The sequence below is a fragment of the Candidatus Arthromitus sp. SFB-turkey genome (assembly GCF_001655775.1).
Lineage (GTDB): Bacteria > Bacillota > Clostridia > Clostridiales > Clostridiaceae > Dwaynesavagella > Dwaynesavagella gallinarum.
In genome coordinates, this window is record NZ_LXFF01000039.1 from 1 (window position 1) to 49,347 (window position 49,347).

Annotated in this window: 39 protein-coding genes and 2 pseudogenes; 32 read left to right on the forward strand and 9 right to left on the reverse strand. The window is 25.9% G+C overall.

Features of this window, described 5'->3' with window-relative positions; all coding sequences use genetic code 11:
• The 4 genes and pseudogenes from A6P36_RS07490 to A6P36_RS07505 form a co-directional block, all read left to right on the forward strand.
• A pseudogene (locus A6P36_RS07490) lies at positions 1–191 on the forward strand (hypothetical protein); the annotation flags it as partial.
• Between the two features lie 76 nt (positions 192–267).
• On the forward strand, positions 268–954 hold the full coding sequence (locus A6P36_RS07495) for a response regulator transcription factor (RefSeq protein WP_066762811.1): 687 nt from the start codon (positions 268–270) through the stop codon (positions 952–954).
• Positions 932–2,464, forward strand: a complete 1,533-nt coding sequence (locus A6P36_RS07500; RefSeq protein WP_082917665.1) for a sensor histidine kinase — start codon at positions 932–934, stop codon at positions 2,462–2,464. Before A6P36_RS07495 ends, A6P36_RS07500 begins: the two co-directional genes overlap by 23 nt.
• A gap of 175 nt (positions 2,465–2,639) precedes the next feature.
• A complete protein-coding gene (locus tag A6P36_RS07505; protein WP_066762813.1) occupies positions 2,640–3,290 on the forward strand; it encodes a hypothetical protein in 651 nt (216 codons plus the stop codon).
• A 53-nt stretch (positions 3,291–3,343) separates the two neighbouring features.
• Here the strand turns inward: A6P36_RS07505 and A6P36_RS07995 are convergent, their stop codons facing one another.
• On the reverse strand, positions 3,344–3,574 hold the full coding sequence (locus tag A6P36_RS07995) for a hypothetical protein (RefSeq protein ID WP_082917666.1): 231 nt from the start codon (positions 3,572–3,574) through the stop codon (positions 3,344–3,346).
• A 131-nt stretch (positions 3,575–3,705) separates the two neighbouring features.
• Here A6P36_RS07995 and recJ point away from each other — a divergent pair, with 131 nt between their 5' ends.
• The 3 genes from recJ to A6P36_RS07520 are packed head-to-tail and all read left to right on the forward strand — an operon-like array spanning position 3,706 to position 8,267.
• A complete protein-coding gene (gene recJ / locus A6P36_RS07510; RefSeq protein ID WP_066762814.1) occupies positions 3,706–5,475 on the forward strand; it encodes a single-stranded-DNA-specific exonuclease RecJ in 1,770 nt (589 codons plus the stop codon).
• A gap of 15 nt (positions 5,476–5,490) precedes the next feature.
• Positions 5,491–7,158, forward strand: a complete 1,668-nt coding sequence (locus tag A6P36_RS07515; protein WP_066762817.1) for a sensor histidine kinase — start codon at positions 5,491–5,493, stop codon at positions 7,156–7,158.
• A 41-nt stretch (positions 7,159–7,199) separates the two neighbouring features.
• Positions 7,200–8,267: an undecaprenyldiphospho-muramoylpentapeptide beta-N-acetylglucosaminyltransferase gene (locus tag A6P36_RS07520; RefSeq protein WP_066762819.1), complete on the forward strand. Its 1,068-nt coding sequence runs from the start codon at positions 7,200–7,202 to the stop codon at positions 8,265–8,267.
• A 36-nt stretch (positions 8,268–8,303) separates the two neighbouring features.
• Here the strand turns inward: A6P36_RS07520 and A6P36_RS07525 are convergent, their stop codons facing one another.
• Complete coding sequence (locus A6P36_RS07525) at positions 8,304–8,882, reverse strand: hypothetical protein (protein WP_082917667.1); 579 nt, start codon at positions 8,880–8,882, stop codon at positions 8,304–8,306.
• A gap of 83 nt (positions 8,883–8,965) precedes the next feature.
• Here A6P36_RS07525 and A6P36_RS07530 point away from each other — a divergent pair, with 83 nt between their 5' ends.
• Both A6P36_RS07530 and A6P36_RS07535 read left to right on the forward strand, forming a co-directional pair.
• Positions 8,966–10,075 carry a tetratricopeptide repeat protein gene (locus A6P36_RS07530; protein ID WP_066762824.1) on the forward strand — a complete coding sequence of 370 codons (1,110 nt, stop codon included), beginning with the start codon at positions 8,966–8,968 and terminating at the stop codon, positions 10,073–10,075.
• Positions 10,076–10,108: 33 nt separating this feature from the next.
• On the forward strand, positions 10,109–10,606 hold the full coding sequence (locus tag A6P36_RS07535) for a hypothetical protein (protein ID WP_066762827.1): 498 nt from the start codon (positions 10,109–10,111) through the stop codon (positions 10,604–10,606).
• Between the two features lie 108 nt (positions 10,607–10,714).
• Here the strand turns inward: A6P36_RS07535 and A6P36_RS07540 are convergent, their stop codons facing one another.
• Positions 10,715–11,101, reverse strand: coding sequence for a hypothetical protein (locus A6P36_RS07540; RefSeq protein WP_066762830.1), 387 nt, complete (start codon positions 11,099–11,101; stop codon positions 10,715–10,717).
• Positions 11,102–11,219: 118 nt separating this feature from the next.
• Here A6P36_RS07540 and A6P36_RS07545 point away from each other — a divergent pair, with 118 nt between their 5' ends.
• The 3 genes from A6P36_RS07545 to zapA all read left to right on the forward strand — a co-directional run bounded on the left by A6P36_RS07545 (position 11,220) and on the right by zapA (position 22,467).
• Complete coding sequence (locus A6P36_RS07545; RefSeq protein ID WP_082917668.1) at positions 11,220–15,671, forward strand: DUF4214 domain-containing protein; 4,452 nt, start codon at positions 11,220–11,222, stop codon at positions 15,669–15,671.
• Positions 15,672–15,696: 25 nt separating this feature from the next.
• On the forward strand, positions 15,697–21,786 hold the full coding sequence (locus A6P36_RS07550) for a DUF4214 domain-containing protein (RefSeq protein WP_066762849.1): 6,090 nt from the start codon (positions 15,697–15,699) through the stop codon (positions 21,784–21,786).
• Positions 21,787–21,936: 150 nt separating this feature from the next.
• Positions 21,937–22,467, forward strand: a complete 531-nt coding sequence (gene zapA, locus A6P36_RS07555) for a cell division protein ZapA (RefSeq protein WP_066762851.1) — start codon at positions 21,937–21,939, stop codon at positions 22,465–22,467.
• 185 nt (positions 22,468–22,652) lie between these two features.
• Here zapA and A6P36_RS07560 read toward each other — a convergent pair whose 3' ends face one another.
• Positions 22,653–23,984, reverse strand: coding sequence for an MATE family efflux transporter (locus A6P36_RS07560; protein WP_082917670.1), 1,332 nt, complete (start codon positions 23,982–23,984; stop codon positions 22,653–22,655).
• Between the two features lie 316 nt (positions 23,985–24,300).
• Between A6P36_RS07560 and rbr the strand changes: the two genes are divergently transcribed.
• The gene (rbr, locus tag A6P36_RS07565) at positions 24,301–24,891 is read left to right on the forward strand and encodes a rubrerythrin (protein ID WP_066762854.1); all 591 of its coding nucleotides are present in this window, start codon (positions 24,301–24,303) and stop codon (positions 24,889–24,891) included.
• Positions 24,892–24,929: 38 nt separating this feature from the next.
• Here the strand turns inward: rbr and A6P36_RS07570 are convergent, their stop codons facing one another.
• Positions 24,930–25,829: a cation transporter gene (locus A6P36_RS07570; protein WP_066762857.1), complete on the reverse strand. Its 900-nt coding sequence runs from the start codon at positions 25,827–25,829 to the stop codon at positions 24,930–24,932.
• Between the two features lie 162 nt (positions 25,830–25,991).
• Between A6P36_RS07570 and A6P36_RS07575 the strand changes: the two genes are divergently transcribed.
• The 5 genes and pseudogenes from A6P36_RS07575 to A6P36_RS08430 all read left to right on the forward strand — a co-directional run.
• Entirely contained in the window at positions 25,992–27,341 is a 1,350-nt protein-coding gene (locus tag A6P36_RS07575; protein ID WP_066762860.1) for an MATE family efflux transporter, read from the forward strand.
• Positions 27,342–27,368: 27 nt separating this feature from the next.
• Complete coding sequence (locus A6P36_RS07580) at positions 27,369–28,076, forward strand: transglycosylase domain-containing protein (RefSeq protein ID WP_066762864.1); 708 nt, start codon at positions 27,369–27,371, stop codon at positions 28,074–28,076.
• A 72-nt stretch (positions 28,077–28,148) separates the two neighbouring features.
• Positions 28,149–29,243, forward strand: coding sequence for an ABC transporter substrate-binding protein (locus A6P36_RS07585; protein WP_066762867.1), 1,095 nt, complete (start codon positions 28,149–28,151; stop codon positions 29,241–29,243).
• Positions 29,240–29,419: a hypothetical protein gene (locus A6P36_RS07590; RefSeq protein ID WP_066762870.1), complete on the forward strand. Its 180-nt coding sequence runs from the start codon at positions 29,240–29,242 to the stop codon at positions 29,417–29,419. The genes A6P36_RS07585 and A6P36_RS07590 overlap by 4 nt, the downstream gene beginning before the upstream one ends.
• A 13-nt stretch (positions 29,420–29,432) precedes the next feature.
• Positions 29,433–29,659 (forward strand): annotated as a pseudogene (locus tag A6P36_RS08430) (N-acetylmannosamine-6-phosphate 2-epimerase); the annotation flags it as partial.
• A gap of 490 nt (positions 29,660–30,149) precedes the next feature.
• Here the strand turns inward: A6P36_RS08430 and A6P36_RS07600 are convergent.
• Positions 30,150–30,662 (reverse strand): hypothetical protein, encoded by a 513-nt coding sequence (locus A6P36_RS07600; protein ID WP_066762879.1) that lies wholly within the window; start codon positions 30,660–30,662, stop codon positions 30,150–30,152.
• A gap of 77 nt (positions 30,663–30,739) precedes the next feature.
• Positions 30,740–31,471, reverse strand: a complete 732-nt coding sequence (locus A6P36_RS07605) for a MurR/RpiR family transcriptional regulator (protein ID WP_066762883.1) — start codon at positions 31,469–31,471, stop codon at positions 30,740–30,742.
• Between the two features lie 151 nt (positions 31,472–31,622).
• On the opposite strand from A6P36_RS07605, the gene A6P36_RS07610 reads away from it, so the two are divergent.
• The 14 genes from A6P36_RS07610 (at position 31,623) to ppdK (ending at position 48,271) form a co-directional block, all read left to right on the forward strand.
• The gene (locus A6P36_RS07610; RefSeq protein WP_066762887.1) at positions 31,623–32,180 is read left to right on the forward strand and encodes a hypothetical protein; all 558 of its coding nucleotides are present in this window, start codon (positions 31,623–31,625) and stop codon (positions 32,178–32,180) included.
• A gap of 109 nt (positions 32,181–32,289) precedes the next feature.
• The gene (locus A6P36_RS07615) at positions 32,290–34,644 is read left to right on the forward strand and encodes a U32 family peptidase (protein WP_066762889.1); all 2,355 of its coding nucleotides are present in this window, start codon (positions 32,290–32,292) and stop codon (positions 34,642–34,644) included.
• 15 nt (positions 34,645–34,659) lie between these two features.
• Positions 34,660–37,011: an endonuclease MutS2 gene (locus A6P36_RS07620; protein WP_066762892.1), complete on the forward strand. Its 2,352-nt coding sequence runs from the start codon at positions 34,660–34,662 to the stop codon at positions 37,009–37,011.
• A gap of 89 nt (positions 37,012–37,100) precedes the next feature.
• Positions 37,101–37,382 (forward strand): sporulation protein YqfC, encoded by a 282-nt coding sequence (gene yqfC / locus A6P36_RS07625; protein WP_066762894.1) that lies wholly within the window; start codon positions 37,101–37,103, stop codon positions 37,380–37,382.
• The gene (gene yqfD, locus A6P36_RS07630; protein WP_066762896.1) at positions 37,369–38,547 is read left to right on the forward strand and encodes a sporulation protein YqfD; all 1,179 of its coding nucleotides are present in this window, start codon (positions 37,369–37,371) and stop codon (positions 38,545–38,547) included. The genes yqfC and yqfD overlap by 14 nt, the downstream gene beginning before the upstream one ends.
• Before the next feature lie 80 nt (positions 38,548–38,627).
• Complete coding sequence (locus A6P36_RS07635) at positions 38,628–40,640, forward strand: HD family phosphohydrolase (protein WP_441004739.1); 2,013 nt, start codon at positions 38,628–38,630, stop codon at positions 40,638–40,640.
• Positions 40,641–40,651: 11 nt separating this feature from the next.
• Complete coding sequence (ybeY, locus tag A6P36_RS07640; RefSeq protein WP_066762902.1) at positions 40,652–41,155, forward strand: rRNA maturation RNase YbeY; 504 nt, start codon at positions 40,652–40,654, stop codon at positions 41,153–41,155.
• A gap of 17 nt (positions 41,156–41,172) precedes the next feature.
• The gene (locus A6P36_RS07645) at positions 41,173–41,871 is read left to right on the forward strand and encodes a diacylglycerol kinase (RefSeq protein ID WP_066762904.1); all 699 of its coding nucleotides are present in this window, start codon (positions 41,173–41,175) and stop codon (positions 41,869–41,871) included.
• 21 nt (positions 41,872–41,892) lie between these two features.
• Complete coding sequence (locus tag A6P36_RS07650; RefSeq protein ID WP_066762907.1) at positions 41,893–42,303, forward strand: cytidine deaminase; 411 nt, start codon at positions 41,893–41,895, stop codon at positions 42,301–42,303.
• A gap of 19 nt (positions 42,304–42,322) precedes the next feature.
• Complete coding sequence (gene era, locus A6P36_RS07655) at positions 42,323–43,207, forward strand: GTPase Era (protein WP_066762909.1); 885 nt, start codon at positions 42,323–42,325, stop codon at positions 43,205–43,207.
• Positions 43,208–43,265: 58 nt separating this feature from the next.
• Positions 43,266–43,931, forward strand: coding sequence for a DNA alkylation repair protein (locus tag A6P36_RS07660; protein WP_066762911.1), 666 nt, complete (start codon positions 43,266–43,268; stop codon positions 43,929–43,931).
• Between the two features lie 21 nt (positions 43,932–43,952).
• Positions 43,953–44,690 (forward strand): DNA repair protein RecO, encoded by a 738-nt coding sequence (recO, locus tag A6P36_RS07665; RefSeq protein ID WP_066762914.1) that lies wholly within the window; start codon positions 43,953–43,955, stop codon positions 44,688–44,690.
• Positions 44,691–44,694: 4 nt separating this feature from the next.
• Positions 44,695–45,474 (forward strand): DUF4342 domain-containing protein, encoded by a 780-nt coding sequence (locus tag A6P36_RS07670; RefSeq protein ID WP_066762919.1) that lies wholly within the window; start codon positions 44,695–44,697, stop codon positions 45,472–45,474.
• A gap of 169 nt (positions 45,475–45,643) precedes the next feature.
• Positions 45,644–48,271 carry a pyruvate, phosphate dikinase gene (gene ppdK / locus A6P36_RS07675; protein ID WP_066762922.1) on the forward strand — a complete coding sequence of 876 codons (2,628 nt, stop codon included), beginning with the start codon at positions 45,644–45,646 and terminating at the stop codon, positions 48,269–48,271.
• Between the two features lie 40 nt (positions 48,272–48,311).
• Here the strand turns inward: ppdK and A6P36_RS08510 are convergent, their stop codons facing one another.
• Together A6P36_RS08510 and A6P36_RS08260 are read right to left on the reverse strand one after the other, a co-directional pair.
• Positions 48,312–48,959, reverse strand: a complete 648-nt coding sequence (locus tag A6P36_RS08510; protein ID WP_066762924.1) for a phosphotransferase — start codon at positions 48,957–48,959, stop codon at positions 48,312–48,314.
• Between the two features lie 192 nt (positions 48,960–49,151).
• A partial coding sequence (locus tag A6P36_RS08260) for a hypothetical protein (protein ID WP_207644325.1) occupies positions 49,152–49,347 on the reverse strand: 196 nt, incomplete at its 5' end.

Here is a 49,347-nt window from a genome sequence, read left to right on the forward strand (position 1 = left end):
ATGAAAATAATATTATTTGTTTCATGGAAGAAAATGTTTTTAAACAAGGATTATTTTTCATGGGAAAAATGATTTATACGATTAAGGGTGTAAAGAAAATAAAAGATGATTTTGTTATTATAATTGCAAGTGTTTTTTACAGAGAAATAAAACGAAAATTAGAGGCAGCACATTTATATAATTTTATATAAATTTCTTTGAGAGAATAAACCCTTTTATTCTCTCTTTTTTGTATATTAACATTTTTTAGAATTTTGGGGGAACTTTATGAAAATATTAATTGTTGATGACAACAAACAAATAACTTCAATTTTGAAAGAGTATTCAATTAAAGAAGGTTTTGAACCTGTTATAGCTTTTGATGGAGATGATGCTATAAACAAATTTAATTTGGAGAATCCAGATATTTTGCTTCTTGATGTTATGATGCCAAATAAAGATGGATTTCAAGTCTGTAGAGAAATAAGAAAAGAATCTAATGTTCCTATCATTATGATAACAGCGAGAGGAGAAGATTTTGAAAAAATAATGGGGCTTGAAATAGGTGCTGATGATTATATAGTAAAACCATTTTCAGCTGGAGAAGTTATGGCTAGAGTTAAAGCTGTTCTTAGAAGAATTAATACGGATGACCATAAAAAAGAAATTTTTGAATTTGATAATTTGAGAATAAATTTAGAAGATTATACAGTGTATATAGATAATAAATTGGTTAGTTTGACTAAAAAAGAATTTGAAATATTTTGGACATTAGCTAATAATAAAAATAAAGTTTTTTCAAGGGACAATCTTTTGAATTTATTGTGGGGATATGATTACATTGGAGATAATAGGACTGTTGATAATCACATTAAAAGATTAAGAGCTAAAATTGATGAGTTTGAACATAATTCTTGGTTGATTTCTACCATTTGGGGAGTTGGTTATAAGTTTGAAATTAAAACAAATATTTAAAGAGAAGGTAACAAGAAAACTTGCAATTTACAGTTTATCTATTTTAGTGGTTTTTTCAATAATAGTAGTTGGTATTTTTGCTGGATTTTTTAAAAGGTATATTGTTAATAATGAATACATCATAAACAATCAAAAGGATTTTGTTATTAAAAATGCTAGGAATATTTCAAAAAGTATTTATATTGATGAGTATAATAGAGTTTATATTAATCAACGTGAACTTGAAAGCAATGAAGATTTTAGAAAGATTTATGCTTCTGGTGGTTATAATTATTTTGGATTTGGGCAAATGTACACGTGGATTATAGGAAAAAATAAAAAAATTTTAATTACAGATACAACTTATGAATTATTGGAAGATTTTAGTTATCAAGATTTAACTGAATATGAAAAAAGTGTGGTAAATTCTGCTTTAGAAGGAGAAGAAATAATATTAAATAGTTTTTCATATTTTACAGATGAAATATTAATTACCGCAGGAGTTCCTATACGTAATATTAACGTAAATGCCATTGGATATGGAAATTATAAAATGGATAAATACCCAATTGTTGGAGTATTATTAGTGCAATCTGTGGTGAAATCCAGTCAAAAGGTTTTAGTAAATGGACTTGTATTGATGTTTTGGAGCTTGTTAATAGCATTTGTTTTTTCATATATTTTGTTTATTGTGTTTTCACATAAATTTACAAAACCTCTCTATAAAATGAGAGATAATGCTTTTGAATTATCAAAAGGGAATTATGATGTTAAGAACAATATTTTTCAAGATGATGAAATTGGTTATCTTGCCAATACTTTAGATTTTTTATCTTTAAAATTAAAGGAAGCAGATGAACAAACTAAAAATCTTGAAAAAATGAGGAGTGATTTCATATCAAATATATCTCATGAGCTTAGAACTCCAGCTACTGTTATGGTTGGATCTCTTGAAGCTTTGGTTGATGGAGTTGTGACCAATGAAGAAGATATAAAAGAGTATCATGTTAATATGTTAAATGAAGCAAAGTTTTTGAGTAGATTAATAGGAGATCTTTTGGATATAAGTCGTCTTCAAAATTTAGATTTTGTTATAGAAAAATCTCAATTATGTATTTTGGATGTTGTAAATGATGTTGTTAGAAGTTTAACACAACTTGCATCTAAGAAAAATATTTCAATTGATTTATACAAACATGAATTTAAAAATGAGATTTATGGTGATTATGGAAGATTGAAGCAAATGTTTAGCATCATATTGGACAATGCAATTAAATTTTCAGATGAAAATTCTAAAATTGAAATAACTTTGCAGGATAATAAAATAAAAATTAAAGATTATGGAGCAGGGATTAAGAAAGAGGATTTACCATACATATTTGATAGATTTTATAAAGAGCGTTCGGAAAAAAATAAAGTTGGCACTGGTTTAGGATTATCTATAGCAAAAAGTATAGCAATTAGACATGATATAAATTTAAGTGTTGAAAGTGTTTTGGGTAAATATACAGAGTTTATATTTGAATATTAATTTTGGGAGTTATCAAATTGTTTTGATAACTCTTTTTAATTTAACTTAAAAATAGTATATAAAAGACACAGTTTCGTTATAAATTCTCATTATAATTTGAGTATAAATTAAATATAGAACAAAACAAACACGATAAATAAAAAATTAAGTTTATATATGTGAGGAGAGTTTTATAATGGGAAATAAAATTAAAAAATTAGTTGCTATTGTTACTTTAGGTCTTATGGTTGGTGTAGGAGTTGGTATTACTGGACAAGCTACTAAAGCTATAGATAGTAGTGGTGTCGTTGAGGTTGGAGAAGGACAAGTTACAGATGATGTTCCATATGATTATGAAGGAACGCGTATAGATGATGATATTTTATATTATTATTATGGAGATGATGTAACCTATGAACAAAATACTAGAGAATTGATAGAAGCATTAGTTGAAAGTGGACATTTGACTAGAGAGGAAGCAGATTTTGAAATAGCATTTTATAGTGCAACAACAGATGAAGAAAAGCAAAAAGCTTATGAAGATATAATTGATTATCAAGTTAGAATTGGAACTTATTCAGAAGAAGATGGAAAGAAATTAAAAGAAGCAGGATATGATGGAGCTTATGATGTTGAAGTGGAATTATATTTAGAATCTTTAGATGAAATGGTTAAAGAAGGATTTATTTCAAAAGAGCAAGCAGATCTTGAAAAAGCATATTTAACAGCTACAACAGATGAAGATAAAAAGAAAGCTTATTACGCTTTAGTTGATTATGCTGTATCACAAGGAGAAATAACAGAGCAAGAGGCTAAAGAAATTAAAGAATTGGGATATGCATTTTAATTAAGTTTTAATTAATAAAAAGGCTTTAATTTTATAATTAAAGCCTTTTTATTTTATGAAAATGAATTGCCTAAATAGTTTACATTGCAATTTAAATTTTGAAATAATGGTTCTATTGTGCTTTTAAATTCTCCAACTTGATAATTTAAACATTGATTAAATAATATTTGTTCAGTCTTGTTATTGAATACTAATAAGTTTGTTGATGATGTATCGTAATTTATTGATATATCACTGTTGTTATGTTTTATATAGTTAAGCAATTCGTCGAATGATTCGAACATATTTAATCCTCCGTAATAATTATTTTTTAAAGTTATTTCAGTTAATTATAAATTTATTCAATATATTTTTTAAAAATAAAATTTATGTGATAGAATTATTTTTAAGATAAACATATTGGAGAAAAATTTTTATGGAAAAATGGATTTTAAGAAATAGAAATACATTAATTGAGAATTTAGAATTTTTAAATATTTCACCTAATGTTTTAAAAATTCTTATAAATAGAGGTTTTAAAAATTTTGATGAAATTAATAATTACATAAATCCAGACAAAAATATTTTAAAGGATGCTTCATGTTTGAAAGATTTTTCAAAAGCTATAAATATTTTGAAAGATTTAAAAGATAGTCAAGATAAAATTCGAATTGTTGGGGATTATGATGTTGATGGTGTAATTAGTGTTTATTTACTATATAGAACTTTTAGAGATATTGGACTTAATGTGGATTTTGTTATACCAGATAGAGTTAAAGATGGTTATGGAATTAATTATAAAATTGTTGAAGAAGCACATGAAGATGGAGTAAAAGTTATAATTACGTGTGATAATGGTATAGCAGCAATTGATGTTGTAAAATTTGCAAAAGAGATTGGTATGACTGTTATTGTAACTGACCATCATGACATTCAAATGAAAATGATTGATGAAAAAACTTTTGTAACTGTATTGCCAAATGCTGATGCGATTTTGAATCCTAAACAAGAGGATTGTACATATGAGTTTAAAAAATTATGTGGTGCGGGTGTATGTTTTAAACTTTGTTCGGAATTATATAGAATTTTTGATATGGAAAATAAAATTGAAGATTTATTAGAATTTGTTGCAATTGCAACTATTTGTGACGTTGTAGATTTAGAAGACGAAAATCGATTTATAGTAAAACGTGGAATTGAATTAATTAATAATACGAAAAATATTGGACTTAATGCTATAATTGAAGCTAATTCATTAGTAAAAGGAAATATTTCTTCATATGAAATTGGATTTATAATCGGTCCCTGTTTAAATGCTTTAGGTAGACTTGAAAGTGCTCAAAAAGGTATTGAACTTCTTTTAAGTGATGATAATGAAAAAGCTTATGAACTTGCATTGGAAATAAAGAAATTGAATGATACAAGAAAAGTTATGACAGTTAATGGAGTTAGTGAGTGTATAAATATAATTCAAAAAAATTCTTATGAAAAATCTAAGATTATTGTTATTTATAATGAAAATATTCATGAAAGTATAGCTGGAATAATTGCAGGACGTATTAAAGAAAAATATTATAAACCTACAATTGTTATAACTAAAGGTGAAGAATTTTGTAAAGGTTCAGCTCGTTCTATAGAAAATATAAATATTTTTGAATTATTATCTGATAATAAAAATTTGTTAAAAGCGTTTGGTGGTCATCCAATGGCTGCAGGACTTTCACTTGATGAAGAAAATATAGATTTGTTACGAGAAAATTTGAACAAATCTATTAAAATTAATGAAGATGATTTTGTAAATGTTATATATGTTGATATGTTTTGTCCAATTCAAAATATAGACTATAAATTTGTTAAAGAATTATCTCTTTTAGAGCCTTTTGGAAAATCAAATTCTAAACCTATACTTGGAGATAAAAGAGTTAGAATTTGTTGTTTGAAAAGAATTGGGAAAAATCAAAATTATATTTCTTTGAAATTAATTTCGAAGGATAATAAAATTTTTGATTTTGTTTATTTTGGTGATGCAGAAGAGTTTGATGAAAAATTTAAAGAAACTTACGGAGATGAAGAATTAAGAAAATTATATTCTGGAAAATATTTTATGAATTCAAAATTTTTGATTGATGTTTTATATGAAGTGAAAATTGATACTTATAATTTTAATGAAACAATTAAATATTTTTTGTTCAAATATAGATTTTAAAGGTGAGTTTGGTTTATGCAGATTTATGATATTGAGGGTTATGACACTATAATTGATTCTTTTAATGACATTGTTATAATTGCTGATCTTGAAAATACTATAAAATCTTATAATAAGCGTGCATATGAATTTTTTTCATTTGATAAAGATTTTCTTAAAGATAAAAGCATTATAGATTTTATGAAATCATTTGAAGTTAATATTCATGATAAGTTTGTTGATGAAAAAGAGTTTGATTTTAATCAAATTATTACTAGAAGCATTTTTCAAGAGAATGTTAAAACAATTGTCTTAAAGAAAACTTTTAGACGTAAAGATTTGTTTTTTAAGTTAGGAGTATATAAACATAAAATTTATAATGATGATATTATTGGGAACATTTTTATTTTGACAGATATAACAGATATTTATAATGCTTATAAAGATTTACATAAAAGCAATGAGCTCATAAAACAGTACGTTATTGAAATGAAAGGTATTATGGATATACGTCAAAGAACTAATAAGAAGAAAGATAATCGTGTAATTCATGTAAATAATATAATAAATAATCTTCATGAGGGGATTATTGTTGTTGATAATGCCTTCACAGATGTTTTTTGTAATGATGCATATAAAAATATTTTTGATTTTACTCCAAGGGAATTTATATCATTGAAGTTTTTGGATAACTATAAGGTTGAATGTATTGGGGATACGAAAAGTGATATAAGAGATTTTTTGAAAAATTTGAGATATAAAAGTGAAAAGAAAAGTGAGCAATTTTTATTTAAGAATGTTATTGACGGTACGGAAAAATATTTTCAAATAACACTTAATTCCATAGATTCTTCAGATATTTCTAACATAAAGTATCATAATGTTATTACATTTTCTGATATAACAGAGTTAAAACAACAAGAAATTTTGAAAGATGATTTTTTTAATATGGTATCACATGAATTGAGAACACCAATAACATTAATAAAATCTTCTCTTCAAGCACTTGAGACTATTTGTAAAGATGAAATTACCATAAAAATGAAAAAATATTTAAATATGATGAATAAAAATAGTTCGAGATTGTTAAAACTTATTAATAATATATTGGATTTATCTAAAGCGGAGTCTGGATATATGTCACCAGTTGTAACTTATTTTGATATAGTAGTTATAACTGAAGATATTGTTACATCAATAAATGTACATGCTAACCATAAAAAAAATATTCAGGTTATTTTTGAGCCTAATATTGAGGAAGCATATTTATTTTTTGATAAGGATATGTATGAAAAAATTTTGCTTAATCTATTATCTAATGCTATAAAATTTACTCCAAATAACAAATTTGTATATGTTGATCTTATTGTAAAGGATCAAAGTTTTGTGTTAAAAGTTAGAGACCAAGGAGTAGGTATACCAGATGATAAATTAAAAGATATATTTGATAAATTTGTACAAGTTAATTCTGTTTTAAGTAGAGGTGCTGAAGGAAGTGGCATAGGTTTATCGTTGGTTAAAAAATTTGTTGATATTTTAGATGGAAGTATAGTTCTTGAAAGTAGAATTGGAGTTGGGACAGAATTTATATTAGAGTTTAAAAAGTTAAAAATAGAAAAATCACTTAGTAATGTAGATGATGTGATTATAAATGATGATATTAGCGGGAGAGTTGATATTTATTTTTCAGATATATATCCTTAATATTTTAAAAGTTTGTTTGTAATTGACAAGAGGGAGTTTAAATGAAAAAGAAAATTATTTTAACAGGTGGCGGAACTGCAGGACATGTTATACCTAATATTGCTATAATTCCTAAACTTAAAGATCAAGGTTATGAAATTGTTTATATAGGTAGTAAATATGGGATTGAGAGAAAACTTATAGAGAAAGAAAATATTAAATATTATGGAATAAATACAGGAAAACTTAGAAGATATTTTGATTTGAATAATTTTAAGGATCCATTTAAAGTTGTAAAAGGAATTTTTGAAGCATCACGTATTTTAAAATTAGAAAGACCAAATGTTATTTTTTCAAAAGGAGGATTTGTTGCTATACCTGTTATATTAAGTGCTTTTAAAAGTAGAATTCCAGTAATCTCGCATGAATCAGACATTACTCCTGGACTTGCAAATAAAATTTCTATGCCTTTTATAAAAAAAATATGTATAACATTTCCAGAAACTAAAAAATTTATAAGTGATAGAAAAGTAGAATTTACAGGAACTCCTATAAGAAAAGAATTATTATTAGGAAGTGAAATAAAAGGGAAAGAAATTTGTAAATTTAAAAATAATAATCCAGTTATTTTAATAATGGGTGGTAGCCAAGGATCAGTTTTTATAAACAATATTATAAGAAATAATATTAAGAAATTATTGGATAAATTTAATGTAATTCATATTTGTGGGAAAAATAATGTTGATAATTCATTTAAAAATATAAATGGATATATACAGTATGAGTATATAACAGATGAGCAACCTCATTTATTTAAATTAAGCGATATTATTATTTCCAGAGCTGGCTCTAACAGTATTTATGAAATATTGGCTTTGAAAAAACCAAATATTTTGATACCTTTGTCTAAAAAAGCTAGTAGAGGTGACCAAGTTTTAAATGCTAAGTCATTTAAAGAACGTGGTTTTAGTGAGATGGTAGAGGAAGAGGAATTAATTAGTTTTGATATTTTGTATAATAAAATAAATGAAGTTTACAAAAATAGAGAAATGTATATTAATAATATGAATGTAGAGTTTGGAAATCCGATAAAAAAAATAGTTGATATTATAGTAAAATATTCGAAATGAAAAAAGGAGAATTCAATTTTTAGTTGAATTCTCCTTTTATATTGAAAAATTTTTGTATAAACCTGACGTTAAAATATTTATCAAATTTTCAGATAGTACAATATTCCATTGATTATCTTTTTTAATAAGTTCGATATTCAAGTTTGTAGAAATTTTATATTTTGTTGTTTTAAGGGAGTGTATAAAATTGTCATAATTGTTATTTTCATGTTCATTTAAGTTTTTAAAATAATTTATTATATGTTTCGATAAATCATAATAGTCAAAATGTACGTTGATGATAGATTTATTAAAGATTGTTTTAGATGAAATTACTTCGTAGTTTATTGAGTAAAATAAATTTTCAAAAAGAGTAATTATTTCATTTTGTATATTATTTTTTGAATTTTTGATACCATTAGAAAAAATTTCGTTTAAGTTAGGCAGAGAATTGTTTAATACGTAATTGTTTGCAGTTTGAATGTTTTTTGATATGTAAGAGTCCATAAAATTTTCAAAGTATATTTGACTATCTGAGTCTTTAATGTAAATGAAATATATAGTTATAAACATTAGTAATAAAGCTATAATTGATAATGAAAATTTTAAAAATAAGTTTTTATGATAAAAGTTCACGTTAATCATTCCTTTATATGTTTTGTTTGGAAAAAGTAATATAATAAAAAATTACATGTGTTTAAAAGTTTTAAGGTGATTTTATGAGAAAGAATAATAAAAAAACTGAAAATATAACGGATAGAAAGCTTATTAATTTAAGGTTATCACAAATAAAATTTACAACTAGGTTGAATGCTCCTGATTTAGAATATAAAATTAATAATCTTAAGAATTTAATAGAATTATTAGAAGATGATAAGTTTTATAATGAAAAGTTAGGTAAACAATATTTAGATAATTTAAAAGGTGAAAATTATAATTGTGTCGAAGAAATTAAAAAAGATTGTTTAGATTTAGATATAAATTTTCAAAGCGATTTTAAAGAACTTACACATAATTTAAGAAAGATTATATGCAATGGTAATTATCAAAAAGCTATAGAGATTGGTAATAAAATAGGTGAATTATATCAGAAAAAAGATTTAATTTGGTTTTTAATTGCATTATCACATGATTTAAATGGAGATAAAGAAGAAAGTATATTTTATTACAAAAGATCAATCCTTTTGAACGAATCAGAGGTTAAGTATTATTACTATCTTGCAAATGTTTACATAGATATTGGTGATTTAGAGAATGCAAATAAATATATATCGTATGCTTTAAGATTAAATTCAGAAAGTGTATATGTATTAGAAGCATATGCTTATATACTTTTAAATAATAATAAATATGACAATGCTATTAGTATTTTTAAAGAACTTCTTGATAATTCTAAAAATTATCAAATTATCAATAGAGTAATATCAATTGTTTATTTTTTAAAAGGTGTAAATTATTCTCATAAAGCTAATGATGGATATCTTTATAATATAGATAAAAATGATACTTATAATATGATTGCCTGTATTGAAAAAGCTATGGAATTTGATTCAAGTGATAAATATTTTAAAAATAATATTATAAAAGCTAAGAACTCTTTGAAAATGTGTTTTGATTTAAAACGTATATGGCTTCTTTTAATAACAAGTTTGTTTTATATTTTAAATATTCCATTTGTAAAATTTGGAGTAATTGTATTGATGTTTATAATATTTGTTTCAAGTTTTAAAATGGTTTGTGTGCTTGAACGTTTTAGGATAACTAATGAAGGAACTAAGTTAGATAATTTTTGTAATAAAATTAACAAAATTTTTTATTACAAAAGATAGAAGTTTAAAATTTGAAAATTTGGAGGTAAAATTGTGACAACTTTGTATGAGCATAAGATATTAGGATCCAAAATTTCTATGGTAAACGCTAATTTTAATATACCTTTTTTGAGTGGTAATGGTAATATTTGTTTATATGAATCAGGTATAACGCTTCTAGATGAAAATGGTAATGAAAAGTATATTATAGAATTAAATGAATTTAAGATGAAATACGAAAAATTTATTAATGTACGTAATTTGAAGTATACTTCAAAAGCGAATATATTTACAAAAAATATAGGTAGACAATGTAGAAACACAAAGCATGTTTTTAAACGTGTTAATGGAAATTTTTATGGTAAATTTGTAATTACTGTACCTGAAGTTGGAGACATTGTGCTTTTAGATAATAGATCTTTTAAATATAAACATTTTTATGAAAAAATAAATTCACTTAAATTTGGTATTAATCCTTTAGATATTTCAAATGATGTTAAAGAAAATCCTATCATTAAATTTTTAAAATCTAAGTTTTCTATTAAAAATTAATTTAATAAAATTTTTTTACTTTTGGCAAATGTTTAATAATATTTGCCAAAAGTTTTTTTTTACAAAAATGAATATTATTAATTAAAATTTAAAAAATATTAATGAGTTTTAATTTTCAATAGATAGTGAATATGATCCAACTCCATTATCGTATGTTAAATCCACAAAATATGTAGTTTCTTTTTTAGGATTTAAATTGATACTATCTTTTGATTGAGAATTTATAGAAAAATATTCTTTTCCGTTTTCATCTATAAGAGATAAAGATGTTTTTCCGGTTCGTATTTTCAATTCGTAATTAAAGGTTGTTGGTTCAGAAATTGTAAATTTATATGATTCGGTTCCAGAAAATTTTGAAAAGTCTTTAGTAACAGGAGAGTTTGTAGCTAATTCACCAAGAATAGTTCTTGATTTTTTTGGAGTATTTGAGCATGACATTAAAACAAAGCTTAAGGTTAATGCGAGTGTACTTAGTAAAAAAATTTTTAATTTCATTAATAAAATCTCCTTTTAGATATTCTTCTTTAAGTATTTCACAAAAATAGTAAAAATTTCAGGATAGATTATATATTTAACAATTATTTTAAAAATGTAGAAGAAAGGAAGAAGTGATTTGATAAATAGGATTTTTAGATTCTTAAATCTAATTATTTTAAATATTTTCATTTTAAATTACATAGGTGTGTTTGCTGTAAGTACTCAAATTAAAAGTCCTAAGAATTATGATGAAATAATTTTAAATGTTAATAATATTGATCTTAAATCTGTAACTTTTTCTTGGGAATATCCTGAAAATATTAGTTTTACTATGGGAGATTATTTGAATTTAATTATTATTGATGATGAAGTTGGAGATAACGGACAGGTTCCGATATTTTCAGTTGCACACAATATGGATAACATAAATTTAAAGTCTATTACAAGTTTTGAAGCTAAGTCATTATCATCTTCTACAAATTATACAGCAAGAATTGAACTTGTAAAATCTAATGGTGATGTTTATGAGTATGATACAACTTTTAGCACTCCAGAATTTAAAATTAGCGATATAGGATTTCAAAATGTTGAAGATGATATAACTACTAAGAAAAATGTGAGATTGGTTTGGAATATAAGTCATCCTAACATTGAATTTAGTGATCAAGATAAAATACAAATTTTTATGAAAAAGTTTACTGATAATGATTTTTTTAAAGATCCAATTTTTGAAACAAAGGAAAAAATTAATAGAGCAGATATAGAATTGCCTAATTTTGAAGAATTATATGACTTTAAAATTGTTTATACAATTGGAATGAAAAATATTGAAAGTGAAGTTTTTTCTTTGGATGCAAGAGTTAATAGTTTGAATTTCAAAACAACAGATTTAACTATGAATTCAATTAAATTAGTTTGGAATTTTGTTGATAAAGATGTTTTAAATGATGATAGTGAATTGTTGATTTTTATGAAAGAAGATAAATCTGTTGAATATGAAAATGAGCCTTTATTAAAAATTAAAGGAAAAGATGAGTTATTAAAGATTGAAGAATATTTGGTTGAAAATTTAAAATTTAATACTAAATATAATTTGAAAGTTAAATTTATTGTTGAAGTTATTGAGGACCTTGGTAAAGATATTCCAATTTTTACAGAAGATGAATATGAATTTCAGACTAAAAGTTTTGCGTTAAAAGATTTGAAGGTAGAAAGTAGTTTAAATAATAAATGTATTGTTTCTTGGAATTATGAAGGGGAAAGTATTTCTTTTTCTGAGGGAGATAGTTTAAATATTTATATAAAAGAAAGTTCCGACGCACAATATTCACAAGCTGTTTTAACAATAACAGAAAATTTAGCTTTAACTACCAGTGCAGAAATTACTTTACCGAAATATAACACAAAATATGATATTAAAATTAATTTGATTGTAGGCGAGAAAAATGTATTTGAATACATAACGCATATTGTGGAAGTTCCAGAAGTTGAATTTAAAATTAAAGAGATAACTGAAAATAGCTTGAAATTTATACCTAAATTTAATGAAAAAATTACATTTGAAGATGGAGATAAAATTCAGATTTTTGCTAAGAAAAGTACAGAGGAAAATTATCCTGGTGTAGTTACAAAAGAAGTTGAGCAATCTTCAAGTCAAAATTTATTAAGTTTGACGGAAATTAAACTTGAAAATTTACAGAGAAATTCAGGGCAAGCAGATAATCAAAATAAAAAATATGATTTTAAAATTAATGTTATAAAAAGTGGTACTTTATTTCAAGAAAAAATTTACAATGTTGAAATGAAACAAGATACTCTTCAAATTGTAAACGTATCTTTTAAAAATAAAACTGAGAAACAAATTGAAGCAGTTGTTGAATATGCACCTTATGATTTTGATTTTCAAAATAAGAATGTTGAGTCTTTAAGTGTATTTAAGGAAAAAATTGTGGATGGTGATGTTAAACAAGAAAGTGAAACTCAAAAAGATACACCATATATGGAAATAAAAGAAAATTTAAAAGAAAATAATAAATTTGATATAACATTTGATAAATTTGGAAATTACAAATTGAAATTTGTTTATAAATTTAAGGAAACGTCTTCAGAAGTGATACCTGAGGTTCAAGCTAGTAATAGTTTAAGTATAAGTGAATCAGAAAATCAAAATTTTGATTTAAATTCATTAACTAGAGAGCAGTCTCAAAATAGTGATGATTTGAGTATAGTTGGAGAAGGTGAAGGAACTAGTGGAGTTACAGGTTCTACAGGAGATGATAATCAATCACAAAATAATCAAGATTCAAGTACAAGTGGTGTAGATGATGATTCTAATTCTCAAGGAGATGGTGACTCGTATAATGGTCAAGTAGAAAATGGATCTCAAATAAAATCTCCAGTAGAAAAAGAAGTAATTTATAATCATAAGTTTGATGTTTTTTCACTTGAGCTTAGAGATGTTGTGTTAAGTGAGGTAAAATTAAATTTTGCATTTGCTAAACATTATACTGTGAAAAAAGGAGATAAAATTGAGATTTTTATGAAAAAAGATGGTAATGATACTTTTTCACAGGATTCTATAGCGACATTTGAACATGAAAAAGATAAAGTTGATTTAAATAATATAGGTGTTCTTGACCTTGTAGGTCTTGATTATGGAACAAAGTATATTTTTAAAGCGAAATTTACTGCGGCCAATTATAAGGATAATTTAATAGAAAAGGAAATTGAAGCAACTACAACAGATATTGACATCTCAGATATTAAAATAGAACATTTGAGTGATTTGTCTGCTGTTGTTAGATGGAAGTTGGGAGAAAATTTTGAATTTAATCCTAATGATATTTTAAATATTTACTATAAAAAAGAAAGTGAAAATGAGTTTCCACAAAGACCTAATGAAATTGTTGAAGATATATATTTGCAAGATGGAGCGTTTATATATGTTGATTATATAGATACAAAATATGATGTTAAATTAGTTTTTGAAAGTGGAGATAAAACTTTGGAAAAACAGTTTAAACTCAATACTGAGATTGAGAAAATAAATGCTGAAATTTTAGATATTTATCAAACGTCAGCATATATAAAATGGAATTATCCTAAAAATTATTCAATAACAGATGGTGAAAGTATTTCAATATTTGTAAAAGAAAGTAATCAGTCATCGTATGGGGAAGAACCTGATTATTTTATGGAACAAAATGAGGAAAATTCAGAATTTCTAGAAGACTTTAGAAGTGCAAAATTATTTGATCTTTTACCAAATACAAATTATGATGTTAAAGTTTTATTGGATTTTGGAGAAGTAGGTAAAAAAGAAATAGAAGTTAGTTTTAAAACAGAAGACATTATTGTATCGAATCTAAAGGTTACAGAATTAAAACCATTTGAATTTAACGTTATGTGGGAACTTAATTCAAATACAATTGATTTTAATGAAGAATATGATTCTTTAGATATTTACATGAAAACTACAGAAGAAGCATGGAGTGAGGAAAATCTTTTATATAGTTTTTCAAAGGGATTAAATAATTTTAATAAAGTAAGATTTGTGGTTGAGGATATTAAATCAATTTACGATGTGAAGGTTGATTACAATTTAGTAAGTAAAAAAATATCTAAAACTATTTCTACAGGGTTATTTTATATAGATTATGATGAATCAGAATATGGAAATATAGATGTTTTATTGAAGTATCCATCATCAATAGATTTTAAAGATGGAGATGAGGTTTCACTTTTTCTAAAGAAACCCAAAGCATCAAATTATGAACAGAAAAATTTATTTAAACAGTCTTCATCTAATGACTTAAATTCTTTAAGAAGCATCTCTTTAAAAGATGTTCAACAGACATCGTCTATAGCTGTATATGTAAAAAGCAAATCTGTTACAGTGTTTCCGTCAGAAATTATTTATGATACAAGAGCAGAAAATTCATCTACTTTAGAGATTATAAGTGAGCTTAAAGGTAATTGGATTGATATAGAATTACCTACAGATTATGAATTGGATGTAACTTCAGAAGTTAGAAATAGTATTGGTGGAAAATCTTATTATGACAAATTAGATGATGGAACTGATGTGATAGTAGTAGATGAGATAGTTCCAGGCAAAAAATATCGTGAAACAACACTTATTACCAGTGATATTTATGGAAATGAAGTTGAACTTTTTTTAGATGAATTTACTTTGGAGCCTTCAAACTTATTGGAAGAATTTTTACGTAATTCTTACTTTTTTGCATTTGATAGAGAACCGGATGAAGGTGGATACAATTATTGGAAAGGAAAACTTCAAGAAAAGGGTGACATAACAGGAAGATATTTTTTGATAAATCTTATGTTTGCGGAAAAGGAATTTTCAGATAGAAATTTGAGTGATGAAGATTTGATAAAAGTTTTATATCAAATTGTTGTTAATAGAGAGTATGACTCTAAGGGATTAAGTTATTGGATAGCTGTATATAAACAATATTTGGCTAAATTTGATGGGGATAAATATGAAGCTAAGAAAACAATAGTTACAAGAATGGTATATGAACCAGAATTTGAACGATTGTGTAAACAAATGGATATAAAGTGGTGATTGAAAAGTGTTTATGGAGGAAAAAATGTTTAAATGGATTAAAAAAATTGTAGCAAAAGTTTTAATCTTAATTATCTTAATTGAAATAGTTCCATTATCAGAAAATAAAAATAATTCATTCATAAAACTTGAGAAAGCTTCAGCTTTTGCTACTCAACTTGAAGCTATTGCACCAGGTTATATTATAAAGCAGGAACCTGAAGGAATAACTTTTGATTTAAGTAATAGGCTTTTTGATACTATGAGTGTTCAATCTTTTAAATTTAGAAATGCTGATTTAGATAAACGAAAAGATGATAAGGAAGAAACTATGTTAAACGGGGATAATGCAATATGGGTTAGTAAGGATACTCTTGAACATGGAAATATTTATGAGATAGAAGCAGATATATATGATTCTGAAAATGATAGAATTATTAAACATATAAATTCTTTTAAGTTTATTGATAAGAATTTAGAATTTAAACCAACTATTAATGTATTGCCGAGTATGTATACTAGTCAACTTAGATATACGTATAAAGATTTAGAAATTAATTTTTGGCAAGGTAGAGGAATAATTAATCGTTATAAAAATTTTAAGATAGAAGTATTAAATGCTGATTTATCTCAAACTGATCTTAGTGCTGTAAATATTTCTAAGGATGAATTAGCAAGATCGGACTATAAAATTGTAAAGAAAGAAGCGGCTCATGCACTTGAAATTAATAAAGATTATATAATTAGAGTTACTACAGATGATGGAACAAAATTAGAAAATATAGTGTCTGTAAATGCTAAAAGTAATCCTAGTATTCAAAAACTTATGTCTGCTGATCAGATGAATTATAGTTATGATTCTAATAACAGAAGATTGACTTTAGATATTACGAAACTTGGTATTAGTAATTTTAATTTTGTAACTGCTGTATTAACAGATTATGATGGAAGATTATCTCCAGTAAAAGCGAGATGTCCAGCTCATTCATCTTTAACACTTCAAATACCAGAGCAATATTATGGAATACGTAAGCCAGCTAATATTGACCTCTATATAGATAGCTTAAACGGAGAAGTAGGTTCTATGAAGATAAGGTTTCAAGCAACATTTATGAGTAAAAATGATGTTAAAGTTTGGTTTGGTTTAGGTGTGCATGGTGTTCAAGAATCTGATGGATACTATATTGAAAAGGTAAACTTAATAGAAAACTCCGTTAAGACTATACCGCATTCATGGGATAAATTTCCAAGAGTACATTATATTACTTTATTTGATTTAGAAAAAGATAAACAATTAGGAGGAGAATATAGGTATGATGTTATAGCATCAAAAAATGAATTTGTTAATAAAGAACATGAAGTTAAGGGTGCTAATTTCAAAATAAAACATAATGATCTCAAAGAAGGATTTAATGCTTTTAATTTTAAAGTTGAGTCGAGTAATTACTATGAAGAGTGGAAATATGCGTATATTCCATTTTTGCTTTATGCAGATATTGTACAAATAAATAAACTTGATGTTGTTGTTAGTAATATGTCTAAGTCTGCAAATGAAAGGTATAATTTTACCCTAGAACCTAGGGGATATAGTTTAAAAAATGGAGACAAAATGTCAATAATAGATGATGATGGTAAAGAACACGTATCGACGACTAAAAATTCTAAAAATTTTGTATTCAGTAATATTCCTATTATATTTGGAGGAAAATATTTAGTAACTTTAAATGGCATAACATCTATGGTATATTTTGGATCCTTTGATTTTTCAGTATTGTTTAACCCAGCGGTGGTTGGTACTAAAATTGATAATGGTGAAGGAATTGATGTTTTATTTGATAATAAGATAGATTTTTTATTGAATGATAATGTATCTAATAATAAAATTAGAATACTTTATATGAATGGAAATACAACAGGAAATGAATTTTCAAATATTTCTAAAGGTTTAAATAAATTGAAATTATTAAGTAGTCTTGTTAGTGGAACACAATATATTTTAGAATTTTCGAATGGAAGTGAAGTTTTTAAATCTACTTTTGAGTATACACCGTTAAGATTAGATTTGGGCTCTGTAACTGAGACAACTGCTAAGTTAGAATGGGTATATCCGAATAATTATTTAATAATGTCTGGAGATAGTTTAAATATATATTTTAAAAAAGATGGATTCAATTATCCTGCGGTTCCGGATGCTAAGATAATACATGGCTTTCAAGAAATAGATTTTGATAAAGTTAGAACGTATACAATTAAGAATTTAAGTCCTAATATAAATTATACGGCTAAACTTGAACTTGTAACTAATGAAGGCATTAAATTTACAAATGAAGTTGAGTTTGTAACAAGTAAATTTCAGATATTAAATGAACGTATTGTAGATTTGTCTGATGAAGGTATAGTTAATAAAAAAAATATAAATGTTATTTGGGAAATTAATAAAGCGGATATTGAATTTTCTTCAGAAGATAGAGTTGATATATTTTTGAAACTTAAATCTCATGATGTATTTCCAAGGACGCCAGAATATACGATAAAAGAAGATTTGAATAGGATAAGAAAAGTAACTTTAGACGTACCTACTTATAATGAAAATTACAGTTTGAAAATTGTTTATAATATAGGAGGAGTTAAACATTCTAGTAAAATATTAGATTTTAAGGTTGAGATTGGTGAATTTTTAGCAGAAGTTTCTGAAATTAAAGAATCTACTGCGAAGATTAATTGGGAATATCCAGAAGAATCGAGTTTTACAGATAAACAAGAATTACGGATTTTTTTAAAAAAGTCAAATGATGCAGCTTACCCGGAAAATCCAGTTTTTAGATATGTTCATGGAGGTGAGACAAATCTTAAAAATATATTAAGCTGTGAATTGACTGGATTGCAGGAAGACACTATTTATCAGACAAAAATTGAATACAAAATTGATGAAAAAATTGTAGCTGGAGTAAAGGAAGAAATAAAAAAGGAATCTGATTTGGAGTTTAAAACAAATAAATTTGTGATAGATAACTTTTCTGTTTCTGTAATTAATAATAAGTCTGTCAAGTTAAGTTGGAACGTAAAAAATAAAAACTATATTTACAATAATAATGATAAGGTTGATGTTTATATTAAAGAGAGAGTTAATCCTAATTATCCTGGTAATCCAATTGTGAGTATTAGAGAAAATTTAAAATTAACTGATAGTGTGAAATTCGATATTCCTAAGTATAATACAGATTATGATATAAAGGTAATTTATATTTTGAATGGGAAACAAGTTCAATTTTATACAAAATATAAATTGGATATTGGAGAAATTGTATCAAAAATAGAGGATATATCAGATAATAGTGTTACTATTTCTTGGGTATATCCAGAAAATTATGCAATTCAAAATGGAGATAGGATTGAAATAAAGTACAAGGAAGATAATTTGAAAGATTGGATAGAACATACTAATAAGATTCATGGTAATGGAGGGAATTTAAATGATTTAAAGAGTATTACTGTGGATAATTTAGAAAATGGTAAAAAATATAATCTAAAATTCATGTTTATTCCTAATGGTGCTGAACCTATAGAAAAAAGTTATGTATTTAAAGCAGTATCTGGATTTCAAATTTCAGATATTCAATTAGATAGTATAAACTCATCTTCTATTATGTTGGGTTGGTCTTTTTATTCTAAAGATTATCAGTTTTCTAGTAATGATAAGATTGAAATTTTTGTTGTAGATAAAGAAAAATTGCAAAATAAGGAAAATGCAGATGGTGATATTATCAAAAATATTGAACCATTAGTAAGTAGAGTTGGAAATTTGGATAGTTTTTATAGTTATAAAGTTCAGGAGTTAGATATTGAAAAGGAGTATTTATTTAGGGTTAAATATAGTATTTCAAAAAATGATGAAGAACCTTCTGGTGTTAAGGAATTTTATGAGGATATATATGGAAAACCAGAATTTGGTAAATTTGATTCTTATGTTGTTGATACGAGTTCTACTAGTGTTAAATTAGAAGTTGTTTATCCAGAAAATTATGAAAAAGTAGCTGGAGATACATTAGATGTTTTTATAAGGAGATATGAAAGTGTATCTTATGAATTGGATCCTAATTTTACAGCAGTACATGGTGATAAGGATGGACAATTTGATTTGAATGAGGTAACAGTACTTGATATTTTGGGTTTAGCTCCGAATACTGAGTATAAAGCTAAGGTCGTTTTTTGGCCGGAAGGTGGTATAGGTAGCAAAAAAGAAAAGGAACTTTCATTTAAAACGAATCGTATAGGTGGAATATCAGAAGTTAGTGTATTAGAAGTTATGGATCATGTAGTTAAAATAGGAGTAAAAATGGATTCAGAAGATATATTTTTTAGCAACAATGATTATTGTAAAGTTTATATAAAGAAAAAAGGTGAAGGTAGTTATCCTAGTGATCCAAATGGTGAATCAAGGGGAGATGTATTTAATAACGATAGATCTGTAATAGCATATTTTGAAGAATTAAATATTGATTATGATGTTAGTGTTGTCGTTAATATAGGTGGAGCTATTTTTGAAAAAAATATAGATTTTACGAGTAAAGTTGATGATTTGCATGTTGATGTAAAAGAAGTTAATCCAATGACAGTTCAAGTAGAGTGGAAATATCCTGATAATTATACACTTGTTGATGGTGAAAGTTTAAAAATATATATTAAATATAAGAATGATGAGAATTTTCCAGAAGTTCCAGATTTAGAGTTAGTTCAATCAGAAGAATTAATTTTATCGGATGTAAATTTGGTTGAACTTTATGCACTTGTTCCTGATACTGATTACGAAGTGAAAGTTCAATTGAGTTTACTTGAAGTTGATTTACCAGAAGTAAGTAAAGAATTTACAACAGATATTTTTGAGATTGAAGATTTACAAATTAGGAGTATTACAGATGAAGGGATTGCTATTAGTTGGAAAATAAATACTGAAGAGATTGATTTTATTGATGATTTTGATAATTTAGCAATTTTTGTTAAAGATGTTAATGATGATGAATATGATTTTTCGAATCCAGTTGCTGAATTTACAAAGGATTTGAATGAAATTAGGACAGCATCATTTTTAGTTGACGAAGAAATAGAAAATGCCGAAATATTGGTATCGTATTTGATTGAAGATTATGAATCTTATGCGGAACTAAAATTTAATTCTGTAGAATTGTATGTGGAAGAAGAAGATGGTGGCATATTGATTGGATGGGATTACCCAAGTGGTATTGAATTTACTGATGGAGATAAGGTGCAATTGTATTTGAAAAAATTAGAAAGTTCTGCCTATTCGAAAGAGCCTATTTTTGAATATATTCATGGAAAAGATGGTGAATTATCGAAGTTTAATAATATTTATCTTGAAGATATTGAGCAAGGCTCTTATATGTTGAAATTTTTATTAATGACAAATAATGTTAGCTATAGTCCTATTGAAGTAGAATTTGATGTTGGAGAAAGTTTAAGTAATGCTATAAAACTTGAAATTAAGGATAATGTTGTTGGAAGAAGTTTAATTTTAGGTTTAGATTATGATGTAGATGCAGAGCATATTGAGGAGATGAAAATTACTCCTGAGGGATTAAAGGTAGAGATAATTGATGATTCTGAAGAAGGATTTTTAAAGTTATCTGACTTAGTTCCAGATAAATTGTATAAACGTATTTTAATAAAAGTAATTACTATTGATGAAGAAGAACTAGATTTAGTTGTTGAAAATGTTAAAATAGAGGCTGAAAATTTATTACAGCAATTTTTAACTAATATTTATAAATTTGCTTTTGAACGTTTCCCAGATGAACAAGGTTATAGTTATTGGCTTGAAAAATTGCTTGAGAAGAAAGAAATAACAGGTAAATATGTTGTTTATAATTTGATGTTTGCAGAGAAAGAGTTTACAGAGAGAAATTTACCTGATGATGAATTGATTAAAGTTTTATATCAAATTGTAGTTAATAGAGAGTATGATGAAGGTGGATTGAATTATTGGATTAAAGAATACAATGAGACATATTTGCCACAGGCTAACAATGATAGTTTTGAAGCTCAAAAAGCGATTGTTATGAGAATGCTTTATGAACAAGAGTTTAGAAATTTATGTGAAAAAATGGGAATTTTATGGTAAAGAATAAATAAAATTATAGACCGCTAGTTTCGAAATGAAATTAGTGGTCTATTTTTGTTTTTGAATTTTCAAATTTTTATTTTAAATAATTTTTGTGATATGATAGATAATATAAAATATGGCAATACAGAAACATTTTGGAGGTAGCTTATGAATATTGTAACAATTAATGTAAATGGTATTGAATATAAGTTGAAGGGTGAGGAGTCTACTGAATATCTAAATGATATTGCAAGGGAAGTTGATGAGAAGATAAGAGATATGATTAGTTCAAATAAGAATTTTACGTTGCAGTCTTCATCTGTTTTATTAGCTATAAATTATTGTGATCAGGTTAGAAAGTTGAAGTGTGAACAGTCAGAATTGAGCGATAGCATTGAAAAGTGTAATTTGAAAATTCAAGAGCTTATTAATGAAAATAGTGAGCTTAAAAGTAAAATTATACATATTGAAAATGAAAATCAACAATTTCAACTTAAGAATGGTAAGCTTGAGGAAGAAATTGAGGCTTATAATATTTTATTGAAGGAAGAAAATCAAAATTTGTTTTCTGAAAATAATGAAATGCAGGAACTTGAAAAAGAAATTGAAATGCTAAAGGACACTTTGAAGATGGTCAACGAAGAAAATGAAAGATTGAAGAATGAAATGAAAAATAGAAATTCTATTAATTCTTTTTGAAAGACATAAATTGGTAGGTTATTTTTATTTTTCTCAAAGTTTGGTCAACTCTCCCTTGAAATAAAAACATCAATACTAATAAATCATGTTACAAAACATGGGTTTGAGAGTTAACCAAACTTAAAGAAAAATATTTTTATCGATTTTTATACAGAGCTAGTTATACAAATAGCTCTGTATTTTTATTATGCGTATTTATATACATTTTTAAATTTATTAAAACAATATATTGACATGATAATACTTAATATTTCAGATAAGGGTATTGTAATCCATACTCCAGTTACTCCGAATAAATTTGGGAATATAAGTAATGATACCAGTAAAAATACCAAAGTTCTAAAAAATGAAAGAATTGCAGATATTTTACCGTTGTTTAAAGCTGTGAACATTGCTGAAGAAAATATGTTTATTCCCATAAATAGAAGGGATATTGAAAAAATTTTAAATCCATTAAATGCGATTGTGAATACTGATGTTCCAACTTTAGCAAAGATACTAATTACAGGTTTAGATAATACGAAAGATAGTAAGAATGTTATGAGTGAAATCGAAGTAATTGCACGTAAACTAATTTTGTATATCTTTTTTAGATTATCTGTATTATTTTTTCCATAGTTGAAACTTATTAATGGAGAAATACCAGTAGAATATCCCATATATATGGAAGATAATAATGATTGAGTGTAAAGAATTATTGTGATGGCTGATACACCGTCTGTTCCTGCTAGACGAATCATTATATTATTCATTGCTACCATTACAATGCTTGATGAAAGCATTGATACCATTTCAGACATTCCGTTAGTACATGAATTTATTATTACTTTGAAATCAAGATTAGGTTTTGTAAAGTGAAGAGTACCTTTTTTGTTTAAAGCGAAAAATATTATTCCAACTAATGATGGAAATGAATATCCGATTCCTGTAGCTATTGCAGCTCCTTGTAATCCTAAATTTAATTTAACTATTAAAACATAGTCTAATATCACATTTATAAAACCGCCCAAAATAGATGAGGTCATACTTATACTTGGTTTACCTTCGGATATAAAAAACATTTGAAATAGTATGCCTAATAGAGCGAAAGGTAGGATAATAAACACAGGCATTGCGTAAGCTTCACAGTAGTTATATATTGTTGCATCTGCTCCTAGAACGTATAGTATTGGTTTTCTGAATATAAAACAAATGATAGAAATTATATAACTTACAATTATGGTTGTTAATATTAATAATGTAAAATTTTTTCTTGCTTCTTGCGTTTTTCCTTCTCCTAATTTTTTTGATATTAATGCGTTTCCTCCAGAACCAAACATTGTTCCAACAGCAATTGATATCATTAATAGTGGCATTACGATGTTAACAGCTGATAGAGCATCGGTTCCAATAAAATTAGACACAAAAACTCCGTCGATTGTTGAGTAAATACTCATAAAAATATTAGCTATGATTATAGGTAGTGCGAATTTTAATAAGGATACACAGTTTACTTTTATATTTAATGATTTATCCAAAATTACACCTCAAATAGTTTCTTATTTAACCCACAAAATATTATCAAGCAGTTTAGGTATTGTCAACTATTTTTGAATATAAACTTATTTTTGGTTTGTTATATTGTTTTTATGAAAGAACTTAAAATCGTTAAAAATATGTTTAATCTTTCTATAAGATTTATTTCATATTTATGTGTTAATTTATAAGAAAACAGTTTATAATAAACGTAAGATGTTAAAAAAATATCAGTAATTACATATAAAAATTTATTTTTAGTAAATGATATAAAAAGAGAGGTATAGAAATTTTATATTTATTAGGAGGTTTATGATTATGAATTTGGCTAATAGTAAAACTAAAGAAAATTTAATGAAAGCGTTTGCAGGAGAATGTCAAGCAAGAACTAGATACGATTTTGCAGCTAAAGTTGCAAAAAAAGAAGGATATCCTATTATTGAAAATGTATTTAAATTTGTAGCAAATCAAGAGCTTGCTCATGCTAAAATATTTTATAAGTTTTTATCAGAATTTTCTGGTGAACATATATCAATAAGTAATGCAGATTATCCAGTTGATTTTTATAGTACAACAATGGAGTTTTTAAATGCTTCTTATAATAATGAAATGGAGGAGCATGATGTTATTTACAAAAATTTTGCAGAAGTTGCAAAACAAGAAGGTTTTGTTTTAATATCAAGTGCATTTAGTAAAATTGCTGAGATTGAAAAAATTCACGCAGATAAATTTATGAAGATTCATGAAGAGTTAAAGACAGGAACTTTCTTTAAAAAACCTAATAAAGTAAAGTGGTTTTGTACAAATTGTGGATATATTCACGAAGGAGAAGAAGCTCCAGATATGTGTCCAGTTTGTCAACATCCTCAAGGATATTACATGTTGTTTGATGAATTTTTTAAGAATTAAATTTATTTAGGAGTATGAGAAATCATACTCCTTTAATTTTAAATTAAATTACTGAACATTATTAATATTTGAGTATTTTTCATTTTAGAATTTATAATTTCTTTGATTTGTGAACGCAATTCATCTAACTCGTCTATAGAAAATTTTCCATCTAAACTAAGAGTTATATATATTTCTGTGAATTTTCCAAGTCTTGAAATAAATATATCGTGAATTTTTAGGTATGGAAGTTGATATTTAATTGATAGGGTAAGATCTTTTTCTAATTTGTGATGAAGTCTTTTGTAGGATAGAATATTTATTTGATTTATTAGAAGTTGTATAGGTTGAATTGCGAAAAATCCAGATAATAATAATACGAGTATTGCATCAGAGATTGGAAGAAGTGGCTTAAGAAAGGGAATGGTTTTAAATAAAACAAATGCGATTGCTGTTCCAGCACTTATGATACCATCTAAATTTGCTCCCATAGATTCAGCTTTTAAAACGTCCGAACAATTTCCAATTTTTTTATTATATGATTTATACAATATTGATAAACCAAAGCACAGAATTGTCATTATTATTCCATTGATAATAATTGATATTAAATTTATTTTAGGAATTAAGTCTGGATTTGTAAAAAATGTTGTGATTGTACTTATTCCAGAAAAAACAGATGCAACTAATAAAATTATTATAAGTAATGACCTAAATAATACATATAATGTTTCTTTACTATACTGACCAAGAGGATATTGCTTTAGGCTAGAAGTTGATAAATCTTTTGAAATTTTAACTGCTACAATTGTTGAAATAAATTGTATAAATGAAAACAATCCATCTATTAACACTGCTTTTGAATTGGAAAGTATAAACACAACAATTCCTGACACCGCCATCAGAAAATTGAGTATATTTCCTATTTTTAATGCTTTTTGCTCGATTAGTAAATCCATTTTATCACCTTAATTTTTACTAAATAATCTAGATTTAATAACATTTTACCATATAAAATCCACATATTCAAAAATTGGAGCTTAAAATGTATTTTATTTGCATTTGTTTTTTGTGATAAAATATTTTGAAGATTGGGGATTAAAAAGAATGGAGGTATTTAATTGTTTATTAAAGATAGAAGTTTTTATAAAAAAGTTTTAACTATAGCAATCCCTATAACTCTTCAAAGCCTTATAACATTTGCAATTAATATGATGGATACTGTAATGGTTGGTAGTCTTGGAGAAATTCCATTGTCTGCCGCTTCATTATCAGGTCAGATATTTTTTATAACTACTATTTTGTGTTTTGGAATTGGAGGTGGAGGGGCTGTTCTCACTTCTCAATTTTGGGGGAAAAATGATAAAGAATCTATTTCAAAAACATTATCAATTATTATTAAACTAAATATTTTAGTTGGGTTTATTTTCTTATTGTTATCATTATTAATACCTGATAAATTACTTATGTTTTATACTAATGATGAAGCTGTTATACAAGCAGGAGTTCCATATTTAAAAGTCGTATCTGTAATGTATCCACTTTTTTGTATAACAACAGCTATATCTGTAATATTTAGAACAATTGCACAAGTTAAAATATCAGTTATAGCTAATAGTGTAGCTTTCGTGTTAAATGTTTTCTTTAACTGGATTTTTATTTTTGGTAAATTTGGTGCACCAGCTTTAGGATTAACAGGAGCAGCTATTGGAACTATTATTTCAAGATTTGTAGAGTGTAGTATAATGGTAGGATATTTATTCTTACTTGATAAGAAAATAAACTTTACATTTGAAAAGTTTTTGTCTTTTGATAGGGAAATATTTAAGAAATATTTAAAAACTGGCATTAATGTTTTAATAAGTGATGCAATTTTGGTTGCAGGTCTTACAAGTTTAACTATGATTTTAGGAAGATTAGGTCCAGAAATGATTGCAGCTAATAGTATTTGTAGTATTGTTATTCAGCTGTCTACTATTTCAATTGCTGGAATAGGTAGTGCTGGACTTGTTATAATAGGAAATACTATAGGTGAGGGTAAATTGAATTTGGCAAAATCACAATCAAAAACTTTTTTATTAATAGCTATTATTACAGGTATAATTTCAGCTATAGTTATAATTTTAACCAAGCCTATTGCCATAGATTTTTATAATGTTAGTCAAGAAACTAAAGATATAGCTTATCAACTTATGAATGGAGCAGCATTTATTGTTGTTTTTCAAGTTCCATCGGTTGTTTTGACAAAAGGGATTTTACGTGGGGGAGGAGATACGAAATTTTTATTGTTAGCAGATGTAATGTTTTTATGGATATTGTCAATTCCTCTTGGTATGGCGGCAGCGTTTGTATTTAAGTTTCCACCAGCATTAATATATATATGTTTAAAGTTCGATGAAATAATAAAATCTGTTTGGTGTACAATAAGAATGTTTGGTAATAAGTGGATAAAAGATGTAACAATAGCTTGATAAAAAATTTTAAGAAGAGGTTGTCTTATGGGACTTATATTTAAAATATTTAAAACAATTATTAAAATTGGTATTGTAATTTTTCTTATACTTTTAATAAGTGGTTTTTATGTTTATAAAAGTGCGATTAAAAATGTACCTTTTGAACAAAAAGTTATTGAGGTAACTTCTAAAAATAATTATGTTGAAATACAAGATATTTCAGATTATTTAAAAAAATATGTAGTAAATGTTGAGGATAAAAGATTTTATAACCATAATGGAATTGATTTTATAGCTATAGTTGGATCTTTAATAAGTAATATAAATGTTGGTTACTATAAATATGGAGCAAGTACTATAACTCAGCAACTTGCTAAAAATATGTATTTTTCAAATGAAAAAAAGCTTACTAGAAAAATAGCGGAGATGTTTGTTGCTTTTGAGTTAGAGAGAGAATATTCGAAAGATGATATTTTGGAAATGTATCTTAATATTATTTATTTTGGAAATAATTATTATGGAATAAATGAAGCAAGTTATGGATATTTTAATGTTTCACCTAAAAATTTAAATGAATATCAATCATCTTTGTTGGTTGGAATTCCACAAGCACCAAGTATTTATGATTTAAAAGATAAAAATAATAAAGCTATGGAAGAACGTTATAATCAAGTTTTAAAAATTTTAGTTAAAAATAAAATCATAACGAAAATTCAAGCAGAAGAATTTAGAAAAATGTATTTAGCGTCATAATTTTTTTATGACGCTTTTTTTGTGTTAAAATATAAATGTTAAATTTTAAAATTTTTGGAGATAAGAAAAAATATGACATATAAATTTTGTAGATTTTTTGTTTTTATAATTGTTATGTTATTTGTTTTGATATCTTGTAATTTTGAATCTAAAAAAGTTAAAATTGTTGATGAAGAAAATCTTATTATAAATATTTGGACGGTTGATATAAAATCACGATTTGATAAATACATGAGATATATTATCGAAAAATATGAAAAACTTAATCAAAATATTAAAATAAATTGGCATGATTTTCAAAAAGATGAAATTGTTTTAAAACTATATGAAGCGTGGCAAAGTGAAGAATTACCAGATATTGTTAGTTTAGATACAAATACACTTGTTAATAAAATAAATGAAGATTTGTTTGTGGATTTGTATGAATTTGATGAGGGAATTTCATCTGTTTTCTTTGACAGATTATTGAAGTCTAATGAAAAAAATGGAAAGCTTTTAGGAATTCCATGGTATACAGATATAAAAGTTTTGTTTATAAATAAAAAAATAATGCATAATTCAGGTATATCTGAAGAACAGTATCCAAAAACTGAGGAAGAATTTTTTAATTTATTAAGTGTTGTAAAACAAAATTCTGGAAAATTTGGAAGTATACTTGAACCTGAAAATATAAAAAATTTAATTTTAAATGGATTAAATATATTTGATGAAACAGGAAATGTGAACATAAATACAGAAGAAATAATAAATTATTTTAAAAAATATCAAACGCAATTTCAAGACTCAATTGTACCTAGGGAATTTTTGAATTTTGATGATAAAATTTATTTGTATGCAAATAATGAAGTTGCAATGCTAAAGGCGAATTTTTCATTTATAAGTAGCATTGAGAAAATTTCAAGAGAAGTTTATGATGATACAATAATTTTTCCTATACCATTAGGCAAAAATAATGTTCGTTACTCAGATACAGTTAATTTATCTATTGTAAATAATGGTAAGAGTTTAGATGAAACGTTAGATTTTATCAATTTTGTTGTAAATGAGAGAAATCAAACTGAATTGATTAATCATTTTAATGTACTGCCTACTAATAAATCTCTTATGGATATTGAAATATTGAAAATTTTCTACTTAATGATTCAAAAATCGGACAAGCAAAATTGATTGCATTTAAAAGTTTAGAAAATAGCCAAGATTTTGTTTACAGTATACAAAACTACAATGAAATATCTAATATTATTGAGAAATATTCTAGGAGTATTTATTTAGATGGTGTTAATGTAGAAGAGTTTATTGGACATGCACAAAACGAAATAAATAATTTTTATGTAAATTATTAGGGGGAAGAAAAGAATGAGTTTAAAAAATTTACCAAAAATAAAACATGGGGTTATTGTTGATGTAGATAATTATACAAATGAACATTTAAGTGATCCTATCTTCATTCAATATTTAATTAAATTTTCTGAAAAAGGGGGAGCGAGTGCCTTCTTATCTAAAAATATTAGAAATTTAAAAATATTAAAGGAAACTACAGACCTTCCAATATTTGCAGAGATTGAGGAGAATTTTAATAATATNNGAGAGGAGAGGAGAGGTGAGGAGAATTTTAATAATATTTTGATACCTAAAACTTATGATAATTTTAAAAATATTGTAGAGTTAAAACCTAATTTTATAGTTATAGAAATATGTAATTTTGAAGAAGATTATAAGAAACTAGAAACACTTATTAAAGAAATTAGGATTAATTTTGATGGAGAATTAGTAGGGAAAATTTCTACAAAAGCTCAAGCTGTTCAAGCATATAGATTGGGAATGAATGCTCTTATTATTGAAGTATTTGGAGAATGTATAGAGAATGATTTAGTATCGGAAATTTGTTCTGACATTAATATTCCGACTATTGCAAGTTTAAATTCTGTTAGTTTTGAGGAAGGTAAAAAGCTAATTGAATTAGGTATATACTCATTTATATTGGGTGAGGACGTAACGAACCCTAATAAAATTATAAAGCAACTTACTATGTAAAAATAAAAAAACTATACTTTTGAATTTAAAAGTATAGTTTTAATTTTTTATTGAGGAGACGGTTAAAATTTTTAACACTTTGTCGTTGTATATAGATTCTACTATTGTATCTAAAACTTTAATTATCTCATCAAAAGAGACATTTAAATTTATATATATGTTTGTGTTAATTATAGGTTTTGATTTTTCAAATTGGTTTTTGTTATTTGAAAAATATATATCATTAATTTGTTTTTCTGAAAGTGCATTTATAAAATCAGTTGGATGTTTTAAATAAATAAAATCTATAAGTTTTGGATAAAGATCAAACAATGAAGGGTTATAAAAAACAAGATCATTTATTCTGACTCCACAAAATTTTTTGTATCCTAGGGTATACTCATTAGCTGGTATATTTTTAAAATAAACTCTAACTTCTGAGTTTTTACTTAATTTAGCTGCAGACAATATCATATTTTCAATTTCGTTATTTTTACAATGTTTATTTATTGAATTGTAATTATGGTCATTATTATATATAATGTTGAATTTAGAATTTTGATTATTTTGCATAAACTAAGTTCTCCATTTTTTAAAATTAATCTATGATATATTTATTTATAATTTTAAAGAAGTATGAAAATAGAGATTTAAATTTTGGCGTTGTTTAATTCTATTAATTTTGAAATTATAAGGTCTAAAAGTATGAAATATATACTGTTACAATGGATGTTGAAATTTTTAAAAAGTTTATTATTTTCTACATGAACATAGATTGAAGAATTATCATGTGCTTCTTTTGTAATTGTATCTGAAATTATTATTACAATTTTGTTTGAAAGATATTTTAGTGTTGTATTTATTGATTTTTCATCAAGATAAGTTGGTATGTAAATGACTAAGTCTATTTCTTTTTGTTTTGAAATTTGTTTTGGTGAAGAAGTTATTTTTGAATCTATATTTAGTGAATTTAAATTTTGGTTTAAATAATTTGCAATTTGTTTTGATGAATCTGAAAATAAAATTGAAATAGATTTATGTTTTAAAATTAATTTGCAGATTTCTGTGATTTTAGATTCATTTATTTTTGATATAAAATCTGAAAATGTTTTTATAGAATTTTCAAATATGTAATTTGATGAATTCGAAGAACTTTTTAAAAGTTCTTTAAGTATAGAAGTTAAATTTTCGAAATTATCTACATTTATTTTTTTGCAAAATTTATTAATTGAATATTCTGTAACATTCAATTTTAAACTCAATTCTTTTATGTTCATTTCGCATACAGAAATTATATTTGATGAAATAAAATTAAAAATATTAATTTCCTTATCAGATAGAGAATGAAAAAAATCGTTAAACATATCTTTGAATAAACTCAAAATATCACCACTTTTTAAATTTTATTATGTAAAAAATATCACATGGAAATTAGAAAGTAAATTTAAAAATTTATTTAAGAAATATAATAAAATCTCTTTTTGTTACGATAAATAAGTTGAGTATTTTATTTTTTTATAGGAGATTTTATTTATGAAGAAGGTAGGTAGAAGTAACAGCATAATAAAAAATGTAGTTAGTGGAGTGTTATTAATCGGAGGATTAGCTGCAGGTGTTATTGGAGCAGCAGGTATGGTAGCACATGCAAATGAATCTTCATCAGTGGATATGAGAAGAACAACTCGTAGTGGAGATGTAGAAAATGACAATCAAAAATTTTCAGAAATTATGATTCCGTTGAGTGAAATTGAAACTGAAGAAGATTTAATAAATTTGGTTATTGAAAATGGTACTCAAGTTATAATAGATGAGGAAAGTGGACAAATATATGTTGCATATATAAATGAAAATAATCAAATTGAAATTGCTGAGATTACTGAAGAAGAATTAAGTGAATTAATTAATCAAGTAAATATGATTTCAACTATGGACGTACAAAGTTTACCTGAAGAACAAAGTCAAGAAATTCCTCAAGAATATTGGAGAAGTGTTGATGAGAAAGAGCAAAAGAAAAACAGAAAAAGATTAGATAGTGAAGAAGGGAAAGAAGCTGTAAAAAAAGCTAGAGAATATAAAAAGGGTAAAAAATAATATTGTTGTAAAGTTATCATAAATCTTTTAAAATATTTTATAAATTCTTGTAGAATTAACCACTATGTTTATGGTGGTTAATTTTGTTTTGTTTGGAGGAAATTTTTTTATGTCAGTTGAACTTTTAGCTCCAGTTGGAAATTATGAGTCTTTTATTGGTGCAATTAACGAAGGAGCAGATGCCATATATATTGGGGGGAATAAATTTTCAGCAAGAGCAAGTTGTGAAAATTTTTCTGATATTCAGTTTCAAAATATGATTGATTATGCTCATGAATATGGCGTGAAATTTTATGTTGCATTTAATACGCTTATTAAACAAAATGAACTTAAAGAGGCTTTTGAGTATGGAATAAAGTTATACAATATGGGAGTCGATGCTCTTATTGTTCAAGATACAGGTTTGATTAATATGTTTACGAAATTTAAAGAATGTGAAGTTCATGCGTCAACTCAATTAAGTATTCACAATTTAAAGGGAGCACAGTATTTTGAAGATCAAGGAGTCAAAAGAGTTGTAGTATCTAGAGAACTTTCAATTGAAGATATTAAAATTATATCTGAAAAAGTAGAAACAGAAGGATTTGTACATGGATCTATATGTGTAAGTTATTCTGGTCAATGTACAATGAGTGGATTAATTGCAGAGAGAAGTGGAAATCGTGGAAGATGTGCTCAACCTTGTCGTATGGAGTACTCGTTAATAAATAAAAATGGACAAGAATTTAAAAATGGTTTTTTAATGAGTCCAAAAGATTTAATGACAATAAATATACTTCCAAAACTTTTGAAAGAGACAAAAATAAAATCTTTGAAGATTGAAGGAAGAATGAAACGTGGAGAGTACGTTGTAAATACAGTAAAAGCTTATAGAAATTTTATTGATAAAATTCAGAAAAATATTAAAATTACAAAAGAAGATGTAAAAGCAAAAGAAGAAGATTTATTAAGGGTTTTTAATAGAGAAGGTTTTACAAATGGATATATGTTAGGTTACGAAGGTGAAAAATTTTTGTCCGTTAATAATCCGAAGAATCAAGGTGTTTACATAGGAACAGCTTTACAAGATGGAAGTGTTATTTTAAAAGCTGATGTATCTCTTGGGGATGGAATTTCTTTTGGAGATAATGGATTTATTCTAACAAAAATACTTAATGGCAAAGATAAAATTTCTGAAGCTAAATCAGATATGAAGGTTAAATTATTTCCAAATAAATTTTCAAAAGGAGATAGATTATTCAAAACTAATGATCAAAAATTTGAAAAAGAATTAAGAAAGAGTTTTGAAAATGAGTATGTAATTAAGAATTATTTGAAAGCTAGATTTGAATTTATACCAAATAAACCTATGGTATTAGAACTTTTTTCTGAAAAATACGATTTTAGTGTTAAAGTTTTTGGAGATGTAGTTGAAGAATTTAATAATATTCCTATATCAAAAGAAAGACTAATAGAGAAAATTTGTAAAGGGAGAGTTGGAAGTTTTTCTATAGATAGTGTTGAAATTTTTTATGAAGAAGGATACATAAATATATCTAAAGTTAATGAGATTAGAAGAAATGCTTTAAATGAATTTAGAGAAAAGTTAGTTAATAAATTTCATAAAAATCTTAAATATGATTTTGAAGAAAATTTTGAAAGTAAAACTAGAATTCAAAATAGTGATGAAGAAAAGTATTTTGTTTTTGTTTCAACAGATGATCAATTTAATGTGGTTTACAAAAAAGGATTTAGAAATATAATAATTTCTCCTTTTATGTATAATAGAAAAATAAATTTTGAAAAAATTTTAAGTTTTGAAGATTTAAATTTATATATAAAATTTCCAACAATTATAAAGGAATATGAATTTGAAAAAATTTTTAATGTATTTCAAAAATTTGAAAAAAATATTAAAGGAATTATGACAAGTAATGCAGGAATAATTAAACATTTTAAAAATTCCAATTTAGAAATCATTGGGGATTATAAATTAAATATTTTTAATTCTATGGCCACAAAATTTTATGAAGAAATTAATGTATTTACAGTCAGTATAGAACTTTGTGAAAAAGAAATTGAAGATTTATCAAAAAATTCAGATAAAAATTTATGTATGTTTGTTTATGGTAAACCTGACGTTATGGTTAGTGAGTATTGTCCAATAGGAACTTTTGTTGGCAAAAGATCTTTGAATAAAAATTGTTCGAGACCATGTATTAAAGATGATTTTTATTTAAAAGATAGAAAAGATAACAAACTTTTATTAACAACTTCGATAAATTGTAAAGTTAGTACATATAAAGAAGAGCCAATTAATTTAATAAATGAAATTCCTAATATGAGGAAAAATAATATAAATATTTTTAGATTAGATTTTATAGATGAAACTTATAAACAAACTGAAAAAATATTAGATTATTTAATTCATAGAAAATCATTTAAAAATGTGTTTAAAGGAAATTATTATAAGCCTGTTGATTAGGAGTGATGAAACTAGATGAATTTGAAAGTTTTAGAATTACTTGAGTTTGACAAAGTTAAACAACAAATGTTTAAGTATGTTAAAACTGAAAAAGCTAAATCAATAATTGAAAACTTACAACCATTTTGTACAATAGAGGAAGTTAATAGGAATTTAAATGAAACCAATGAAGCTTTAAATTTTATAAAAGAGTTTGAATATCCAGATTTTAATGGATTGAATGATATTGTTTCTTCAATTGAAAAAATTAGTAAAAGCGGAATTGTTACTGTAAAAGAAATTTATAGAATAGGAACAACCCTCAAATGCATTAGAGGTGTAAGAAATTATTTAGAACAAGGAAATGTTGAATATTTAAAATATTACTTTGATAATATACATTCATTTAAGTTTCTGGAAGAAGCAATTTTAAAAGCAATTAAAGATGGGGAAGAAATTAGCGATTTTGCTAGCGAAAATTTATTTAAAATTAGAAAAGAGTTGAAAAGTAAGACAGCAGAAATTAAAAGAAAGCTTTCAGATGTTTTAAAAACATATTCTAAGTATTTACAGGAAAATATTTTTACAATTCGAGGTGATAGATATTGTGTTCCAGTTAAAGCAGAATATAAATCACAAGTTCAAGGGATTGTACACAACCAAAGTTCTTCAGGATCTACATATTTTATTGAACCGTTAGTTTTAGTGAATTTAAATAATGAAGTTAATGAATTGATTGAAAATGAAAAAGAAGAGATTCAAAGAATTTTAAGAATGCTTTGTATGAAAATATATGATAATTTTGATTTGATAAATATTAGTGTTAAAAATATTTATCTTTTGGAATTTATTTTTGGTAAAGCAAGTTATGCAAATGAAATAGAGGGTATAAGACCAATTATTAATGAAGATGAAAAAATTTATTTAATTTCTGCAAGACATCCATTAATTGAAAAAAATAAAGTTGTGCCTTTAACTTTAGATTTTTCAAATGATAGAAAAGCAATAATTATAACTGGACCAAATACAGGAGGAAAAACTGTAACACTTAAAACTTTGGGACTTATGCACATAATGGCGTTAAGTGGAATGTTTATTCCAGCTTATGAAGGAACTGAAATAATGTTTTTGAATGAAATTTTTGCTGATATTGGAGATGAACAAAGTATAGAAAATAGTTTATCTACATTTTCTTCTCATGTAAAAAATATTGTTAGTATAATTGAAAATTTAAAACCAAGAACTTTAGTTTTATTAGATGAAGTTGGTTCAGGGACAGATCCAGAAGAAGGAGCAGCACTTGCTATTTCTATAATAGAACATTTTATTAATGAAAATTGTAAAGTTATGGGAACCACTCATTATAGTCAGCTTAAAACTTATGCAATAGAATCTGAAAATGTTGAAAATGCGTCAATGGAATTTGATGTTAATACTCTTAAACCAACTTATAGATTGAATGTTGGTATTCCTGGAAAATCTAATGCGTTTATAATTTCTAGAGCTTTAGGAATGAATGAAGATATAATAGAGAATGCGAATAAGTACTTATCAGGAAACACTATAAAACTTGATAAAATTATACGTTCTCTTGAAGAAAAGAATATTGAGGCAGTAAAGAATAACAAAGAAATTGAAATTTTAAAGGAAGAAAATAAGATTTTAAATGAAAAATTGAAGAAACGTTTTGACAGTATTGAAAAAGAAAGAGCAAAAATTATAGAATCTGCGAATTTAGAATCTGAAAAAATTATTAATGATGCAAAAGAACAAATAGATTATATTTTAAAAACAATAAATGATTTAGAAATAAATGGAGTAAATTCAAAAGGTATTAAAGATTTAGAAGCAGCTAGAAGAGAAATGAAGAAGAAAATTGATCAAGAAAATAAAGTTAAAGAAGAAAAGCGTAAAGTAAAATTAAATCAAAATGAAATAGTATTTAAAGCTGGTATGAGTGCTTTTTTAAATAGAATAGGTCAAAATGTTATTTTATTAAATAATCCAGATTCAAAAGGAGAAGTAAGTGTTCAAGCTGGAGTTTTAAAATTATCTGTTAATGTGTGTGAACTTGAAAGTGTTAATTCTAATAGGAGTGATAAAGTTGTAAGAAATAAAAAAGATTTGAAATTAAAGACTAGTAGTATGTCGATGTCAATTGATTTAAGAGGATTGGATACTCTTGATGCAATAAATGAAGTTGATAAATATTTAGATGATGCTTTTGTATCAGGACTTAATGAAGTTTCAATAATTCATGGTAAAGGTACTGGAGCGTTAAGGAAATCTATATCGGATTTATTAAGGACACATATTCATGTTAAATCATATAGACTTGGAGAGTATAACGAAGGAGGAAATGGTGTAACGATTGTTTATATAAAATAATATATTTAAGGAATTCAATTATTTATTGAGTTCTTTTTTTTTTTTTTTAATCATAAAATTTTTAATAAATGGGATTAAAGGAGATTTTTATGGAAAATATTATTGGTGAAATTAAAGATGTTATGATTAACAAGTTAGATATTCCAAGAGAAATTATTAAAAATTCTTATAAAGTAATTATAGAGGGAGATGAGTTTTTAACAGTAGAAAATCATCGAGGAATTGTAAAATTTAATGAAGATGAAGTTGTTTTAAAAGTTGATAATGGTTTATTTATTATGAGTGGAAATAAATTTACTATAGTTTATATTTCAGGAAGGACTTTAAAATTAAAAGGAGTTTTCAAGGGGGTAAAATATGAACAATTATGATATTTTTTCATTTGTGAATGGAAAAATGAAATTAAAAATAATAAGTAAGACCCCAGAACAAATACTGAACATTTTTTGGAAGAGAAATATCAAAGTAATTAATGTTAATAGAGAAAATTTATACACTATATCTTTGACGATTAAATCAGAATATTTTTCTGAAGTTGAAAAAATTTGTAATGAAACAAATAGCAACTTAACAGTAGTACAAGTTGGGAGAATTTTAAAGTTGGCAACTAATTTTAAAGTTTATTTAACTTTAATAACTGGACTAGCTATGTCTTTTGGGATAATAATAATTTTATCATTTTTTATTTGGAAGATAGATATAAAAGGAGATAAACATGTATCTCCTTATGAAATTAGACAAGTTATAAAAGAATTAGGAATAGGAAAAGGAATTTTAAAATCTAAAATTGATACTGAGGAACTTGAAGAACAAATTATAGCGAAAAATAAAAATATATTGTGGTCTAAAGTTAGAATTCAAGGCTCAACATTACAAGTTGAAGTTGTAGAAAGTTTTAAACCACCTGTAATTGAAATTGATAATTCACTTGGTAATATTGTTGCATCTAAAGATGGAGAAATTGTAAGAATATATACTCAGTCAGGAACAGCTGTAGTTCAGCAAGGTGACATTGTTAAAAAAGGTGATGTCTTAATTGAAGGATACCAAGGAAAAGAGGGTGGAACTTATGAAACTCCACCAGTAGGAAGTGTAATTGCAAAAACTTTTTTGGAGTTTGAAGAAGTAGTTGAATTAGAAGGTATAAAAAGTGTAAATACTAAAAATAAGGTTAATGAATATTACATAGAAATTTTTGGTAAAAAATTGTATTTTAAAAAGTATAAAAATGAATTTGAAAATTTTGAAAAACTTAATTATGATAGTAAATTTATTAAAAAAAATATATACTATGAAGTGAATAAATCATCTTATACACTTGATCCTGAAAATGTAAAAAAGAATTTAGTTGATTATTATACAAAACACGTAAGTCAAAATTTAAAACAAACAGATTCCATATTAGGAGTTATAGTTAGAGATGAAATTGTAGAAAATAAACTTAATTTAAAGATTTCGTTTGTTATAGAAGAAGATATTGGTGTTAAGGTTCAAAAAGTTGAAGATACTCAAGAATCTGGTAATGATGGTTTATAGATGAGGTTTAAATTTAGAGGAGTGATTTATTGAAATTAAAAGGATTTGCTAATATTTTTTTGAAATACAAAAATTATTTGATGCTTTCATTTATTATGTTTCTTACAATTATGGTCGTATTATCGTCTACACTTGAAAGAAAATATGATTTAAAATTAGGAGAGGTATCTCAATATACAATAAAAGCACCGAGAGAAACTCAAGATAAATATTCAACAGAACATAGAATTAAAGTTGCACAAGATGAAGTTGCAGCTCAATTCAATCATAGAAAAGAAGTTCGATATGATGTTTTAGAAAAACTTGAAAATTTATTTAAAGAATTTTATGAGTTGAAAGATTATCAGGTTATTGCAGATTCAGTTTTCTTAGATTTGAATAAAAATTATGGAATTGAATTAGAAATAAATGATTATAAAGCTATTCTTTCTCTTGACATCAATGATTTAAATACATATGAAAGATTTTTAAGTAATGTTATAAATAAAGTATATGAGCTGAAAATTGAGGATGGAAATGTAAGTGACTTAGAAAATGTAAAATCTTTTACAAGAGAAGAAATAAATAAGACAGTAGAGCATGAAGGATTTAATGAGATCTCTGTTAATATTATTCTTCCTATGATAAAGCCTAATTTTTTCTATGATCATGAGAAGACTGAACAAAAAAGGGAGGAAGCGGCAAAAAATGTTTCTCCAGTAATAGTAAAAAAAGATCAGGTAATAATTGAAGCTGGAGATATAGTTAATGAAAGTCATATATCAATACTAGATAGTTTGGGTATATTAAAAACATCAAATATTAATTGGGGATTAAATTTTGCAATATTAACATTAATTTTGCTTACTTTCGTGATTGAATATTTGTACTATAGACGTTATCAAAAAGATTGTATAAATAATGTTAATTTTTTAAACGTCATTATGATAATAAAATTTTTAGTTGTTATTCTTGTTCGAGTTATAGGAGAAGATTATGTTTATATAGTTCCTTTTGCTTTAGGTCCTTTGTCAATAACAGCACTTATAAATAATAACGTATCTCTTATGACTAATTTAATGACATTGGTTTTGATTGGAATAATAACAAAGTTTAATATAATTGTTGTTTTTATGAGCTTGTTTAATGTTATTTTAGGAACATTATTTTTAAAGAGATTGAAAAATAGAATACATTTTATAAAATTATCTAGTTGGTTTGGAATAATAAATGTTATTATTTTGACAACAATTACATTTATTATTGGAAATGTAAAATCTTTAGTGTTATTGGATATAGTGTTTTCTTTTTTGGGTGGAATTTTGTCTGCTATATTGGTTGCAGGAATACTTCCTATTTTTGAAAATTTGTTTAATATAGTTACTTCAATGAAATTATTAGAACTTATAAATCCAGAGCATCCACTTTTAAAGAAACTTGTAGTTGAAGCGCCAGGTACGTATAACCATAGTTTGATGGTTGCAAATTTGGCAGAAGCAGCTAGTGATGCTATAGGTGCTAATTCTTTATTAACGAGGGTATCTGCTTATTATCATGATATTGGTAAAACAGGAAAACCATATTTTTTTAGAGAAAATCAAGTAGGAAGTAAAAATCCACATGATAGAATCGATCCTTTAACAAGTGCTAACATAATTTTTTCTCATGTTAAATATGGTATTCAATTAGCGAGAGAGTATAAATTGCCTAAGTTCGTTGAGCATGCTATAGAAGGACATCATGCAAATACGTTAGCAAAATATTTTTATCTTACGATGAAAAATAATTCTAAAAATCCTGATGAAGTAAATGAAAAAGATTTTAGGTATGGTGGAGAGTTACCAAAGACTAAAGAAGTGACAATACTTATGTTTGCTGATAGTGTTGAGGCAGCTGTTAGATCTTTAAGTGAACCAACTCAGGAGAATATAAAGAAAATGATAGAAGATATAGTTGATGATAAAATAAGAGATGGACAATTAAAGAATAGTCCTATATCATTTAAGGATATAGAGATTATGAAAGAGTCTTTTCTTAAAACTTTAAAAGGTATATATCATGAGAGGATAGAGTATCCGAAGGAAGAAAATAAAGAGAATAATAGTGGAGTTTAAGTATATAAGCAATGAATATTAATGTTGAGAATCGTCAAAATACAGTTCGTTTAAATGAGGGTTTTGTTGATTTTATCGAAGAAGTTGTAAAATGTGTATTGAATTTTGAAGAAGTGAATATTGAATGTGAGATTGTTATTTTATTTGTTGATGATGAGACTATAAAAGAAATTAATTTTGAACATAGGGGAATAAATAGAGAGACGGATTGTTTATCTTTTCCAATGCTTTATTATGAAGAAGGTAAGGTGTTTAAGGATCAGTATAAAAATTTTAAATTTAAAGATTATGATATGAATGGAGAAAATTTGTTGTTAGGAGATATAATAGTTTCTCTTGAGAAAGCACAATCTCAAAGTTTAGAATTTGGTCACAAATTTGAAAGAGAAGTTAGTTATTTGGTTATACATTCTTTATTACACTTACTTGGATATGATCATATTGAAGAAAAAGATAAAAAAATTATGAGATGCAGAGAAAAGGAAATTATAAAAAAATTATGTATTTTTAGATAATTAAGGAGGAGGGTAATATTAAAGTAAAAAAATTAGTCGATAGTTTTAATAATGCAATATCAGGTATTTTGTATGCTGTAAGAACTCAATTAAATATAAAGATACATTTGGTTGTGGCATTTTTAGTTATGAGTGCTTCTTTGTTTTATGACATTACAAAAATAGAATTGATAATATTGTCCCTTACTATAATACTTGTTGTGTTTGCAGAACTTATAAATACAGCCATAGAAGTTGCCATTGATGCTACAACAAATTATTATCATCCGCTTGCTAAAATTGCTAAAAATATTTCTGCTGGTGCTGTTTTGCTTACGGCATTAAATGCAATATTTATAGGATATTTAATATTTTGGGATAAAATAAATAATTTTAGTTTTGGAGTTATAACCAAAATTAAACAGAGTAATCCGTATATGGCATTTGTAATTTTAGTAATGGTGGTTATTATTACTGTTATTACTAAAGCTATATATGGAGAAGGAACTCCTCTTAGAGGTGGAATGCCGAGTGGACATAGTACGATTTCGTTTTCTATAGCAACTATAATATCTTTTATTACGAATGAGCCTATTATTATAGGACTTAGTTTTATGATGGCTATTATTGTTGCACAAAGTCGTGTTGATACAGGAGTTCATAGTTTAAAAGAAGTTGTGGTTGGAGCTATCTTAGGTACTGTTTTGACAATTATAATATTGAAAATTTTTCTGTAGATTTAAGTTTTGGAGGAAATTATGATTGATGAGAAAGTTTGTCTACAATTAATTGATAGTGCTATTAAAGTTAGGGATTATTCTTATTCTCCTTATTCTAATTTTAAAGTTGGTGCAAGTATTTTAGTTGATGATTTTAAAATATTTTCTGGTTGTAATATAGAAAATGCTTCTTATGGTGCTTCAAACTGTGCAGAAAGAACTGCTATATTTAAGGCTGTTTCTGAGGGATATAAAGTTATACATGCTGTGTGTGTAGTAGGATCATTTGATGAATTTACATATCCTTGTGGGATTTGTAGGCAGGTTATGTTAGAATTTGCTTTGAATAATAGTGTTCCAATAATAATTGCTCAAAGTAGAGAAAATTATATAGTACATAAATTGAATGATATAGTTCCATTTGAGTTTAGTAAAAATAATTTGATTTGATAAGAGTGGAGTAATTTAAATGCATAAATCAGGATTTGTAAGTATAATTGGGAGACCTAATGTTGGTAAGTCTACGCTTTTAAATGCGTTTTTGAATCAAAAGCTAAGTATAGTTTCTAGTAAGCCTCAAACTACAAGAAGTAATGTTGAAGGAATTTTAGATAGTGAAAATTATCAGATAATTTTTACAGATACACCAGGATATCATGAACCTAGACATAAATTAGGAGAATATATGATAAAATCAATTTCAAGTGGATTAAATGAAGTTGATGTTATAATTTTTGTTGTTAATTATAAAAAAGAGATTTTAAATTCAGAAATGGAAATATTTGAAAAAATAAAGGATAAAAAAATTCCTAAAATTTTTGTTCTGAATAAGATTGACGAGATAAAAAGTGAAGAAGTAATGGTTGCTTTAGAAAAATATAGTAAAGTTATGAAATTTGATGAGTACATACCTGTATCGGCTTTACAAGGGAAAAATTTAGATAAACTATTGGAACTTATATTAAAATATTTACCAGAAGGTCCAAAGTTTTATGAAAATAATCAAACTGCAGTTAATAATGAAAGATTTTTTATATCGGAAATTGTTAGAGAAAAGATTTTAAAATTGGTTAGAGATGAAATACCACATGGTATTGGTGTTGAGATTATTTCTATGAAATACGATGAAGATAAGAAGAAATATAATATTGAGGGAAATATTTTTTGTGAAAAGGAAACACATAAGCCAATTATTATTGGAAGAAATGGAGAAATGTTGAAAAAAATTTCAACGTATTCGAGGTATGATATTGAAAGATTTTTAAATGATAAAGTTTATATAAGATTATGGGTTAAGGTTCGTAAAAATTGGAGAGATGATAATAATCAGCTTAAAAGTTTGGGTTATAAATAGGGAGAAGCATCTATGATGTTTCTCTTTTTTTAATAAAATTATTTTTAGAGGTTTGGAAATGAATATAAATGAAAAAATGTTTGAGTTTAAAAATGAAGATGATGCGATTGCAATGAGTTTATATATGAGAAATAAATTTAAGTTTTTAGGAATTAAGAGTCCAAAAAGAAAAGAGATTTTTAAACAAATATTTGAAAATTTCAAAAATAATAAAGAAATTGATAAAGAATTTGTGGTAAAATTTTTTAATAAGGACTATAGAGAATTTCAGTATATTGCAATTGATTATTTGATTAAGATGAAAAAATATTTTCTTAAAGATGATATATTTTTTATAAAAGATTTGATAATTACAAAATCTTGGTGGGATACTGTTGACCTTATAGCTAGCAATTTATTGGGTGAAATTTGCAAGAAATATCCTTCTCTTATCGATGAACAAATTGTGTTTTGGATTAATGATGAAAATATGTGGTTAAGAAGAAGTAGTATAATTTTTCAATTGAGATATAAGGAAAATACAAACTTAGAAATTCTTCAAAAATCTATAGAAAGTAACATAGATGATGACGAATTTTTTATTCAAAAAGCTATTGGTTGGGCTTTAAGGGAATATTCAAAAACTGATTATAAGTGGGTTCTTAATTTTATAAATAATCATAATCTTAGCAAGTTAAGTAAAAGAGAAGCAGAAAAATATATAAAAAGAGGTGAATTTTCATAAAACAATTTATGAATATAGTGTTTGGAATTAATTAATGTAAAAGGTTTTGTTTTAAAAGAACAAACGTATAAAGAAAATGATAAAATTGTATGGATTCTTTGTGAAAATATAGGTAAAATATCAGTGTTAGCAAAAAATGCAAAAAAAAGTACTAATTCATCTTTTGTAGTTACTCAACCTTTTAGTTTGGTTCAATTAAATCTTAAAAAAGGAAAAAGTTTTCACTATATATTTGATGGTACATTAATTAAAAATTTGGATTTTATAGGTTGTAGAGATAGTATTTTTTATTTAACTTATTTTTTTGAATTATTGGATATTGCATTTTCAGAAAAAGATATTATTGACAGGAATTTTTTTAAATTTTTATTAAATATTTTTTTAATGTTTGAAGTACCTGAAATTAATAAAAATTTAATTATGAGAATTTTTGAATTACGGATTTTGAGAGAAGTTGGATGTAACTTTGAGTTTGAGTATTGTTATTACTGCTCTAATAGAGTTAAAGGCAGTGTTAGCTATTTTGATTTTTCACTTCAAAACGTGGTATGTGTTTCTTGTAGAAAATTGAAGGAGTTTAAAGTCGAGAATAGAATTATAAATATTATGCGATTTTTAGGCACAGTTAATGTATCTAGTATATTAAAGATAAAGGTATCTGATGAAGATATGGATTTTATTTTTAAAATTAATAAAGTTCTTTTAGAACAAAACTTAGTTAAAATGCCAAATAGTATAAAATTTTTAGGAGGATATTAAAGATATGAATGACAATACATTGTTCCAAAATATGGAGATATTAAAAGAAAAATTTAAAATTTCGTACAAAGAAGCTAAGGAAGTTTTAGAGTCACATGACAATAATCTTATAGAGTCATTAATATTTCTTGAAGAAATATATTCTGAACCAGATTCTTGTCAAGTTAAATCTTACTTAAATAACATAAAAAATAAGTTGATTGAATTGTATAAAGAAGGAAGTAATCAACGTATTATAATCAGCAGAAAAGATGAGGTTATAGCTGATATTCCATTAACAGCTGTTGTGATTTCATCATTTGCATTTATATTATATCCTATTCTTATACCAATTAAGCTTGGTGGTGTTTTATTACTTGAGCTAGATATTAAAATAGTTGATAAATCAGGAAATGTATATCATGTTAATTCAGATGTTAAAGATAAGATGAATCAAGTTTTTTCAACATCTAAAGATAAAATAAATGATATGATATCAAGTGCAGCAGATATAAAATTGAATGCAGATGAGTTTAGGAATAAGGCATTAGAATTTGGAAGAAAAACTAGGGATAGTTTTAATGAACTTATAGAAAGTAAGATTTCAAAAACTATCAAGGAAAATACTTCGGATTATGCTAAGTTTGTTTATGATGCAGAAAATGATGAAGTTAAAGAAGAATACAATTATGAAAGTAACGAGGACTTAGAAAAAGAACAGCATGAAGATGTAAAAGTAGAAGATTCAAATGATGAAGTTATTGATGATGAAAAAGAAAATAATGATAAAGATAGTTCTCTTTAAAAAAATTTTTGGTAGTTTAAAATAGAAAATATTGATAACATATATTTGTATATTTTAATTTATATACAATATTTGTGATATAATGTATAATTAGGTAGGTTTTAGTCAAACATTATAATTATGCGCAGCAGTATAATTTTATTTGTCAAACATAAAAGGAGTGAATTAAATGTCTAAGAAGTATGTGTACCTTTTTAGTGAAGGCGATTCTTCTATGAAGAATCTTCTTGGGGGTAAAGGTGTCAATCTTTGTGAAATGACTAAGATAGGCGTACCTGTACCACAAGGCTTTATTGTTAGCACAGAAGCTTGTAATCAGTATTATGAAGATGGAAGGAATTTAGCAGCAAGCATAGAACAAGAAATTTATGAAACTATGTCTAAGTTAGAATCTATAACTGGCAAGCAATTTGGCGGAAAGAATAATCCATTATTAGTTTCTGTTAGATCAGGTGCAAGAGTTTCTATGCCAGGAATGATGGATACAATTTTAAACCTTGGGTTAAATGATGAAGTTGTTGAAGTTATTTCAAAATCAACAAATAATGAGAGATTTGCTTATGATTCTTATAGAAGATTTATTCAAATGTTCTCAGATGTTGTAATGGGAATAGAGAAGAAAAGTTTTGAACATTTGATGGATCAAATGAAAGAAAAAAAAGGTGTTAAACTTGATACAGAGTTAGATGCTAATGATTTGAAAGAATTAGTAAAGCAATTTAAAGAGCATTATAAAAAAGAAAAAGGAGAAGAGTTCCCAAGCGATCCTAAAAAACAATTGATTGAAGCAGTTGTTGCTGTTTTTAGATCATGGAATAATCCAAGAGCGATAGTTTATAGAAGAATGAATGATTACCCATCAAGTTGGGGTACAGCAGTTAACGTTCAAGAAATGGTATTTGGAAACAAGGGTGAGCAGTCAGGAACAGGGGTTGCCTTTTCAAGAAACCCATCTACAGGGGAGAACAAAATTTTTGCAGAATATCTAATGAATGCACAAGGTGAGGATGTTGTTGCAGGTATTAGAACACCAGAACCTATCGAAACTTTAGAGAAAAGAAATCCAGCTATATACAAAGAGTTTATGGATATAGTTGAAAAGTTAGAAAAGCATTATAAAGACATGCAAGATATGGAATTTACAATTGAAGAAGGTAAATTATATTTCTTACAAACAAGAAACGGAAAGAGAACAGCACAAGCAGCTTTAAAAATAGCAGTAGACCTAGTTGAAGAGAAATTAATCAATAAAGAAGAAGCAATATTAAAAGTAGAACCTAAACAATTAGATACATTACTACACCCAACATTCGATCCACAAGTAATTAAAAATTCTACGCCAATAACAAAAGGACTTCCAGCATCTCCAGGAGCAGCAACTGGAAAGATTGCATTTACAGCACAAGAAGCTAAAGAAAGAGCAGCAAATGGCGAGCAAGTAGTATTAGTAAGACTTGAAACATCACCAGAAGATATTGAAGGAATGGTGGCAGCACAAGGTGTTCTTACTGTAAGAGGTGGAATGACTTCTCACGCAGCAGTTGTTGCTAGAGGAATGGGTACTTGTTGTGTTGCAGGATGTGGAGATATCAAAATAGATGAAGAAGCAAAAACACTTGAAGTAAATGGTAAGACTTACACTGCAAATGATTATATTTCTATAGACGGTTCAACAGGTAATGTTTACGGAGAGCAAATTAAAACGGTTGCTCCAGAAATTAGTGGATATTTCGAAACTTTCATGACATGGGCAGACGAAATCAGAAAATTAAGAGTTAGGACTAACGCTGATACTCCAAAAGATGCTGAACAAGCAATTAAGTTTGGAGCAGAAGGAATTGGTTTATGTAGAACAGAGCACATGTTCTTTGAAGCTGATAGAATTCCAGTAGTTAGAGAAATGATTGTTTCTAAAACTGAAGAGCAAAGAAGAGCAGCACTTGAAAAATTATTACCAATGCAAAGAAAAGATTTTGAAGGTCTATATGAGGCAATGCAAGGTCATCCAGTTACAATAAGATTCTTGGATCCGCCTTTACATGAGTTCTTACCACATAAAGATGAAGAAATAAAAGAACTTGCTAAAGAAATGGGATTAACTTTTGAAGAGTTAAAGAGTACAGTTGAGGATTTACATGAGTTTAACCCAATGATGGGACACAGAGGATGTAGATTAAGTGTTTCTTACCCAGAAATAGCAGAAATGCAAACAAGAGCGGTAATAGAAGCTGCTATTAATGTTAATAAGAACAAAGGGTTAAATGTAATACCTGAAATAATGATTCCACTTGTTGGAGAAATTAAAGAACTTAAATATGTTAAAGATGTTGTAGTTAAGACTGCTGAAAAAGTTATGGAAGAGAAAGGTGTTAAATTAGAGTACATGGTTGGTACTATGATTGAAATACCAAGAGCAGCTCTTACAGCTGATGAAATAGCTAAAGAAGCTGAGTTCTTCTCATTTGGAACAAATGACTTAACTCAAATGACATTTGGTTTCTCAAGAGACGATGCTGCTAGATTCTTAGCTGATTACTATGATAAGCAAATCTATGAGTCTGATCCATTTGCTAGAATAGACGAAACTGGAGTGGGACAATTAGTACAAATTGCAGTAGAAAAAGGTAAAAAGACTAGACCAAATATTAAACTTGGAATATGTGGAGAGCATGGTGGAGATCCATCTTCAATAGAGTTTTGTCATAATGTCGGATTAAACTATGTATCATGTTCACCATTTAGAGTTCCAGTAGCTAGACTTGCTGCAGCTCAAGCTCAAGTTAAGAATAAAAAATAAATACATTATTAAAGCTGACCTTGTATTTAAGGTCAGCTTATTATTTTTTGAAAAAATTGAAATTAAAGTTTATATATTTTTCAAAAAGATATGAAAATTCTATATGTTTATTAATTGATGTACAAGTTTTTAATAGTAAATTTTCTTGAATGGATTTTTCGTATGAAGATAGTTTTTTAATGTTAGAGAAATAAAATTTTGATATTTTCCAAAACTTTTGGGGAAATGATAAATATGCAATAAGATATAAGTATTCATCTAAAAAAAGTGGATTATTTTTATCATAATTATTGATTAATGTAATTGCTGATTCAAAATTCCAATTTGTATTTGTTCTTCTTAGATATCTTCTTAAGAAATATGCTAGATCAAATACAGAAAAATTTATACAAGATCTATCGAAATCTATTGGGATTATTTTTTTGTTACTTATTAATATGTTTTTGTTTACATAGTCTCCATGACATGCGCTAATATTGAGATTTTTAAAATTTATTATATGAGAAAATTGTTTTGCAATATTTGATAGATACAAAAAATCATTAAAATTTAGTATAAATATTTGTGAAAAAGTATCTTTGTATAATTTGGCGATAGTGTGCATTTTATGTAATTCATTAATATGTTTGGTATATTTTTGATTTAAATCTATGAAATTATAAAATAGCTTAGGGACCTTAAAGATCATCCTGTTCCAACTCCTCTGCTGTGGGCAGGGTTGCTGCTCGCTAGATCAGCTTGCCTAGATTTACATCCAACCTGGCCTTGTACATCTCTGAGGATGGAGCATTCACTTTTTTTCTGAGCAAAAATTTCCAGCACCTCACCACCCTCTGAGTAAAAAATTTCTTCCTAACATCTAACCTAAATCTCCCCTCTTTTAGTTTAAAGCCATTCCCCCTTGTCCTATCACTATCAGACTATGAAAAAGTTGGTCTCCCTCCTGTTTATAAGCTCCCTTCAAGTACTGGAAGGCTGCATCTTTGTGGCCCTCCTCTGGACCCACTCCAACAGCTCCACATCTTTCCTGTGCTGGGGACCCCAGGCCTGGATGCAGTACTCCAGATGGGGCCTTA

Excerpts from the sequence above, each read along its gene's own strand:
- A6P36_RS07495 (WP_066762811.1), top strand. The coding sequence starts at position 268 with ATGAAAATATTAATTGTTGATGACAACAAACAAATAACTTCAATTTTG.
- A6P36_RS07505 (WP_066762813.1), top strand. The coding sequence starts at position 2,640 with ATGGGAAATAAAATTAAAAAATTAGTTGCTATTGTTACTTTAGGTCTT.
- A6P36_RS07995 (WP_082917666.1), bottom strand. The coding sequence starts at position 3,574 with ATGTTCGAATCATTCGACGAATTGCTTAACTATATAAAACATAACAAC.
- recJ (WP_066762814.1), top strand. The coding sequence starts at position 3,706 with ATGGAAAAATGGATTTTAAGAAATAGAAATACATTAATTGAGAATTTA.
- A6P36_RS07515 (WP_066762817.1), top strand. The coding sequence starts at position 5,491 with ATGCAGATTTATGATATTGAGGGTTATGACACTATAATTGATTCTTTT.
- A6P36_RS07520 (WP_066762819.1), top strand. The coding sequence starts at position 7,200 with ATGAAAAAGAAAATTATTTTAACAGGTGGCGGAACTGCAGGACATGTT.
- A6P36_RS07530 (WP_066762824.1), top strand. The coding sequence starts at position 8,966 with ATGAGAAAGAATAATAAAAAAACTGAAAATATAACGGATAGAAAGCTT.
- A6P36_RS07540 (WP_066762830.1), bottom strand. The coding sequence starts at position 11,101 with ATGAAATTAAAAATTTTTTTACTAAGTACACTCGCATTAACCTTAAGC.
- A6P36_RS07550 (WP_066762849.1), top strand. The coding sequence starts at position 15,697 with ATGTTTAAATGGATTAAAAAAATTGTAGCAAAAGTTTTAATCTTAATT.
- zapA (WP_066762851.1), top strand. The coding sequence starts at position 21,937 with ATGAATATTGTAACAATTAATGTAAATGGTATTGAATATAAGTTGAAG.
- rbr (WP_066762854.1), top strand. The coding sequence starts at position 24,301 with ATGAATTTGGCTAATAGTAAAACTAAAGAAAATTTAATGAAAGCGTTT.
- A6P36_RS07570 (WP_066762857.1), bottom strand. The coding sequence starts at position 25,829 with ATGGATTTACTAATCGAGCAAAAAGCATTAAAAATAGGAAATATACTC.
- A6P36_RS07580 (WP_066762864.1), top strand. The coding sequence starts at position 27,369 with ATGGGACTTATATTTAAAATATTTAAAACAATTATTAAAATTGGTATT.
- A6P36_RS07585 (WP_066762867.1), top strand. The coding sequence starts at position 28,149 with ATGACATATAAATTTTGTAGATTTTTTGTTTTTATAATTGTTATGTTA.
- A6P36_RS07600 (WP_066762879.1), bottom strand. The coding sequence starts at position 30,662 with ATGCAAAATAATCAAAATTCTAAATTCAACATTATATATAATAATGAC.
- A6P36_RS07610 (WP_066762887.1), top strand. The coding sequence starts at position 31,623 with ATGAAGAAGGTAGGTAGAAGTAACAGCATAATAAAAAATGTAGTTAGT.
- A6P36_RS07615 (WP_066762889.1), top strand. The coding sequence starts at position 32,290 with ATGTCAGTTGAACTTTTAGCTCCAGTTGGAAATTATGAGTCTTTTATT.
- A6P36_RS07620 (WP_066762892.1), top strand. The coding sequence starts at position 34,660 with ATGAATTTGAAAGTTTTAGAATTACTTGAGTTTGACAAAGTTAAACAA.
- yqfC (WP_066762894.1), top strand. The coding sequence starts at position 37,101 with ATGGAAAATATTATTGGTGAAATTAAAGATGTTATGATTAACAAGTTA.
- yqfD (WP_066762896.1), top strand. The coding sequence starts at position 37,369 with ATGAACAATTATGATATTTTTTCATTTGTGAATGGAAAAATGAAATTA.
- A6P36_RS07635 (WP_441004739.1), top strand. The coding sequence starts at position 38,628 with ATGCTTTCATTTATTATGTTTCTTACAATTATGGTCGTATTATCGTCT.
- ybeY (WP_066762902.1), top strand. The coding sequence starts at position 40,652 with ATGAATATTAATGTTGAGAATCGTCAAAATACAGTTCGTTTAAATGAG.
- A6P36_RS07650 (WP_066762907.1), top strand. The coding sequence starts at position 41,893 with ATGATTGATGAGAAAGTTTGTCTACAATTAATTGATAGTGCTATTAAA.
- era (WP_066762909.1), top strand. The coding sequence starts at position 42,323 with ATGCATAAATCAGGATTTGTAAGTATAATTGGGAGACCTAATGTTGGT.
- A6P36_RS07660 (WP_066762911.1), top strand. The coding sequence starts at position 43,266 with ATGAATATAAATGAAAAAATGTTTGAGTTTAAAAATGAAGATGATGCG.
- A6P36_RS07670 (WP_066762919.1), top strand. The coding sequence starts at position 44,695 with ATGAATGACAATACATTGTTCCAAAATATGGAGATATTAAAAGAAAAA.
- ppdK (WP_066762922.1), top strand. The coding sequence starts at position 45,644 with ATGTCTAAGAAGTATGTGTACCTTTTTAGTGAAGGCGATTCTTCTATG.
- A6P36_RS08510 (WP_066762924.1), bottom strand. The coding sequence starts at position 48,959 with ATGATCTTTAAGGTCCCTAAGCTATTTTATAATTTCATAGATTTAAAT.